General features: G+C 65.6%; 49 protein-coding genes, 5 tRNA genes and 1 pseudogene (1 of these 55 only partly in view). 18 read left to right on the forward strand and 37 right to left on the reverse strand.

Annotation, left to right across the window (positions count from 1 at the left end; translation table 11 throughout):
* Window positions 1-393: 393 nt before the first annotated feature.
* Window positions 394-1,650, reverse strand: coding sequence for a UDP-N-acetylglucosamine 1-carboxyvinyltransferase (gene murA / locus ACQCVD_RS02310; RefSeq protein ID WP_426822092.1), 1,257 nt, complete (start codon window positions 1,648-1,650; stop codon window positions 394-396).
* A gap of 115 nt (window positions 1,651-1,765) precedes the next feature.
* Window positions 1,766-2,599, reverse strand: coding sequence for an acetate metabolism transcriptional regulator RamA (gene ramA, locus ACQCVD_RS02315; protein ID WP_426822093.1), 834 nt, complete (start codon window positions 2,597-2,599; stop codon window positions 1,766-1,768).
* Window positions 2,600-3,412: 813 nt separating this feature from the next.
* Here ramA and cysK point away from each other — a divergent pair.
* Window positions 3,413-4,348 carry a cysteine synthase A gene (gene cysK / locus ACQCVD_RS02320; protein ID WP_426822094.1) on the forward strand — a complete coding sequence of 312 codons (936 nt, stop codon included), beginning with the start codon at window positions 3,413-3,415 and terminating at the stop codon, window positions 4,346-4,348.
* Window positions 4,349-4,548: 200 nt separating this feature from the next.
* Window positions 4,549-5,118: a serine O-acetyltransferase EpsC gene (gene epsC, locus ACQCVD_RS02325; protein ID WP_426822095.1), complete on the forward strand. Its 570-nt coding sequence runs from the start codon at window positions 4,549-4,551 to the stop codon at window positions 5,116-5,118.
* 250 nt (window positions 5,119-5,368) lie between these two features.
* Here epsC and ACQCVD_RS02330 read toward each other — a convergent pair.
* The 5 genes and pseudogenes from ACQCVD_RS02330 to ACQCVD_RS02350 all read right to left on the reverse strand — a co-directional run.
* A pseudogene (locus ACQCVD_RS02330) lies at window positions 5,369-5,674 on the reverse strand (GNAT family N-acetyltransferase); the annotation flags it as partial.
* A 425-nt stretch (window positions 5,675-6,099) separates the two neighbouring features.
* A tRNA-Phe gene (locus tag ACQCVD_RS02335) sits at window positions 6,100-6,172 on the reverse strand.
* 26 nt (window positions 6,173-6,198) lie between these two features.
* A tRNA-Asp gene (locus tag ACQCVD_RS02340) sits at window positions 6,199-6,272 on the reverse strand.
* 353 nt (window positions 6,273-6,625) lie between these two features.
* A tRNA-Asp gene (locus ACQCVD_RS02345) sits at window positions 6,626-6,699 on the reverse strand.
* A 36-nt stretch (window positions 6,700-6,735) separates the two neighbouring features.
* Window positions 6,736-6,808 (reverse strand) — tRNA-Glu (locus tag ACQCVD_RS02350).
* Window positions 6,809-7,030: 222 nt separating this feature from the next.
* Here ACQCVD_RS02350 and ACQCVD_RS02355 point away from each other — a divergent pair.
* Together ACQCVD_RS02355 and ACQCVD_RS02360 are read left to right on the forward strand one after the other, a co-directional pair.
* Window positions 7,031-7,390: a metal-sensitive transcriptional regulator gene (locus ACQCVD_RS02355; protein ID WP_426822096.1), complete on the forward strand. Its 360-nt coding sequence runs from the start codon at window positions 7,031-7,033 to the stop codon at window positions 7,388-7,390.
* A gap of 149 nt (window positions 7,391-7,539) precedes the next feature.
* Window positions 7,540-7,749 (forward strand): antitoxin, encoded by a 210-nt coding sequence (locus ACQCVD_RS02360; RefSeq protein ID WP_426822097.1) that lies wholly within the window; start codon window positions 7,540-7,542, stop codon window positions 7,747-7,749.
* A 102-nt stretch (window positions 7,750-7,851) separates the two neighbouring features.
* Here ACQCVD_RS02360 and ACQCVD_RS02365 read toward each other — a convergent pair whose 3' ends face one another.
* The 4 genes from ACQCVD_RS02365 to ACQCVD_RS02380 all read right to left on the reverse strand — a co-directional run bounded on the left by ACQCVD_RS02365 (window position 7,852) and on the right by ACQCVD_RS02380 (window position 11,386).
* Window positions 7,852-8,652: an ABC transporter ATP-binding protein gene (locus ACQCVD_RS02365; RefSeq protein WP_426822098.1), complete on the reverse strand. Its 801-nt coding sequence runs from the start codon at window positions 8,650-8,652 to the stop codon at window positions 7,852-7,854.
* Window positions 8,653-8,655: 3 nt separating this feature from the next.
* The gene (panD, locus tag ACQCVD_RS02370) at window positions 8,656-9,099 is read right to left on the reverse strand and encodes an aspartate 1-decarboxylase (protein ID WP_426822099.1); all 444 of its coding nucleotides are present in this window, start codon (window positions 9,097-9,099) and stop codon (window positions 8,656-8,658) included.
* 530 nt (window positions 9,100-9,629) lie between these two features.
* A tRNA-Lys gene (locus ACQCVD_RS02375) sits at window positions 9,630-9,702 on the reverse strand.
* A gap of 175 nt (window positions 9,703-9,877) precedes the next feature.
* Window positions 9,878-11,386 (reverse strand): acetyl-CoA hydrolase/transferase family protein, encoded by a 1,509-nt coding sequence (locus tag ACQCVD_RS02380; protein WP_426822100.1) that lies wholly within the window; start codon window positions 11,384-11,386, stop codon window positions 9,878-9,880.
* Window positions 11,387-11,655: 269 nt separating this feature from the next.
* Between ACQCVD_RS02380 and dusB the strand changes: the two genes are divergently transcribed.
* Together dusB and phoU are read left to right on the forward strand one after the other, a co-directional pair.
* A complete protein-coding gene (gene dusB, locus ACQCVD_RS02385; RefSeq protein ID WP_426822101.1) occupies window positions 11,656-12,801 on the forward strand; it encodes a tRNA dihydrouridine synthase DusB in 1,146 nt (381 codons plus the stop codon).
* A 121-nt stretch (window positions 12,802-12,922) separates the two neighbouring features.
* Window positions 12,923-13,675 (forward strand): phosphate signaling complex protein PhoU, encoded by a 753-nt coding sequence (phoU, locus tag ACQCVD_RS02390; RefSeq protein WP_426822102.1) that lies wholly within the window; start codon window positions 12,923-12,925, stop codon window positions 13,673-13,675.
* Here phoU and ACQCVD_RS02395 read toward each other — a convergent pair.
* From ACQCVD_RS02395 to mshD, 6 genes are all read right to left on the reverse strand, one after another.
* Complete coding sequence (locus ACQCVD_RS02395; RefSeq protein ID WP_426822103.1) at window positions 13,672-14,826, reverse strand: cytochrome P450; 1,155 nt, start codon at window positions 14,824-14,826, stop codon at window positions 13,672-13,674. The genes phoU and ACQCVD_RS02395 overlap by 4 nt on opposite strands.
* Window positions 14,827-14,958: 132 nt before the next feature.
* A complete protein-coding gene (gene pstB, locus ACQCVD_RS02400; RefSeq protein ID WP_426822104.1) occupies window positions 14,959-15,732 on the reverse strand; it encodes a phosphate ABC transporter ATP-binding protein PstB in 774 nt (257 codons plus the stop codon).
* 46 nt (window positions 15,733-15,778) lie between these two features.
* Window positions 15,779-16,705: a phosphate ABC transporter permease PstA gene (pstA, locus tag ACQCVD_RS02405; protein ID WP_426822105.1), complete on the reverse strand. Its 927-nt coding sequence runs from the start codon at window positions 16,703-16,705 to the stop codon at window positions 15,779-15,781.
* A gap of 18 nt (window positions 16,706-16,723) precedes the next feature.
* The gene (gene pstC / locus ACQCVD_RS02410; RefSeq protein WP_426822106.1) at window positions 16,724-17,785 is read right to left on the reverse strand and encodes a phosphate ABC transporter permease subunit PstC; all 1,062 of its coding nucleotides are present in this window, start codon (window positions 17,783-17,785) and stop codon (window positions 16,724-16,726) included.
* 156 nt (window positions 17,786-17,941) lie between these two features.
* The gene (gene pstS, locus ACQCVD_RS02415; RefSeq protein ID WP_426822107.1) at window positions 17,942-19,048 is read right to left on the reverse strand and encodes a phosphate ABC transporter substrate-binding protein PstS; all 1,107 of its coding nucleotides are present in this window, start codon (window positions 19,046-19,048) and stop codon (window positions 17,942-17,944) included.
* 243 nt (window positions 19,049-19,291) lie between these two features.
* The gene (mshD, locus tag ACQCVD_RS02420) at window positions 19,292-20,200 is read right to left on the reverse strand and encodes a mycothiol synthase (RefSeq protein WP_426822108.1); all 909 of its coding nucleotides are present in this window, start codon (window positions 20,198-20,200) and stop codon (window positions 19,292-19,294) included.
* 66 nt (window positions 20,201-20,266) lie between these two features.
* Between mshD and ACQCVD_RS02425 the strand changes: the two genes are divergently transcribed.
* On the forward strand, window positions 20,267-21,088 hold the full coding sequence (locus tag ACQCVD_RS02425) for a DUF2993 domain-containing protein (RefSeq protein ID WP_426822109.1): 822 nt from the start codon (window positions 20,267-20,269) through the stop codon (window positions 21,086-21,088).
* Here the strand turns inward: ACQCVD_RS02425 and ACQCVD_RS02430 are convergent.
* Entirely contained in the window at window positions 21,085-22,122 is a 1,038-nt protein-coding gene (locus ACQCVD_RS02430) for a diacylglycerol/lipid kinase family protein (RefSeq protein ID WP_426822110.1), read from the reverse strand. The genes ACQCVD_RS02425 and ACQCVD_RS02430 overlap by 4 nt on opposite strands.
* A gap of 93 nt (window positions 22,123-22,215) precedes the next feature.
* On the opposite strand from ACQCVD_RS02430, the gene ACQCVD_RS02435 reads away from it, so the two are divergent.
* Window positions 22,216-22,947, forward strand: a complete 732-nt coding sequence (locus tag ACQCVD_RS02435; protein WP_426822111.1) for an FABP family protein — start codon at window positions 22,216-22,218, stop codon at window positions 22,945-22,947.
* Between the two features lie 22 nt (window positions 22,948-22,969).
* Here the strand turns inward: ACQCVD_RS02435 and ACQCVD_RS02440 are convergent, their stop codons facing one another.
* Entirely contained in the window at window positions 22,970-23,905 is a 936-nt protein-coding gene (locus ACQCVD_RS02440; protein WP_426822112.1) for an aminodeoxychorismate lyase, read from the reverse strand.
* Window positions 23,906-24,035: 130 nt separating this feature from the next.
* Here ACQCVD_RS02440 and ACQCVD_RS02445 point away from each other — a divergent pair, with 130 nt between their 5' ends.
* Together ACQCVD_RS02445 and ACQCVD_RS02450 are read left to right on the forward strand one after the other, a co-directional pair.
* Entirely contained in the window at window positions 24,036-25,082 is a 1,047-nt protein-coding gene (locus tag ACQCVD_RS02445; protein WP_426822380.1) for a YgfZ/GcvT domain-containing protein, read from the forward strand.
* 366 nt (window positions 25,083-25,448) lie between these two features.
* On the forward strand, window positions 25,449-25,688 hold the full coding sequence (locus ACQCVD_RS02450; protein WP_426822113.1) for a DUF3073 domain-containing protein: 240 nt from the start codon (window positions 25,449-25,451) through the stop codon (window positions 25,686-25,688).
* Between the two features lie 206 nt (window positions 25,689-25,894).
* On the opposite strand, the gene purM is transcribed toward ACQCVD_RS02450, so the two are convergent.
* The 3 genes from purM to ACQCVD_RS02465 are packed head-to-tail and all read right to left on the reverse strand — an operon-like array spanning window position 25,895 to window position 28,937.
* A complete protein-coding gene (gene purM / locus ACQCVD_RS02455; RefSeq protein ID WP_426822114.1) occupies window positions 25,895-26,962 on the reverse strand; it encodes a phosphoribosylformylglycinamidine cyclo-ligase in 1,068 nt (355 codons plus the stop codon).
* Window positions 26,963-27,005: 43 nt separating this feature from the next.
* On the reverse strand, window positions 27,006-28,502 hold the full coding sequence (gene purF, locus ACQCVD_RS02460) for an amidophosphoribosyltransferase (RefSeq protein WP_426822115.1): 1,497 nt from the start codon (window positions 28,500-28,502) through the stop codon (window positions 27,006-27,008).
* Window positions 28,503-28,553: 51 nt separating this feature from the next.
* A complete protein-coding gene (locus tag ACQCVD_RS02465; RefSeq protein WP_426822116.1) occupies window positions 28,554-28,937 on the reverse strand; it encodes a sterol carrier family protein in 384 nt (127 codons plus the stop codon).
* A gap of 101 nt (window positions 28,938-29,038) precedes the next feature.
* Here ACQCVD_RS02465 and ACQCVD_RS02470 point away from each other — a divergent pair, with 101 nt between their 5' ends.
* Complete coding sequence (locus ACQCVD_RS02470) at window positions 29,039-30,031, forward strand: acyl-CoA thioesterase (RefSeq protein ID WP_426822117.1); 993 nt, start codon at window positions 29,039-29,041, stop codon at window positions 30,029-30,031.
* 96 nt (window positions 30,032-30,127) lie between these two features.
* On the forward strand, window positions 30,128-30,526 hold the full coding sequence (locus ACQCVD_RS02475; protein WP_426822118.1) for a hypothetical protein: 399 nt from the start codon (window positions 30,128-30,130) through the stop codon (window positions 30,524-30,526).
* A gap of 181 nt (window positions 30,527-30,707) precedes the next feature.
* Here ACQCVD_RS02475 and trhA read toward each other — a convergent pair whose 3' ends face one another.
* The 4 genes from trhA to purS form a co-directional block, all read right to left on the reverse strand.
* Window positions 30,708-31,469: a PAQR family membrane homeostasis protein TrhA gene (trhA, locus tag ACQCVD_RS02480; protein WP_426822119.1), complete on the reverse strand. Its 762-nt coding sequence runs from the start codon at window positions 31,467-31,469 to the stop codon at window positions 30,708-30,710.
* A 244-nt stretch (window positions 31,470-31,713) separates the two neighbouring features.
* Window positions 31,714-34,002 (reverse strand): phosphoribosylformylglycinamidine synthase subunit PurL, encoded by a 2,289-nt coding sequence (purL, locus tag ACQCVD_RS02485; protein ID WP_426822120.1) that lies wholly within the window; start codon window positions 34,000-34,002, stop codon window positions 31,714-31,716.
* Between the two features lie 11 nt (window positions 34,003-34,013).
* Window positions 34,014-34,697 carry a phosphoribosylformylglycinamidine synthase subunit PurQ gene (gene purQ, locus ACQCVD_RS02490; protein ID WP_426822122.1) on the reverse strand — a complete coding sequence of 228 codons (684 nt, stop codon included), beginning with the start codon at window positions 34,695-34,697 and terminating at the stop codon, window positions 34,014-34,016.
* Window positions 34,694-34,939, reverse strand: a complete 246-nt coding sequence (gene purS, locus ACQCVD_RS02495; RefSeq protein ID WP_426822123.1) for a phosphoribosylformylglycinamidine synthase subunit PurS — start codon at window positions 34,937-34,939, stop codon at window positions 34,694-34,696. The genes purQ and purS overlap by 4 nt, the downstream gene beginning before the upstream one ends.
* A 368-nt stretch (window positions 34,940-35,307) precedes the next feature.
* Between purS and ACQCVD_RS02500 the strand changes: the two genes are divergently transcribed.
* Window positions 35,308-38,376, forward strand: coding sequence for an ExeM/NucH family extracellular endonuclease (locus ACQCVD_RS02500; RefSeq protein WP_426822124.1), 3,069 nt, complete (start codon window positions 35,308-35,310; stop codon window positions 38,374-38,376).
* A gap of 91 nt (window positions 38,377-38,467) precedes the next feature.
* Here ACQCVD_RS02500 and ACQCVD_RS02505 read toward each other — a convergent pair whose 3' ends face one another.
* The 4 genes from ACQCVD_RS02505 to ACQCVD_RS02520 form a co-directional block, all read right to left on the reverse strand.
* The gene (locus ACQCVD_RS02505; protein WP_426822125.1) at window positions 38,468-38,983 is read right to left on the reverse strand and encodes a glutathione peroxidase; all 516 of its coding nucleotides are present in this window, start codon (window positions 38,981-38,983) and stop codon (window positions 38,468-38,470) included.
* Window positions 38,984-39,037: 54 nt separating this feature from the next.
* On the reverse strand, window positions 39,038-39,718 hold the full coding sequence (locus tag ACQCVD_RS02510) for a DUF2334 domain-containing protein (protein ID WP_426822126.1): 681 nt from the start codon (window positions 39,716-39,718) through the stop codon (window positions 39,038-39,040).
* 187 nt (window positions 39,719-39,905) lie between these two features.
* Window positions 39,906-42,065, reverse strand: a complete 2,160-nt coding sequence (locus ACQCVD_RS02515) for a S9 family peptidase (protein WP_426822127.1) — start codon at window positions 42,063-42,065, stop codon at window positions 39,906-39,908.
* A 163-nt stretch (window positions 42,066-42,228) separates the two neighbouring features.
* Entirely contained in the window at window positions 42,229-43,122 is an 894-nt protein-coding gene (locus ACQCVD_RS02520) for a phosphoribosylaminoimidazolesuccinocarboxamide synthase (protein ID WP_426822128.1), read from the reverse strand.
* A gap of 207 nt (window positions 43,123-43,329) precedes the next feature.
* On the opposite strand from ACQCVD_RS02520, the gene ACQCVD_RS02525 reads away from it, so the two are divergent.
* On the forward strand, window positions 43,330-43,740 hold the full coding sequence (locus ACQCVD_RS02525; RefSeq protein ID WP_426822129.1) for a hypothetical protein: 411 nt from the start codon (window positions 43,330-43,332) through the stop codon (window positions 43,738-43,740).
* Window positions 43,741-43,837: 97 nt separating this feature from the next.
* Here the strand turns inward: ACQCVD_RS02525 and purB are convergent, their stop codons facing one another.
* The 3 genes from purB to purD form a co-directional block, all read right to left on the reverse strand.
* Window positions 43,838-45,277 carry an adenylosuccinate lyase gene (purB, locus tag ACQCVD_RS02530; RefSeq protein ID WP_426822130.1) on the reverse strand — a complete coding sequence of 480 codons (1,440 nt, stop codon included), beginning with the start codon at window positions 45,275-45,277 and terminating at the stop codon, window positions 43,838-43,840.
* Window positions 45,278-46,188: 911 nt separating this feature from the next.
* Window positions 46,189-47,298 carry a pyridoxal phosphate-dependent aminotransferase gene (locus ACQCVD_RS02535; RefSeq protein ID WP_426822381.1) on the reverse strand — a complete coding sequence of 370 codons (1,110 nt, stop codon included), beginning with the start codon at window positions 47,296-47,298 and terminating at the stop codon, window positions 46,189-46,191.
* Window positions 47,299-47,439: 141 nt separating this feature from the next.
* Entirely contained in the window at window positions 47,440-48,717 is a 1,278-nt protein-coding gene (gene purD, locus ACQCVD_RS02540) for a phosphoribosylamine--glycine ligase (protein ID WP_426822131.1), read from the reverse strand.
* Between the two features lie 107 nt (window positions 48,718-48,824).
* On the opposite strand from purD, the gene ACQCVD_RS02545 reads away from it, so the two are divergent.
* On the forward strand, window positions 48,825-49,250 hold the full coding sequence (locus ACQCVD_RS02545) for an HIT family protein (protein ID WP_426822132.1): 426 nt from the start codon (window positions 48,825-48,827) through the stop codon (window positions 49,248-49,250).
* A 14-nt stretch (window positions 49,251-49,264) separates the two neighbouring features.
* The gene (locus tag ACQCVD_RS02550; protein WP_426822133.1) at window positions 49,265-49,894 is read left to right on the forward strand and encodes an esterase/lipase family protein; all 630 of its coding nucleotides are present in this window, start codon (window positions 49,265-49,267) and stop codon (window positions 49,892-49,894) included.
* A gap of 9 nt (window positions 49,895-49,903) precedes the next feature.
* Here the strand turns inward: ACQCVD_RS02550 and ACQCVD_RS02555 are convergent, their stop codons facing one another.
* Window positions 49,904-51,439, reverse strand: a complete 1,536-nt coding sequence (locus ACQCVD_RS02555) for a sensor histidine kinase (RefSeq protein WP_426822134.1) — start codon at window positions 51,437-51,439, stop codon at window positions 49,904-49,906.
* A gap of 99 nt (window positions 51,440-51,538) precedes the next feature.
* Window positions 51,539-52,249 (reverse strand): response regulator transcription factor, encoded by a 711-nt coding sequence (locus tag ACQCVD_RS02560; protein WP_426822135.1) that lies wholly within the window; start codon window positions 52,247-52,249, stop codon window positions 51,539-51,541.
* Between the two features lie 393 nt (window positions 52,250-52,642).
* Between ACQCVD_RS02560 and ACQCVD_RS02565 the strand changes: the two genes are divergently transcribed.
* Together ACQCVD_RS02565 and ACQCVD_RS02570 are read left to right on the forward strand one after the other, a co-directional pair.
* Entirely contained in the window at window positions 52,643-54,406 is a 1,764-nt protein-coding gene (locus ACQCVD_RS02565) for a DUF222 domain-containing protein (RefSeq protein WP_426822136.1), read from the forward strand.
* Between the two features lie 153 nt (window positions 54,407-54,559).
* The gene (locus tag ACQCVD_RS02570; protein ID WP_426822137.1) at window positions 54,560-55,831 is read left to right on the forward strand and encodes an RluA family pseudouridine synthase; all 1,272 of its coding nucleotides are present in this window, start codon (window positions 54,560-54,562) and stop codon (window positions 55,829-55,831) included.
* A 61-nt stretch (window positions 55,832-55,892) separates the two neighbouring features.
* Here ACQCVD_RS02570 and ACQCVD_RS02575 read toward each other — a convergent pair whose 3' ends face one another.
* Both ACQCVD_RS02575 and ACQCVD_RS02580 read right to left on the reverse strand, forming a co-directional pair.
* Window positions 55,893-56,966: an alanine racemase gene (locus ACQCVD_RS02575; RefSeq protein ID WP_426822138.1), complete on the reverse strand. Its 1,074-nt coding sequence runs from the start codon at window positions 56,964-56,966 to the stop codon at window positions 55,893-55,895.
* Window positions 56,967-56,986: 20 nt separating this feature from the next.
* Window positions 56,987-57,330: the 3' portion of a MerR family transcriptional regulator gene (locus ACQCVD_RS02580; protein WP_426822383.1), read on the reverse strand. It continues 445 nt past the right edge of the window; the window shows 344 of its 789 coding nt (coding positions 446-789); the start codon falls outside the window, past its right edge; it ends in the stop codon at window positions 56,987-56,989.

The following is a 57,330-nucleotide window of genomic DNA, read 5'->3' on the forward strand; positions in this document are numbered from 1 at the left end:
TACCGTGACAGGTGTGACCCTGCCACCCGGCATGACCCACCCCCACCACCATCAGGGATGATGCGGGCACGACAAACAAAAAATATGAATGGCACACTATTGAGTTCTCACACAACATCAGCACACCAACCACAACCACCGGAAAAGGCGATCAGATCAGCAGCCTGAAAATTATTGGTCGTCCACCACTTGTTGTCCTACCGCCAATCACAAACCACAGTCACACTGTGTATTCGGGGCGTTGTCGGTCGCGGCGACTCCCATAAAGTTACACACCCACCCACCCCAACCACAAACCCGCAGCTCACACCACCAAAACCACCACCACACCCACACGATGACCAACCGTCAAGCGGTCACCGTCGCGGGGTCCTGGTCCCGTGCGGTCCCGGACTACTTGCGGACCCGGGTGATGTCCGCACCGAGCTTCTGAAGGTTCTCCACGAAGCTCGGGTAGCCACGGTCAATGTGATAGACGTCGTGGATCTCAGACTGGCCGTCCGCCACCAACGCTGCAAGCACCAGGCCGGCACCCGCCCTGATGTCGGAACTCCACACCTGTGTGGAGGAAAGCTGGCTGATTCCCCGGACCACCACGTGATGACCATCGACCTGAGCGTCCGCTCCCAGCCGCTGCATCTCGTCGACGAAGCGGAAGCGGGACTCGAAGACGTTCTCGGTGATCACGCTCATCCCGTCCGCGATGGAGGCGATGCCGATCGCCATGGGCTGTAGATCCGTCGGAAAACCCGGGAAGGGCAGCGTCTGATAGTCCACTGCGTCTGGTCGACGGTCCATCCGGACCCGGAAGCCATTCGCGAAGGTCTCGATGTCAGCACCGGCGACCTTGAGCTTTTCGAGCGGAAGGTGGAGATGTGTCGGCGAGATTCCGCCGACGGTGATGTCCCCCTGGGTGATGGCTGCGGCATAGGCCCATGTCCCGGCGACAATGCGGTCACCGACCACCTCGTGTTCCGTGGGGTGCAGTTCATCCACGCCGTTGATGGTGATGGTGCTGGTGCCGGCTCCCTCAATGCGCGCCCCCATCGAGTTGAGCATGTTGCACAGGTCGATGACCTCAGGCTCCCGGGCCGCGTTGTCGAGCACGGTGGTCCCCGTGGCCAGGACCGCGGCTGTCAGAATGTTCTCGGTGGCACCCACCGAGGGGAAGTCGAGAGCGATGTTTGAGCCGAACAGCTGCTCCGCCTCCGCGACTACCGCACCGTGGTGGATGCGGGTGCTGGCGCCGAGCTTCTCCAAACCTGACTGGTGCATGTCCAACGGTCGGGAACCGATGGCGTCGCCACCCGGGAGCGCGACCACGGCCCTGCCGCACCGCGCGGTCAATGGTCCGAGGACACAGACCGAAGCGCGGAACTGCCGCACGGCGTCGAAGTCGGCGTCGCTCGTCGGTTCGGCCGGAGTGGTGATCCGTACGGTCGGTCCGTCGAGGACGACCTCACAGCCCAGCCCTTCCAGCACCTTCTGCATGAGGGGGACGTCGAGGATCTCCGGACAGTTTGTGAGTGTGGTGGTTCCTTCCGCCAGCAAAGCAGCTGCCATTAACTTGAGCACGCTGTTCTTGGCGCCGCTGACCTTGACCGACCCCTGCAGACGGGCCCCACCTGTTACGAGAAAACTTTCTTTCACAACTCCTCAGCGTAGCCGTTCTCCCCACCCGTTGGTGGGAGCCCGACAGGCGGCGGGCGGAGAAGGCGAAAGGCGGCCGTAGGTACGACCGCCTTTCCAGCTACCTCCCCCTCCGTCAGGGCAGGGCCCCGATGCGCCGGGCTGCGTTGACCGCCTCGTACCGGGTGTGGGCGCCGAGCTTGCGCATGACAGAACGCAGGTAGCTCTTCACCGTCTCCGCACCGATGCCCATTTCCTCGGCGGCCTCGACATTCGTGTGCCCGAGAGCGACGCAGGACAGGACATCGAGCTCACGGGCGGACAGCTTGGTGGTCTGCTTGACCCGAACCGGACTGACCATCTGGTCACACAGGACCTCCAGTTCCTTGCGCAGCGACTCCTCCTCGACCCGGTTGGCCAGCATGCGCAGCTTGGAGTGGGTGGAGCGGACCTGCTCCCACTCAGCACCGTTCATGACCCGCCCCTGCTTGCCACTGCGGCCGTCAGTGCGACGCAACGCGGAGTTGACTGCCAGTTCCTGCTCGAGAGAGCGGGCGGTCATGGTGACCTCTTCAATCACCTTGTCGCCCAGGCGTACCGGGGAGTGCACGCCGACATAGAGGAGACCGCGAATTTCGCGCTGCACGATGACCGGCACGGCGACGATGGAATGCAGCCCCTCGTCCTGGATTGCTCGATCGTACTCGTGGCTGATGGCGTTGGCGCGCGTGTAATCACTGACACCGAAGGGGCGGCGGGTGGCTACGACCCGGCCCCCCACACCGACGTTGGGCTCGATGATCAAGTTATGCAACGCCGGCGTGCGCAGGCCCACCCACTGGGTGATTTGCAGCCGGTTGTCAGCCAACAGACTGGCGTACATGGTCACCGGAATGCCCGTCGCCGTCTTCAGCGAGGTCAATGCCACGCGAATTGCTTCATCATCATCGCTCGTACGCTGGGATTCCACCGTCACCCTCCTGTGGTACACCCGTGTAGGTGTAACCGCAGCTACACCCCATCGGGAGCCAAAATCACTGATCGATGTGAAGTATATAGCTTTATCGGGGGTAATAAAAAACGGGGAGCTGCCGATCTTTCGAAAAGAAATGGCTCGACAGGTACAGATTTCGAGGGGTGGCGAGCCGCCAGAAAAACAGGAAATACGCAGCAGCCATATGTTTCCCAGGTTATTGACAGGTTGAACTGCTAGGTAGGACCATCACTCAATCCACTGCATAAAAGTCGGAAAAATAGTTTTTGGCGCCACACTACTGCCCGAGTCTTCGCCCCGTGGCAGATGCCCTGCGGGAATCAGCGCGACCCCGGGACACACCTCCATGAGCGTTGCCCGTTGGGGGGGCCATCCTGCGGCCACCACGCCAGGACAGGGGACCGGGCCACTCCCGGCGTCGACAAGCCACTCCCCAGGCACCCATCAGTGACACACCATTGGCGGACCAACTCAACCGGCGGAAATCCTGGAGATTGTGGAGCTCCACGTCGCCTTCTTCCGCCGCCCGGCCATCAGTGAGGAGCCTGGCAAACACCTCGCATTCCCGACAGCACGACACTTGCCCCACCGCCCAACCCTTTCAATGACCCGATCAGTCTGCAACTTTCATACCGTGTTGTCTATAGTGGTGTAGTACGATGAACGAGACGGGTGCCACCGATCTATCCGCCCGGAGCCTGATCGAACCGGTTCTTCCTCCGGGAAATCTCGACGGTGACATCCACCCAACTCACAAAGCGGCGTAACGACATAAGGAGCATCGACGAAATGGGCAAGATCTACAGCAACATCACCGAAACCATCGGTGGCACTCCCCTGGTCCGTCTCAACAAGCTGACCGAGGGCCTCAAGGCAGACGTGCTGGTAAAGATTGAATCCTTCAACCCGGCGAACAGTGTCAAGGACCGCATCGGCGCAGCGATCATCGACGCCGCGGAAAAGTCCGGCGAGCTCAAGCCCGGCGGCACCATCGTTGAAGCAACCTCGGGCAACACCGGTATCGCCCTGGCCATGGTGGGTGCTGCGCGTGGCTACAAGGTCATTCTGACCATGCCGGAAACCATGTCCAACGAGCGACGTGTGATGCTCCGCGCCTACGGTGCCGAAATCGTGTTGACCCCGGGCGCCGCCGGCATGCAGGGGGCAAAGGACAAGGCCGACGAGATCGTCAACGAGCAGGAGAACGCGATCCTGGCCCGCCAGTTCGAGAACCCGGCCAACCCGGAGGTCCACCGCAACACCACCGCCGAGGAAATCTGGGCGGACACCGACGGCAAGGTCGACGTCTTCATCTCGGCGTTCGGTACCGGCGGCACCGTCACCGGCGTCGGCCAGGTACTCAAGGAGCGCAACCCGGAGGTGAAGATCTACGCGGTCGAGCCGGAGGCTTCCCCGCTGTTGACCGAAGGCAAGGCAGGCCCCCACAAGATCCAGGGCATCGGCGCCAACTTCATCCCGGAGGTCCTGGACCGCAAGGTTCTCGATGATGTCCTGACCGTGACCAACGAGGACGCCGTCGACTGGTCCCGCAAGCTGGGCGTCGAGGAGGGCATCCTCGGCGGCATCTCCACCGGCGCGAACATCAAGGTCGCCCTCGACCTGGCCAAGAAGCCGGAGAACGAAGGCAAGACCATCGTCACCCTCGTCTGCGACTTCGGTGAGCGTTACGTCTCCACCCTCCTCTACGAGAACATCCGCGACTAATCCTTGCCGCAGGTGGTATCACCACCCGGCTGTCCGCCGGCCCCGGAAATGCTTCCGGGGCCGGCGGCTTTTCACATCCCGGCGCTCATGATGCGCCCTCCGAGGCAAGAACACGACGGAGGCGGCGTTTCCTGCCGGAGATGAATCTAATTTATTCAGTACTGCTCCGCGCCACGTAGTCGCTGGTAGCATTGCTTTACATGTATAGCGTGCTGAAGACCATCCGCGAAGACCTAGCAAATGCCAGGGAGCACGATCCGGCTGCCAGGAGTGACGTGGAAAATGCCATCGTCTACTCTGGCCTGCACGCAATCTGGACACACCGGGTCTGCCATTGGCTGTGGAAACGCAATATCAAGGGTCCGGCCCGCATCCTCGCCCAACTCAATCGTTTCTTCACCGGCATCGAGATTCACCCCGGTGCCACCATCGGACGCCGCTTCTTCATCGACCACGGAATGGGCATCGTCATCGGTGAGACCGCCGAGATTGGTGAGGGCGTAATGCTCTACCACGGAGTGACCCTCGGCGGGCAGGTGCTGACGCAGACCAAGCGCCACCCTACTGTCGGAGACAACGTCACCATCGGCGCCGGCGCCAAGGTACTCGGCCCCATCGTCATCGGCTCCGGGTCCGCCGTGGGCGCGAACGCCGTGGTCACCAAGGATGTGCCCCAAGACCACATCGCCACCGGCATTCCCGCCAAGAACCGGCCGCGCCGCAAGGACGAGAAGATCAAGCTGGTCGATCCGGACTATTACGAGATCTAGTCGCGCCGTACCAGAACCACCCGAAAGACATCCCGCCTGATGGGGTCCGAGCCAGTCTCGGCCCCCATCAGACGGGATGTCTCATTTCTGGGGTGTCCTGCACATTCCGGACCCGCAGCCACTGGTCCTCACCATCCTGCCACGGCGACCTCGATTCCCGGAGCAGACCAGACAACAGGGGCGAGGAATCATTGCCAGGCACAGCGGATGAGCTGCCGAGTGCCACCCCACGACACGGCGAAAAGAACGGCTAGGAAACCATCCCCCGGTATTCAGGGTTCTTGGAGATGAAATGCGTCACCGCAGAACAGCTGGGCACGATCTTCTCCCCAGTTTCAGCGGTGTCATCGAGAGCATACTTAATCAGTGGCGAGGACAGTCCCTGGCCACGGAAGGCAGGATCAATGACGGTGTGGTGGAAATTGCGGACTCCTTCGCGCTCAACGCTGTAATCAGCATGACCGGCGATGGTCCCCTCCACCTCGATGACGTAGCTGCGTCTATCAGGATTATGACTGAAGCTGATGTTCTTCTCGGACAAGCTGTCCTCCCAGTGCTCGAATGGCGAATCGGTGGATTATGGATCCAGTATGCCTGCTGCCACCGCTACCCCGCCAGCACTCCGGAGGTCCTTCACGCCCCGAAAACCGGGGCAAAACAGCCTGTCACCGGCGCTGGCTCCAGAGCTGACGTTCTCTGCCGCAGGAGAGGCCGAACTCCCTGCAGTGACGCTCCAGCGGCCGATGGTGGGCGCTTTCCTGAAGTCTCGGATAGGGAGCGACTCCGAGAGGGAACAGGGACGGGCAGACTGCCTCTGCGCGCACCATATGTTCGCTAGCGCTGATCTCTCAGCTCAACCGGAGAACCCGGTCAACACACCATTCCCGGGGGCGCTCTGCGCTGCTATCAGATACGGAGAAGTCGGGGGCTAAGCACAACAACAAGAAGCGCCCATCTCCGGGAGGAGATGGGCGCTTGCTGTGGCCAGAGCCAGGATCGAACTGGCGACCTTCCACTTTTCAGGCGGACGCTCTACCGACTGAGCTATCTGGCCGGAAATTGTCACTGAAACAATTTCAGCGACCCTGACGGGACTTGAACCCGCGACCTCCGCCGTGACAGGGCGGCGCGCTAACCAACTGCGCCACAGGGCCTCACTGTGTTCGGGGGCTTGCCCCTTGCACGAGATGTAACATTACACAGCGGCTTTGAGTAACAGCAAATCGCCAGGTCAACCCAGTTTTCACACCGGCCCCGAGGGAATCCGACATTCCTGGATGGCCGCTTTCCCCCCACTGCCCCGGCTGTGCGTCACCAAGCCTTGTACTCACCCCGGAAGTGGGAATGCATCCGTGGAGATCAGACGCACACAGACACCACCAGTCCCCATCCCAGTGGGTTCAGTGCCGGGGCAAATAGTCCTGAAAGGAGCTTCTCAGTGACCATCCCCCAGAGACAACAACAGAGGCGCCGAAATTCCAGAAGAATTTCGACGCCTCCATGAGGGCGACCCTGACGGGACTTGAACCCGCGACCTCCGCCGTGACAGGGCGGCGCGCTAACCAACTGCGCCACAGGGCCTCATTCTGTTGTGCAACTCCACAAAAGGAACTGCTGTACTCCCAACGGGATTCGAACCCGTGTCGCCGCCGTGAAAGGGCGGTGTCCTAGGCCCCTAGACGATGGGAGCTCACCGAAATCTCACCGGAAACCCGGCTGCACTCGGCTGTGTAGAAAATATACTTGAGATAGTTGAGAAGAACAAAACGACAGCTCAACCCCAAGTTTCCTCGCAGGTGAAGGAGTTTTCCAGCGCCTGCTCCTGCTATTTCCTTCCCACCTTTGACCGGTATAATCACGGGACACAGGATTTCCCCGGCACTGTGCCAGGGCTGATTTGAAGGCAGGTTTCATGAGCACCACTGACACCACGACCTCCGCCCAGGACACCGTGTCCTCCGGGGAGACCCAGCCGGCGGGACACCATGGCGGACACGGCTACAACAGTGACAAGCCCAAGTACCTCGCCCGGCTGAAGCGCATCGAGGGGCAGACCCGCGGCATCCACCGCATGATTGATGCGGATGAATACTGCATCGATATCCTGACCCAGATCAGCGCCATTAACTCCGCTCTGGAAAATGTCGCCCTGGCTCTCCTCGAGGACCACCTCAATCATTGTGTGGCCAGTGCTGCAGAGGAAGGCGGCCCTGTCGCGGAAGAAAAGCTCGCTGAGGCGGCGAAGGCCATCCGCCGCATGGTGAAATCCTGACCAGCAGGTTGCCGAGTTTTCGGGATCCACTGTCCCAGAAATACTCATGCAAAGTCAGAACTGCCAAGGTAACTTCGAAGATATTGCCGCTGGACATCAGCGGCGACGCACCGAAGCAATGTTCATGCAACAGGAAGTGGTGAAGTTCCATGGGAATCTTCGATAAGGCCAAGGACATGTTGGGAGACGAGCAGAAGACCGATGCTGCGCTCGACAAGGTTGAGCAGTTCGCCAAGAACAAGCTCGGAGAAGACAAGGCCGAGCAGATCTCCAAGGTCCGTGACGCCGTCGACGAGCGGATCGGTGACGGCAGCAAACAGGACCGCGAGCAGCCCCGCCCCGACGAGGGCCAGCACTGACTCTCGCCCTACTGCCACAACATTCCGGGCCGCATGTTCCCGGCATTCTTCTGCCGGGCGTGCGGCCCGCTGCTGTGACGGGGCCAGAAGCCTGGTTTCCCGCTACCTGCCGACGGTGACCGTCCGGCGGGCACGTGCCGCCCACCGGCCATCATGGCGCTCCACCTCAATCGGGTGCTGAAACGCTGTGCTGACCTGCTCCGTGTTGAGGATCTCCTCAGCGGGGCCGGCTGCAGTGATGGTGCCCCCAGAGACGAGCACCGCATGTGAGGTACTGCTCGGTAGCTCCTCTAGGTGGTGGGTCACCAGGACCGAGGTCAGTTCCGGCCGGGTGGCGCTCACCAGGTCCAGGGTGCTCAGGAGCTGTTCCCGGGCGGCCACATCCAGTCCGGTAGAAGGTTCATCGAGCAACAGGAGCTCTGGGTCGCCCGCTAGAGCCCGGGCGATCAGCACCCGACCTCGCTCTCCCTGAGACAGGGTGGGCCAGGTTTCTGCCGCTACCCGGTGCAGTCCCAGTTGCTGCACGAGCTCAGCTGCCAGGTCCTCCTGTTCCGGCGTGGGCGCCCATCGCATCGGCAGATCGATGGTTCCGGTGATTCCGGTCAATATCACCTGCTCGACCGTCAGCGGCGAGCGCAGCCGGTGCCGCGGATTGACGTGGCCGATGCGGCGTCGCAGCGTGGGCATGTCCACTCGGCCGAGACGCTCTCCGAGGATGTCCACCGTTCCCGTGGTGGGAAAGGACTCGGCGCTGCAGAAGCCCATGATCGTGGACTTTCCCGCCCCGTTCGGCCCCAACATCACCCAATGCTCCCCCGATTGCACCGTGAAATTCACATCGTGGAGGATCTGTTTACCGTTGCGGCGGAAGGAGACCTCATTCAAGTCAATGATCTGTGCCATCTATCAGAGGTTACCCGCCGGAACCGCATGGGGCGGCCGGAACGTTCCCTCCCCTGCTGCCTCGGCCGGGTCATTTCCCAGCGAGACGATCCGGTTATCCGCGTCCACGTGCACCACTCGGGGTGCAAAGGCGCGGGCCTGCTCGGTGGGCATCTGCGCATAGGTGATCAGGATAACGGTGTCCCCGATATCGATCTGGTGCGCCGCGGCCCCGTTAATGCCGAGCACGCCGGACCCGCGTTCCCCGGCGATCGTATAGGTCTCCAGCCGGGCACCGTTGGTGACGTCGACGATGGCGACGAGTTCACCGGGCAGGATGTCCGCGGCCTCCAACAGATCAAGGTCGACGGTCACTGAACCGACATAATGCAGATCGGCGTGGGTGACAGTGGCACGATGGATCTTCGACTTGAACATGGAGCGGGTTAGTGCGGGAACGATGCCCATGATGTGTGGAGTCCTTTACGAGGTGACAACAGTGTTCTACCGGGAAGCTTATCCCCCGCCAGCTCTCGGTGGTAGCGACCGAGACAGCCCGGAGCGATATCTTCCGCGTCGTAGAAGACCCTCGCAGCAGAGGTCATGACCCGCTCCCACCGGAGAGAATTCGAAAATGCCATCAGCGTTCCTCCCCGCGTTGCCGGGCAGTAACGCAGTCGTCGGCAGATCGTGGCGCGCCAGCAGGATCACATCAGAGACAGGGACGAGTTGGAAGGCGGTCCCCTCCTTCTGAAGGGAGTGGTGGCGGCGAGGATCACCGCTACATTCTGGGTTTGGGGAGCAAGCGTCGAGCGAAGAAACAGACGCCCGGTACGGGAAGTGACCAGAACATCCGGCACCAACCTCCCGGCCCCGATGGGTGCGGAGCCCAGGGGCCGCGGGAGGGGTACTACCCGGTGACGCCCTCGCCGGGGCTTCCATCCCGGTGACCCGTACACGAAACCCCCGGTCATCGTGACGGTGACCGGGGGTGAGCGTGGGCCCTGCGGGGCTCGAACCCGCGACCTGCGGATTAAAAGTCCGTAGCTCTACCAACTGAGCTAAAGGCCCGGGCCCGGATCATTTCCGGGCCGTACCGCTTCCATGAAACGGCACACTGACATATTAGCGACTGTTCCCGCCGCTGCGTTAATTGCCCCGAGAAATCTGCGGACGAGCCCGAAGCAGGACCCGCTGTCCCCCGGAATCCGGGAGACAGCGGGCCTACGGGGCTGGATGTCGGGGTTTATCCCTTCATTGAACCCTTCTCGATCATGTTGATGTGGAAATCGAAAGCGGTCTTCAGATCGTGCGGGGTCTGCTGGAAGCTCTTCTCTGCCTTCAGCGCCCGCTCGTAGTACTCCTCGAGCAACGGACGGTAGTCCGGGTGAGCAACGGCGATCATCTTGGCCACGCGGTCACGCGGTGCCAGACCACGCAGGTCAGCGAAGCCGTACTCGGTGATGATGACCATGGCGTCGTGTTCGGTGTGGTCGATGTGGGAGGCGAACGGAACAATCGCGGAGATGGCTCCGTCCTTGGCCACGGACGGGGAGATGAAGGTGGAGGCGAAGGCGTTGCGGGTGAAGTCACCGGAACCGCCGATGCCGTTCATGATGCGGGTGCCGTTGACGTGGGTGGAGTTCACGTTGCCGTAGATGTCGGCTTCGATCAGACCGTTGGAGGCGATCAGCCCCATGCGGCGGATGACCTCCGGGCTGTTGGAGATCTGCAGCGGACGCAGCACCAGGTGCTCGCGGTACTTCTTGGCCTCTGCGTTCATCTTCTCGGCGTACTCCGGGGAGAGTGCGAAGGAGGTGGCGGAGGCGACGGTCATCTTGCCGGCGTCAATCAGGTCCAGCATGCCGTCCTGGACGACCTCGGTGTAGGCGGTGATGTTCTCGAACTTGGAGTCGAGCAGACCCGCCATCACGGCGTTGGGGACGTTACCCACACCGGACTGCATGATGTAGCCGTCGTAGCTCAGACGGCCTGCCTGTACCTCGGCCTCGAGGAAGTCGAGGAAGTTTCCGGCGATCTGCTTGGAGACCTCGTCCGGCTCCTTGAAGGGGGAGTTGCGGTCCGGGGCGTCGGTCTCGACGATGGCGACGACCTTATCGGTGTCGATCTGGATGTAGGGGGTACCGATGCGGTCGCCGACGTTGTTGATCGGGATCGGGGTGCGGTTCGGCAGATGCGGGACCTGGTAAATGTCCGCCATGCCCTCCAGATTGAGGGACTGCCAGGAGTTGACCTCGAGGATGATCTTCTTGGCGGAATCCAGGTACTCCAGGTTGTTGCCCACGCCGGAGGACGGGATGAGGTGACCGTGCTCGGTAATGCGGGTGACCTCGACGACGGCGACATCCAACTCGCCGAAGAAGCCCTGCTCCACCTGCAGACCCGAGTGGGACAGGTGGATGTCCTGGTACTTCATCTCCGCAGCGTTGATCTTCTTACGCATGATCGGATCAGACTGGTAGGGCATGCGGTAGTTGATCGCGTCCGCTTCGGCCAGCACACCATCGCAGTCCGGGGCGGTGGAGGCGCCGGTCAGCAGGTTGATCTGGTACTCGTCACCGCGGGCATGGGCCTCCTTGGCCTTGTTCGCGATGGCGGTCGGCAGGGCCTTCGGGTAGGCGGCGCCGGTGAAGCCGGACATGCCGACGGTGTCCCCGTTGTTGATGAACTGGGCGGCCTCATCGGCCGACATCACCTTTCCGGCCAGCTCTGCGCTTGCGATCCTCTCGGACATGTGTTCCTCCTCGTGACGAATCCCCTCACTGTGGGAGCACGGTGAGTGGATTCTCGACTGCTTGTCACGGCCATACCCGGGTGCCGCGGACCCCACCATTGTGGTTGTGTGACCCCGAGCCGCCGCTGTTTAGTTACGTTCCCCACATTAGCTGATTCGACCTCAACTTGTGCCAGAGGGCACATCTTCCCCGTATCGCGAGCAATATCAATAGCGCCCCACCTGCGGCTGTCTTGTCCGAACGCCCCCTGAGGTAGGACAATGGCCCTGTGACTCTGCAGATCGGTTCCCTGTCCCTGAATTCCCCCGTCATCCTCGCGCCGATGGCCGGGGTGACGAACATCGCCTTCCGCACCCTGTGCCGGGAACAGGAGATCGAGAAGACCGGCACCGTCTCCGGTCTCTACGTCTGCGAAATGGTGACGGCCCGAGCCCTCGTCGAGCGCAACGAGAAGACGCTGCACATGACCGCCTTCGCCCCGGACGAGAAGCCGCGCAGCCTGCAGCTGTATACGACCGACCCCAAGTACACCTACGAGGCGGCGAAGATGATCGTGGACGAGAACATGGCCGACCACATCGACATGAACTTCGGTTGTCCCGTCCCCAAGATCACCCGGCGCGGCGGCGGTTCGGCCATCCCCTACAAGCGGCGCCTGTTCGGCAATATCGTGGCCGCTGCGGTCAAGGCCACCGAAGGCACCGACATCCCCGTCACCGTGAAGTTCCGGACGGGCATCGACGACGGGCATCACACCCACCTGGATGCCGGCCGCATCGGTGTCGAGGAGGGTGCGGCCGCCGTCGCACTGCACGCCCGCACCGCTGCCCAGCGATACTCCGGCGCGGCGGACTGGAACGAGATCGCGCGGCTGAAGGAGCACCTCGCCCACACCGGGGTCCCGGTCCTGGGCAACGGCGATATCTTCGCCGCGGAAGACGCGCGCCGGATGATGGCACAGACCGGCTGCGACGGGGTGGTCGTCGGCCGGGGCTGCCTCGGCCGCCCGTGGCTGTTCGCCGAGCTCTCTGCTGCTCTACGTGGCGTTGAGGTGCCGGCGGAACCGACGCTGGGTGAGGTCACCCGCATCATCGTCCGGCACCTGGAGCTGCTGTCCGCCCATGACGGTGAAGAGCGTGCCGCGCGCGATATGCGCAAGCACATGGGCTGGTACCTGCGGGGCTTCCCCGTCGGCGGAGAGGTACGCGCCAGCCTGGCCCGGGTCACCTCCCTGGCGGAACTCAAGGAAGCACTGTCCCCGTGGGCGGACTCCGACGCCCGTGCCGAAGACGCCGAGGGAGCCCGCGGCCGCAAGGGCTCCCCCGCCAAGGTGGCCCTGCCCGACGGCTGGCTCGACGATCCGGAGGACGAGACTGTCCCGGTCGGCGCGGAGCTGATGAACTCAGGCGGATAATTTTCGTCGCCCGGTCCACCTCCGCCCAGGAGCGGCCCCCGTCCGGACCCCTGGAGTAATACGGGTGTGTTAGAGGTTACTTAAACAGCAGGCAGGGCTGTTTCACCCTATAGTTGTACGCATGCGTACCGCCTACCGTGAGCACCTCGACGCCTTCGCACATGATCTCATCATCATGTGCGACATGGTGCGTGACATCATGGCCGGAGCCTCCGACGCCCTGCTACGCGGCTCCCTGGAGTCCGCAGAGGGGGCCCTCTCCCTCGCCGAGGACCTCAATGAAGTCCGGACACGCTGCGATGAGCGGGCCGTGGAACTGCTGGCGCTCGAAGGCCCAGTGGCGCGCGATCTGCGCCAGGTCATCTCCTCGATCTACATCGTCGAGGACTTCGACCGGATGGGGGCACTGGCGATGCACGTCGCCAGGTCCGCCCGGCGCCGCCACCCCGACAAGGCGGTTCCCGCCGCCCTGCTAGGTTACTTCGAGGAATACGCCCGGTTGACCCAGGACATGGCGGAAAAAACCCGAAACCTCCTAATCGACCCGGACGTGGATGTTGCGATGGTCCTGTCTGATGAGGACGACGCAGTAGATGACCTCAACGATCACCTGCTGACCATGTTGACCCAGCGCGAGTGGAAGCACAGCACCCGGGAGGCCGTGGACACCGCGATGCTCAGCCGCTTCTATGAGCGTTACGCCGATCACTGTGTGAACGTCGCCGCCCGCATCGTCTACCTCACCACAGGCCTCATGCCTAAAGAGTATCTGGCCAAGCAGGAACGCGATGAAGCCGAGGCTGATTTCCAGGCCCGTTTCGAGGCTCTGGAACGGCAGTTCTACCGGGGCCCCACCGCCCCACCCGAGAACTAGGGTTTCCGGGCCAGCAGCCGTACCGGAAGCCGGGCCCACCCACCGTTCGGGTGCAGGTTCCGGCTGCCGACGCTCGCTGCCGTACCCCGGCCGTTCCGAGGGGGCGGCAGGATGACGGCGGCGTCGAGAAGCTCAGTGACAAAGGCCCGCAGCTCCAGCATGGACAGTGTGCGGCCGGGACAGGCGTGGGGTCCGGTCCCCCAGACCAGGTTTTCGCCGGCGTGCCCCCGCGGATCAAAGGCTCCGTTGAACACGTCCGGGTCCCGGTTTGCGCCGGTCCAGTGCAGTCTGACCCGCTGACCGGGCGGAAGTTCAACTCCCCCGATCCCTACCGGGCAGGTGGTCACCCGCCGGTTGGCGACGAAGGGACTGTCCAGTCGGAGCAGCTCATCGAGCACCGCCTCAAACTCCTCCTCCGGTGGGCCGGACCGAAGCTGCCCCTGCAGATTCTCGTCATGGGCCAGACCATGGCAGATCACGCCGATGCACAGCGCCATCGAAGTGAGGTCGCCGCCCGTCCAGTTCCGCAGGATCGACACGATCTCACTGAACTCCAGCCGCCGTCCGAGCTGTTCATCCTGGATGAGACGACTGGTCACGTCGTTGAAGTCCCCCGGGTGGGAGAGCCGCGGCTCCGCGACCTCCGCGATGAGGGCGTCGAACTCCCCCGCCACTTCAGCCATCCGGGTCCGGTCCCCGGAACGGGAGGCGGCCATGTTCGACCGCACCCACTCCAGGAGCCGTTCCTCCAGGTGCCGGGGCCAGCCCAGCCACACCATCATCGCCCGCACCGCATACGTGGCCCCGAGGTCGACCACCGCGTCAGGCCGGTCTCCCTCGAGTGCCTCCGCCACCACCTGGCGAGCCACCCGGTGGAAGCCGTCGGTGAAGCGGCGGACCTCCGGAGCTGCGAGATAGGTGTCGATGAGTCCCCGGAATGCAGCGTGCTCCTCCCCGTCCAGACCATTGGGCAGCTGCAGATGCACGGAGACGGCGGAGCTGAAGGTCTCCGGGTCCGTGGCGGCGGCACGGACCTCCGCATGGCCGACGACGATCACTGTGCCGTCCCCGGCGGGGACGACGGGGCAGCCAGCGGCGTGCGCCTCATCGGCGAAGTCCACGGGAGAACGGTCATGGGGATCGGGGGACACGGCGGCAGCCTCCTGCGGGGTGGGACGTTTCGCTCTCGGACCCCACTCTAGGGTGAAGGACGACGAAGGGCCCGAGCACACCGGTACCGGTGTGCTCGGGCCCTCGAGAGGTGGCGCGGATACGCCGGTTGCTTAGCCGAAGCGACCGGAGATGTAGTCCTCGGTCTCCTTCTTGTCCGGGTTCTCGAAGATCTTCCTGGTCGGTCCGAACTCCACGAGCTGCCCCGGCTGGCCGGTCGCTTCAAGGGAGTAGAACGCAGTCTGCTCCGACACGCGGGCCGCCTGCTGCATGTTGTGGGTCACGATCACGATGGTGAAGTCCTCCTTCAGCTCGTGGATCAGGTCCTCCACTGCGAGGGTGGAGATCGGATCCAGCGCGGAGCAGGGCTCATCCATCAGCAGCACCTCGGGCTCGACCGCGATGGCGCGCGCGATGCACAGACGCTGCTGCTGGCCACCGGACAGGCCACCGCCGGGCTTGTCCAGACGGTCCTTGACCTCTTCCCAGAGGTTCGCTCCACGCAGAGAACGCTCAGCGACCTCCCGGAGCTTCTTCTTGTTCTTCTCACCGGACAGCTTCAGACCGGCGACGACGTTGTCCTCGATGGACATGGTCGGGAACGGGTTGGCCTTCTGGAACACCATGCCGATGGTGTTGCGGACGGACACCGGGTCGACGTTCTTGCCGTAGATGTTCTCGCCGTCCAGCAGGACCTCTCCCTGGACGGTGGCGCCCGGGATGACTTCGTGCATCCGGTTCAGGGTGCGCAGCACGGTGGACTTGCCACAACCGGAAGGACCGATGAAGGCGGTGACAGACTGGGCGGGGACCTTCAGGTTGACGTTCTTCACAGCGTGGAAGTCGCCGTAGAAGATATCGACATCATTCAGTTCAAGCTTGGACATCTCTTTACTCCTGGTGGACGTGATGGGTTGCGATGCGAGCGGTGGCTTATTGCTTCACCGAGAAGCGGGCGGAGATGATGCGGGCACCGATGTTGAGCAGCGCGATGATCAGCACCAGGGTCAGGGCCGCGCCCCACAGCTTGTCGAGGACAGCTGCCGAGGTGCCGGCCTTGTACATGTCGAGCATCATCAACGGCAGAGAGGACTGCGGTCCGCCCAGCGGGCTCCAGCTGATGGTCTGTGTCGAACCCACGAGGATCAGCACCGGAGCGGACTCACCCATCACTCGGGCGATCGCCAGCATGATGCCGGTGACAATGCCGGACATGGCGGTCGGGAGCACGATCTTGTAGATCGTCTTCCACTTCGGGACACCCAGGGCATAGGAGGCCTCACGCAGATCCGCGGGCACGACCCGGAGCATTTCCTCGGTGTTCTTGATGACCACCGGAACCATCAGCAGGATCAGCGAGAGCGCCACGGCGAAACCGGAGCGGTTGAAACCGAACATGGTGATCCAGGCCGCGTAGATGAACAGCGCGGCGACGATGGAGGGGACTCCGGAGAGGATGTCCACCATGAAGGTCGTGGTGCGCGCCAGCCGGCCGCCGCGCGAGTACTCCACCAGGTAGATCGCGGTGAAGATGCCGACCGGGATGGAGACCACGGAGGCGATCAGGGTTTGAACGAAGGTACCGATGATCGCGTGCAGGGCACCGCCACCGGCCAGGTGGTACAGGACCCCGCGCTGCGAGGTGGTCCACCACTCGGCGGTCAGGATCGGCTCGAGGCCACGGGAGATCACCGACCACAGAACCCACACCAGCGGGATCAGGGCGATCAGCATTGCGACGTAGACCGCGACTGTGGCCACTGAGTTGGTGGTCTTGCGGGAACGGGAGATGTGGGTGAAGGCAGACTGCCTGCCCAGGGACGGGGTGTCCGGGGACACGGTGTTGACGTTGCTGGTCATGGTTGTCACTCCACCTACTTAACTGTTTTTGGCCACGATCGCACGGGCTGCACCATTGACCAGGAAGGTCAGCAGGAACAGCACCAGACCGGCGGCGATATAAGCGCCGGCGCGAAGGTTGTCGTTGAATTCCGGAGCAGCGTTGGCGATGGCTGTCGCGAAGGTGGTGCCACCGTCGAACAGCGAGCCCCGGAACACGCCGGAGGGAGAAACCACCAGGTACAGGGCCATGGTCTCGCCCAGGGCACGGCCGAGACCCAGCATGGAACCGGAGATGTAGCCGGACAACCCGAAGGGCAGGACCGTCATCCGGACGACCTCCGAGCGGGTGGCGCCGAGGGCCAGGGCCGCCTCCACCTGGCCCTTCGGGGTCTGCACGAACACTTCCCGGGCGGTGGCGGCGATGACCGGAAGAATCATCACGGCCAGCACGACGCCACCGGTGAAGACGTTTCGTCCGGTGTCGAAGGACGGGGAGTTGCTGTAGGTGGCGAACAGGAAGAATCCACCGGCCCATCCGTTCAGCCACTCATAGAAACCGGAGAGTGCCGGGCCGAGGACCTGCCAACCCCAGAGGCCGTACACGATGGACGGCACTGCTGCGAGCATGTCCACCAGGTAACCGAGCGGCTTGACGGCGCGCTGCGGCGCGTAGTTCGAGAGGAAGATCGCGACGCCCAGGGCCACCGGCATGGCGATGATCAGAGCAACAACCGAGATCAGGACAGTCACCGCGAAGAGGTTCGGGATACCGAACGTCATCGCGGAGGTGTCCGAGGTGTCCCACGGGCCCGCGTAGGTCAGGAAGCCCCACAGCCCCCCGGTGTTGTTCATCAGCGACGGAATCGCGCGATAAATCAGGAAGAGGCCGATCGCGGCAATGAACACCGTAATCAGGGTGGCCGAGGCAGTAGCCAGGAACTCGAAGATCCGGTCGCCGGGTCGCTTGACGCCGGCGGTTGGCTTGACGACAGCCGTCTCGCTGCTCTGCCGCGGGGTGATCGTGGCGACTGGATGCGCCTCGACCTCGTTGGCGTTGAGCTCTTCCCGCTCGTCCGCAGTCGGTTTATTGGTAGCCATTAGGCAAGATTCCTTAACGCATATGTGGAAATGACGTTGGTGGCGTCCACGCCCTCAGGCGCGGGCAAGCCCCCGAATGCCTGATAGCGAACGGGGGCGGGGTATACCGGTCCCGCAGAGCGGGACGATACCAGCGAAACGCTCCATGCTGGAGAGCTACTGGATGGCCTCGACTGCCTCGGTCAGGCGGTCGTGGTGGGTGCCGGTCACCGGAATGTAGCCGAGCTCAGCCAGGCTGTCATCCTGGGATTCCAGGGCCACGGTCAGGAAGTCCTTGACCAGGTTCTTGGTCTCCTCGTCGTACCCGGCGGAGCAGACGATCTCATAGGTCGTCAGAACCAGCGGGTAGGCACCCTCGGCGTCGATAGCATACATGGAGTCGGCGTCGACGACCATGTTGTGACCCTCGCCCAGGAACTCCAGGTTGTCCAGGGCGACACCGACGGTCTCCGGGGTCAGCTCGGTCGGGCCATTGCCGAAGTCGATGTTGGCGATGCCCAGACCCTGCTGCTGTGCGAAACCGGCCTCGACGTAGGTGATGGCGCCGTCGACGCTGGAAACCTCGGTGGCGACTCCGTTGGAGCCGTTGGCGCCGGCGCCGACGTCGGTCGGGAACTGCTGGCCCTCGGTGGTCCAGGCGTCGCTATTGGCCCCCAGGAACTTCTGGAAGTTGTCGGAGGTGCCGGACTCATCGGAGCGGTAAATGACGCTGATGTCCTGGTCCGGCAGCTCGACGCCCTCGTTCTCGGCGGCGATGGCCTCGTCGTTCCAGTTGGTGATCTCGCCCAGGAAGATCTGGGCGATGGTCTCGGTGGACAGGTTCAGCTCGTCCACGCCCTCAACGTTGTAGGCGATGGCGACCGGGCCGATGACGAGCGGCAGGTGCCAGGCCTCATTGCCGCCACAGCGCTCGGCGGCCGGCTCAACCTGGTCCTCGGACAGCGGGGAGTCGGAACCGGCGAAGGCAACCTGGCCGGCGACGAAGTTGGTGCGGCCGGAACCGGAACCGGAGGGGTTGTACGCCAGGGAGGCGCCGTCAACGGCCTCCTGGTACTGGATGTTGAAGTAATCCATGGCGTTCTGCTGCGAAGAGGCGCCCTCGGAAACCAGCTCGCCGGTGGTTCCCGACAGTCCCTCGATGGAGCTGGCGTCGGTGGAACCTTCGCCGCCGCCGTTCTCACTCTCAGAGCAGGCGACGAGGGCGAGGGAGCCGGCGGTGACGACACCAAGGAGAGAGGCGGTGCGCTTGAAGTTACGAATCACGGAGAACCTTTCCGGTACGGATTTGCTGGGGTAGTCCGAGCAACGTGGGTAGCCATTGGGCGCCTGCAACACGCCCCCGGGTTACGCCTCGACGCTCGCCGTTGAGCCGTGGTCGTTGCTCACAGCTATAGAAGCTAGAGGCCTTACGTGAACCCTAAGGACCCCTTAAGATGAACACGTCGTTAACTTCAAACGATCTTTTCTGAAACTATGACTCGATTCCGTCACTTTTGGAGACTTCAGTCACGATGGAGCGTATACAGTGTGCTGTTCGGACACCGTGAAACCGGCATTCCGGTAGACCTTCACCGCCGCCTCGTTATCAGCTTCCACATAGAGGATGACCTTCTCCGCGCCACGGCGCTGGAGGTGTTCCAGCCCCAGCTGGAGGATCGGTCCACCCAGTCCCCGACCGCGGTAGGCGGCGGCCAGGCCGACCACGTACACCTCACCGAATGCCGGCGTTTCCTCCGTGTGCCACTTGGTCCAGTGGAAACCCGCCAGCTCGGCGCGCTCCCCGTGGGTGTCCCAGAGAAAGAGAACGTCACGGTCACTGAACCACTCGGCTTCCTGCGCGCGTGCCAACCGTTCCAGGTCCCAGCCCCCCTGCTCGGGATGCCAGGCGAAGGCGTCGTTGTTCGCCTGCAGCCAGTCCCGGTCCACCTTGTCGGTGCCGAACTGCTCCCGGGAGTCGTGGAGGTCCGCGACCTGGAAGCCCTCGGGAACGGAGAATTGTGCGGCGTCGCGCAGCGCCGGTTCCTCGATCTGGAACACCAGGAGCTCCCGGACCGTGTTCAGCTGTTCCTGTGCTGCCAGAGCCCGGGCCCCCGGCAGGTTTCCGTGGGCCCACACCTGCAGTCCCCGGTGGGCCAGCCGCAGTCGGCGGTAGAGCATGGTGCCGACTCCGGAGCGCCGGCGTTCCGGATGCACCACCAGTTCCGCGGTGTCGCCCTCAAGGCCGGCCACCGCCACCATCTCATCGCCGTCGAAGACCACGATGTGCCGGTGCCCCACCCGCGGATCGCTGATCCCCAGGAGGAACTGTTCGGAGAGTGGAGCCACCCCGTCGGCTGCCTCGGCGGCCCGGGCCACGGCCAGGGCCTGCTTCCCCAGTGCCGGATCCTCACTTAGATTTCGCTGCTCAATATTCATGGTTCCGAGGGTAGCCAAGCGTGCCCCATCAGCGGTGCGGCTGATGCATCCGGTAGAGATATAGGGGTGTATCTTCCGCGGAAACTCGTCGTCACCCTCGCCGCTGTCCTCAGTATCGGCGCGGTGCTCTGGTTGGTCGACAGCGTGGTGGCGACTCGGGTGGAGCACCGGATTTCCCAGACAGTGGCCGAGCATTCCCGCCTGGAGACCAACCCCGGCATCTACGTCGCCGGTTTCCCCTATCTGCAGGCCCTGCTGACCAACGAGTTACCGATGGTTTCCGCCGACGCCCTCGACGTCGATGTCCCGGGGATTGGCACGGTCAACGCACGTTCAGAGATCACGGAGCTGGTGGTGGAGCCGAACCAGGTCCTCAGCGGAGACATCATCGGTGCGCCCGCAGAGCTGATCACCCGCACCATCAGCCTGGACGGCGTGGCCCTCGGAAACCTGTTGGGCATGACGGACCTGGACATCGCCAATCCCTACGACATGTCCCCCAGCGGTGGCGGCGTCACCGAGGCCCAGTTCACCGGCACCCCCGAGGCCTTCGACGAGCCGGTCACGGTGGTCGTCACCCTCCGTCTGGACGGCCCGATCTTCCGCATGACTCCGCGCGAGCTCGTGGACGTTCCCGATGGCCGGGAGCAGGAGGTCGCGGCCGCCTTCACCTGGGAGCTGGACACCCGTCAGCTGCCGTTGGCGGGGCAGGCGCAGGCGGTCTACGCCCAGGGCGGTTCCATCTATTTCCGTGCCCAGAAGCGCAACGTGCCGTTGAAAATGGAGGATCTCTCCCCCATCGAGGCCTCCCCCGAGGACAGCCCGGAGGCGGCCGGCGGGGACGGAGCCGAAGATCCCGTAGATGCCGCCGTGGATCTGCTGCGCTAGGAGATCCGGACCAGGTCCCGCAATGTCTCCAGCAGACTGCGCTGGCCGGGCGGTGTGCTCTCCACCGGGGCGAAGACCTCCAACGCATCCATCACGGAGCTCAGGTGCACCCGGGTCAACTCGCCCTCGAATTCGCCGTCGGCCTGGAAGCGCTGCGGTTCCCGGCACACGAGCTCGACCTCGCTGGCGTCGTCGAACTGTAGCGTTCCCTGCTTGATCCACTCCTCGAACCAGAGCTGGTGCCCGATCCCGATCAGGTAGGCCACACTCGCCACACCGCGCAGGCCGCGCAGGTCCGAGAGCCCGAACAGACTCAGCCCCTTGTCGAAGGAGTTGCGGGGATTGGTCACCACCGGAACGGGCCCCAGGAAGGTCCAGGGATTGGTGTTGGACGCCAGCAGGAGGGGTAGATCGCTGAGATGGATGGTTTCACCGCCGGCATCATGCGCGGTGACGTTGACCCGGGGCGGGGTCCGCTGGGCTCTGATCCACGCCTGCGCCGAAACACGCAGGTAGCGCAGCGGGGTGGCGGCGAAGCCCTTGTCCCGGGCGCGGTCCACCCGGGCGATCACCTCGGCGTCGATGCCGAAGCCGGCGTTGACCGCGAACCACCGGTCCTCCCAGGTGCCCAGGCAGATGCTGCGGCGGTAGTCGCCGCGGAGGAGGTCGCACAGCAACTGGGCGGCGGCCACGGGTTCCGCTGGGAAACCGAGCGCACGGGCGAAGACGTTGGCGGAGCCGGTCGGGACCACCGCGACCGCCGGCAGCGTCTTCGCGTCCACGGCCTCCTCCCCCACCGGCCCCAGGAGCCCATTGACCACCTCGTTGACCGTGCCATCGCCCCCGACCGCCAGCACCACGTCGACGTCCGCGCGAGTCAGTCCCGCGCACATCTCCTCGGCGTGGCCCGGGTGGTGGGTGAAGCGGGACAGCAGCTGGAGACCGGGAACCTCACGCAACAGCGGCACGAATCGCCGGAAGAGCTCGTTTGTCTGACTGGTCGAGTTCGGGTTCGCGATCATCAGGACCTTCACAATGGACAGCGTACCGCTGAATCACACCGGGTAACGGTGCTCCACGCAACCCGCCCCCACCAGGATGGCGGCGGCCCCACTAGGATTCAGGGCATGAGTGAAGACAACACCAACCCCTCCGGCGAGTACCCCGTGGACACCCCCGGTGACGCTGCGGCAGCTTCCGGCCCCTCGTCCGAGCCGAACAACCCGAACACCCCGCAGTCCGAGGCATCCGTCAGCGGCAGCGACGCGGTCAACCTGGCCGCGGAGCAGTCCAAGAACACCGCCCACCGCAACATTCCCCTACCCGATGAGCTCCCCATCCCGGACGACACCGCCAACCTGCGGCAGGGCCCGAGCCTGCACGACGGTCTGTTGGCGCTCCTGCCCCTGGTCGGAGTGTGGCGCGGCGAGGGCCAGGCCGACACCGCGGTGGACGGCCAGTACACCTTCGGCCAGCAGATCGTGTTCTCCCACGACGGCGAGAACTACCTGAGCTATGAGTCCCGCATCTGGAAGCTGGACGACAACGGGGAAGCCGTCGGCCCGGACCAGCGCGAGAGCGGATTCTGGCGGATCGACCTCAAGGACGAAATCGAGTTCATCTGCAACCACTCCACCGGCGTGGTGGAGATCTTCTACGGTCAGCCTGTCAACGAACGGGCGTGGGAGCTGGAGGCCGCCTCCACGATGGTCACCGCCTCCGGACCCGACTCCCTCGGCCCCGGCAAGCGGCTGTTCGGTCTGATGCCCAACAACGATCTCGGCTGGGTGGATGAGCGCCTGGTCGACGGCGAGATGCGGCCGCGGATGTCCGCCCAGCTCAAGCGGGTCGCGGGATAACCCACGTCCCGACCGCCGGTTCTCAGGTCTCTAGGGCGGCGGTGATGAGCTGGCGCACCTCAGCCTCGTTGTGCGGTGCCGGCAGCTTGACCTCATTGAGACGGGTCACCCGGGCTGCGATCCGCACCGAGCTCACCAACCACACCGACTCGGCGGTGACGAGATCGTCAACGCCGAGTTCCTTTTCCTTGCATCGCCAGCCGTGCCGCTGCGCGTACTCGAAGAGGGCGGCCTGCGTGGTGCCGGGCAGGATGTCCCCGCCCGGCGGCGGGGTCCGCAACCGGTTTCCCTTCTTCACGATGACCACGGTGGAGGTCGCCCCCTCCAGCACCCGCCCCTCATCCACGTAAATCACGTCGTCGAAACCGTTCTTCCTCGCATAGCGCAGGGCGGCCATGTTCGCGGCGTAGTTCAGGGTCTTCGCACCCACCGTCAGCCAGGGTGCGGGATTACGGGCCGTCTTCTCCCCGATTTCTCCGGTGGTGACCTTTTCCACGCCGGGCAACGCGGCGTCAATGCTGTAGCCCCGGGCCGCGGTCATCACCTTCACGCCCTTCTCCCGTTGCCTCAACTGCTCATCCCCCACTGGCCGGACGGTGATCCAGGCGGAGGGGATTCCGGTGGCTTCCCGCCCGCGTGTCAGGGTCCACCCGCATTTCGCGTCACCGTCATTATCTTCGTACCAGGCGTCCACGGCCTCTGCGGTGGCTTTCCGCCAGACCTGTGCGTCGGGAACCGGCAGCCCCATCAGCTTCGCCGAGGCCACGAAGCGGTCCAGGTGACGTTCCAGATTGGCGGCGCGGCCATTGCGGAGCAACAGGGTCTCGAAGACACCATCTCCCCGGGTCACGGCAGCATCGTCCCAGTACACGAGGGGTAGAGAGGGGTTGTGGCGCCGGGTGGAACCACCGAAGGGTTCGACGACGATGATGACGGGAGAGGCGGGACGATTGGGCATGACATGGATTATCCCCCAAAACTCGGGCTAACATCGAGGTGTGGCTACTGATACACCTGAGCTGAACAACTCGGAGACGACCGGGAACACCGAGACCACCGAGAAAGGCACCGGGTACATTTCCCCGCTGATGTCGCGTCCGGGGGCCGCCGCCGCACAGGGCGGCGCCGCGGCCGTCGATTCCGAAGGAGTCGCGTGGCACTACGGTGCTCCGCTCAATGAACAACGCGCCCTGATGACCACCACCGGCATCGTCGACCGTTCCCACCGGAAGGTCATCAGGGTAGCGGGGGCGGATGCACCGGAGTTCCTGAACAACCTGCTCTCCCAAAAACTGGATGACGTCCCCGACGGCTTCGGCGCTTCCGCGCTCGACCTGGACATCCAGGGGCGGATCCTCCACCATGCCGACGTGGCGTACACGGACGGCGTCTTCTACCTCGACCTGCCAGCCTCCCAGGCCGGCACTTTCCTGGACTTCCTGCAGAAGATGGTCTTCTGGTCCGAAGTCGAGGTCAGCGAAACCGACCTGGGCGTGCTCACCCTCCTCGGCGGAGGGGTGTCACTCCCCGAGGAGCTGTCGCCGGCGTTCATACGGGAGGTGGACTGGCGAGGCCCACAGCGCCGCGACATCGCAGTGGAGCGGGAGCAGTTGGACGCGGCCGTCGACAAGCTGACCGACGCCGGTGCGCAGCTGACGGGGCTGATGGCCTACACGGCCGAGCGGGTCAAGGCCGGCGAGCCGGAAAAGGACACGGACCTCGATGACAAGTCCATCCCCCACGAAGTGCCGCAGTGGATCGGCCGTGATGACCGGCCGGGGGCGGTCCACCTGGAGAAGGGCTGCTACCGCGGCCAGGAGACCGTCGCCCGGGTGGAAAACCTCGGTCGTTCCCCGCGCCTGCTGGTGCTGCTGCAACTGGACGGTTCCGCCCCCCAGGAGCCTGCCACCGGGGAGCAGATCGAGTACGGGGGCCGCAAGGTCGGCCGACTGGGAACGGTGGTGCACGACTGCGACTACGGCCCCATCGCCCTCGGGCTGGTCAAGCGCAGCGCACTCGATGTCGGCGAGCTGAACATCGGGATGGTGGCAGCCGCCGTCGACGCCGCTTCGATCCCCGCCGACGAGGGAGACAAGGCTGGCCGCGCGGCCATCAACAAGTTGCGGGGCCGCTGAGCAACGCCCTCGGAGGGCCTGGGAACCGGATACCCTCACCTCCTCCCAGGCCCACCCCTGACATGGGGTAGGCCGTCCCGTCCCCCGCTATCTGACAACGGGTCCCCAGGGTGGCATGAGACATCGTTGGGGTGGCATTCATGAGCTGTGTTTACCAAGTGCAACGGTCCGCTTCGCCGTGATGGCAAATAGTTTCCGCGGCACTTCATCGCGCCGAAATTTGTCCGACAAGGCCAAGGTCACACGGCCGAGGCGGACTTTTCGCGTCTGAAGGGCTATCCTGTCATCAGGAATACACACGAATGAAAAGCCGATGGGGCATCCGAATTCCCTGGATCGTCCCGTTAACTCCAAGGGGGTCAGGCCATGGGTCGCGGTCGCGCGAAGGCAAAACAGGCCAAGGTTGCTCGTCAGTTGAAGTACAGCACTCCTGAAATGGATCTGGACTCGCTCCAGCGGGAGCTGGCTAGCCAAAAACCTCAGCGTTCCTTTGAGGATGGCCCCGATGATGATGACTATGAGGATCTCGCCGAACGGTACGCGGATTACGCGGACTATGACGATGAGGACTTTGAGGATTATGAGGACCGGCAACGGGCCAATTGATCCCGGCTCACCATCTGGGCTAAACAGCTCGAACTGTACTTGAGCTGTTCACCCGCCGATTTCCCGCCGTTATTCCTGGCGAGCGAAACGGCGGGTGTTTTGTTTCCGTCGTCAACGCGTCCCAGCCCATGTTTGCCGGCTCACCCGCCCCTGGGCGGGCACAACCGGCGGCCGGTCGCCCCGGCCGTAGCCGGGGTGGGTGACGGTCAGTATCCGGGGTGGGTGCCGTCGAGCACGACGCCGGAGTCCTCCCCGTCGCGGGTGTTGCGGACGGTGCCGAGCTCCCAGGCGTCGATGTGGCGGGCGGTCAGCATCGCCAGGGCCCGGTCGCGGTCCTGCGGGGAGACCACCGCGACCATGCCGACCCCCATGTTGAAGGTCTTGTCCATCTCCTCCTGGGGAACCTTGCCCAGGGACTGGATGGTGCGGAAGATCTGCGGCGGGGTCCAGGTGTTGCGGGACATCTCGGCGACAAGCCCCTCGGGGACGATGCGCTCCATGTTGCCGGCCAGGCCGCCACCGGTCACGTGGCAGAAGGTGTGGACCTCGCACTCCGCAGCCAGCGCCAGGCAGTCCTTGGCGTAGATGCGGGTGGGCTCCAGCAGCTCCTCACCCAGGGTGCGCTCGAACTCCTCCATGTAGCCGTCCAGCGGCAGCCCTGCCTTCTCCAGCAGGACGTGGCGGGCCAGGGAGTAGCCGTTGGAGTGCAGACCAGAGGACGCCATGCCGATGATGACGTCGCCGGAGCGGACACGGTCGGGGCCGAGCAGCTCATCCGCCTCGACGACACCGACCGCGGTGGCGGAGATGTCGTAGTCCCCCTCGGCCATCACGCCGGGGTGCTCAGCGGTCTCGCCGCCGAGCAGCGCGGCACCGGCCTGGACACAGCCCTCCGCGATGCCGGACACGATCTCCGCGACATGCTCCGGCACGACCTTGCCGACGGCGATGTAGTCCTGCAGGAACAGCGGCTCGGCGCCGCAGACGACCAGGTCGTCGACGCACATGGCGACCAGGTCGATGCCGATGGTGTCGTGCTTGTCCATCTTCTGGGCGATGACCAGCTTGGTGCCCACACCGTCGGAACCGGCTGCCAGCAGCGGCTCCTTGTACTTGCCGAGGGCGAACAGCCCGGCGAAGCCGCCGAGACCGCCGCGGACCTCGGGACGGGTGGCCTTCTTGGCGAGCGGGGCGAACAGCTCGACCGCGCGATCACCGGCCTCGATGTTGACGCCGGCGGCGGCGTAGGAGACGGATTCGTCGTTCTCGCTCATGGTGGTGTCTTTCTTCTGCTTGTCTGGATATGTCACAACAGCTCTACTTACTCTCGGCGGCAACGGTGCCACCGGACTGCATCTTCGCCACCATCTCCGCGTTCGGGTTACCGGCCGGCAGTCCCAGTGCGTAGTGGCCGTCGAAGCAGGCGGTGCACAGCTCCTCGCTCGCCTGCTCGGTGGCCTCGATCATCTCCTCGATCGAGACGAAGCCCAGCGAATCGGCGCCGATGGCACGGGCGACGGAATCGACGATCTCGGCGTCGTTCTGGAAGTCCCCGGAGTTGGCGATCAGCTCCCCGGGATTGGCGAAGTCGATGCCGTAGAAGCACGGCCACTTCACCGGCGGGGAGGCGATCCGCACGTGCACCTCCGCCGCCCCGGCCTCCCGGAGCATGCGGATGAGTGCGCGCTGGGTGTTGCCGCGGACGATCGAGTCATCGACCACGATCAGCCGCTTGCCCGCGATCACGTGCTTGAGCGGGTTCAGCTTCAACCGGATGCCGAGCTGGCGCAGGGTCTGCGAGGGCTGGATGAAGGTGCGGCCCACATAGGCGTTCTTGACCAGTCCCTGGGCAAAGGGGATGCCGGACTCCTGGGCGTAGCCGACGGCCGCGGGGTTGCCGGACTCCGGCACCGGGATCACGATGTCACCGTCGGCCGGGTATTCGCGGGCCAGGCGCCGACCGATCTCCAGACGGGTGCCGTTGACGTCCCGGCCGCGGATCACGGAGTCCGGGCGTGCCAGATAGACGTACTCGAAGACACAACCCTTGTGGGTGGTCTCGGCGAAGCGCTCGGTGTGCACCCCGGTCTCGTCGATGGCCACCATCTCCCCCGGCTCTATCTCCCGGACGAAAGAGGCTCCCACGATGTCGAGGGCGCAGGTCTCGGAGGCGACGACCCAGCCGCGTTCCAGCCGACCGAGGACCAGCGGTCGGACTCCGTGGGGATCACGGGCGGCGTAGAGGGTGTGTCCGTCGGTGAAGGTCAGGCAGAACGCTCCCCGCATGGTGGGGGCCACGTCCCGGGCGGCCTCGATCACGCTCATTCCCTGGTCCACCCGGTCCGCCAGCAGCGCGGTCATCACCGCGGTGTCGGAGGCCGCCTCCAGGTCGGTGATCAGCTGCTTCCCGACGGCCTCGTCCAGCAGCTCCTGGTAGTTCACCAGGTTGCCGTTGTGCCCGAGGGCGATGTCGGTGCCGTTTTTGGTGGAACGGAACATCGGCTGGACATTTTCCCAGTGGCTGCCACCGGCGGTGGAGTAACGGGTGTGCCCGATGGCCACGTCACCCTGCAGGGCGCTGAGGCTGGACTCGTCAAAAATCTGGGAGACCAGCCCCATGTCCTTGAAGACAATGGTGCGCTCGCCGTCTCCCACAGCGATCCCGGCAGCTTCCTGGCCGCGGTGCTGGAGGGCGAAGAGACCGAAATAAGTGAGTTTGGATACTTCCTCACCAGGGGCCCATACACCGAATACGCCACACTCCTCCCGGGGGGCGGTTTCACCGTGATCGTCCAGATCAACAGCAGGGGTCATGGTTGCTACCTGGGGCTGGTCATTTGATACCACGGCTCCACATCTTAGTCCCTACTGCCGCGGCAAACTAATGAGCGGCAACCACTCCCCCACCTCCCCGGCCCGCGTACCGGAGGATTCCACCCCGACAGCATCAGCCAGCGTCTCCGCTCCGACTACTAGCCGCAGCCATGTCAGCGGATCTGTCTCCACCACATTCGGCGGCGTGCCGCGGGTGTGGCGTGGCCCCTCGATGCACTGGACCGCCACGAACGGGGGTACCCGCAGCTCCACGGAATGACCGGGAGCCAGGTCCTCCAGGGTGCGGGCCGTCAACCGGACGGCGGCTGCCAGCTGCGGCCGCGCGGGCCTCTCATGCTGGTCGGGGGCCAGTATCCAGTCCTGGATTGCCAGGACCGCGGCGCGGGCCGCCGCCGGATCGATCTTCTTCCTCATGCCAGCAACTCTAGGCAACCGGTGAGTGCCGTGACGGTAAGGTGTTGCACATACCCCTCCGCTTAAAGTTTCAACCATCAACTGAGGAAGTCCCCCTTTTAATGACGACTACGACGAAATCGCCAAAGGTGACCCACCGCTTCATGGCGGCGCCCACCGACGTGCTCATGAGTGGCAGCCACGGAATCAGTGGCGGACGGGTCCTGGAGTGGATCGATAAGGCCGCCTACGCCTGTGCCACCCAGTGGTCCGGCACCTACTGCGTGACCGCCTACGTCGGCCACATCCACTTCACCCGGCCGATCCCGTCGGGACACATGGTCGAGGTCCGCGCCCGGGTAGCCATGACCGGCCGCTCCTCCATGCACATCGTCACCGAGGTCCTGTCCGCGGACCCCCGCGTGGGCATCTACTCCCGCGCCTGCGACTGTCTGGTCATCTTCGTGGCCAAGGACACCGCCACCGGCAAGACCCAGGCCGTCCCCTCCTTCGAGCCGGAGAATGAGGAGGAGGCCCGCGTGCTCAACGCCGCGCTCGGCCGCATCGACCTGCGCAAGGCCATCGAGGCGGAGATGGAGAAGCAGACCTACGACGGTCCCTCCGACGCCCCGCGCCTGATCACCCGCTTCCTGGCGAAGCCGACCGACATCAACTGGGGTGGCAAGGTCCACGGCGGCACCGCAATGGAGTGGATCGACGAGGCCGGTGCCGCCTGCACCATGGAGTGGTCCGGTGAGCACACCGTCGCCGTCTACGCGGGCGGCATCCGCTTCTACCAGCCGATCTCGATCGGTGACCTGATCGAGGTCGACGCCCGCATGATGCGCACGGATAAGCGGTCCATGCAGATGTCCATCCACGTCCGCGCCGGTGACGCCCACCGCGGCCGCGACGAGCTGGAGACCGCCATCCACGCCACGGTCTCCTACATCGCGATGGACATCGACGGCAACGCCCTGCCCGCCCGGCAGTTCACGCCGGTCACCGATGAAGACAAACGGCTGGCCGAGCACGCGAACACCCTCCGCGAGCTGCGCTCCGAGTACTCACCCCGACCGTTGATCTCGCCTGCCGCACCGGGGCACGTGGATTAGACCGGACGAACGAAAAGCTCCGGTGTGCGCAGGTGCGCACACCGGAGCTTTTCGTTGCGGGCGTCGAGGTTGTGTGACAGGCCGGATAAACTGCAGTTGTCGATTACTTTCGGCGCCACTTCCCCGCCCACCAGGGGCAGTGCCTTCGACACCGCGCAGCGTGCCTTCGCCAACGGCTGGATCGACCTTGAGGATCTGGACCAGAGGCTGGCACTGATCGCCCACGCGCCGGACGAGGAAACGACGCAGCAGGCAGTGACGGACCTGAAGAGCATGGATAAGCGGGTCACCCGGCAACCGGAAGCGGCTCCGCGACAGCGGCTGCCCGAACGCACCCCCGCCGGGAAGCGGGCCAGAAAGGGCGGACGCACCGCCGCGGACGTGGTGTTCGGGACGCTGTTGCTCGCCTTCGTGAGCAACCTGCTGGTGTGGGGCATCATCGCCGTCACCGAGGGGTCACAGTACTTCTGGCCGGCGTGGATGATGATCCCCTGACCATCGTCGGCGTCGGATGGGGAATTGCCCGCTGGAACCTGCGCGAAGACCGGGACTGAGCGCAGACCACCCGGCACCCAGGGTCAGCGTGCGCACTCCAACGCTGTACCTTGTGCGCAGCTGCGCACAACATCAGCCCCTGCGCACACCCTGAGCTCCAGCGGCAACAATCTTCCCCCGCCTAGGAAGTCTGCACCACGACCATCCAGACAGCCACCTGATGGATGATGGCCGCGATGATCGTGGCAATGTGGAAATGCTCGTGGTATCCCAGACGCCGCGCATTCCGGCCCGGCCACCGGAAGCCGTAGACGAAGGCACCCAGGGTATAGACGATGCCGCCGACCAGCAGGAGCCAGACCACCGCAGTTCCGGCGTTGGACCACAGTTGCGGCAGCAACGGCACGATCAACCAACCGATGACCAGGTACACCACCACCGAGAGCCACCGCGGATGGTTGATCCAGACCAGGTTGAGGATCACCCCGCCCAGCGCCCCGATCCATGCGATGGTCAGCATCCATGCGGCGGTCACCGGCTCCAGGACGATCAGACAGAAGGGGGTGTAGGTCGCGGCGATGAACACCGCGATCGTGGCGTGGTCTGCCCGGCGCCACCAGTCGACGGTCCGCTTCCGGCGCCACGGCCCCAGATGATATGCGGCGGAGACGCCGAACAATACGACCACCCCGACGGCGTAGACCGTGACGCCGAGCGCCTGCCACCACGCAATCGTCATCCAGGCGACGGTGGCGAGAACTGTGCCGCCGATCACGCTGAAGATGGCCGCGAACAGATGGAACCAGCCCCGCGCCGTGGGACGCTCTCCTCGGTCATAGACCCAGTGGGTCAGTTCGACCAAGGGTTCCGCTGCGCCGGGTTCGGTGCCCCGGTCCGCAAATTCTGGATTGCCGCCGCGGGAGGCCGGGTGAGTGGGTTTCATTGCCAAGTTTCTGCCTTCGGTACCGTAACTTACGTTCGCGTAAATTCTACGCCGCGGTGCGCGGCGAACCCAGCTGGTGGTTTACAGCGACTCCGATCCAATTACCGATGGTAGTCCTCCTCGGGTCCCATGGAACGGAGCCTGCACCGCGACGGACACCGGACCTTGGCGAGAGCGCCTACGAACACGACGGGAGCCGGTGGCATTCACCACCGGCTCCCTATTACTGACACAACTGTGTCAGTTACTCCACGACGGAGTTCGCACCGACAGCGTGGCCGAAGAGCCGCGGGAGGGTCCCCTCCCAGGCCTCGCGGAGCTCGGTCAGCGGAACAGTCACCTCACCGCAGGTCAGGTCGCGCCCCTCCGCCACGGTCGCACCGATCTCAGCGACCGGGATGTCCAGCTCGGAGGCCCGGGCCAGCACGTTGTCAGCCTTATCGGCGGTGGTGGCCACCAGCACGCGGGAGGCGGACTCGGAGAACAGCGCCACGAACTGCTCCTCGTAGACGTTGTCCAGGTCCAGCTCGACGCCGCAGTCGGCCCGCACCGCCATCTCGACGACAGCCTGGGCCAGACCACCCTCGGACAGGTCATGCGCGGCGGTGAGATCGGTGTTACCGACGAAGAACTCCGCCAGCTTCATCTCATCGGCCAGGTCGACCTGCGGGGGCATGCCCTGCAGTCCGCCGCCGGAGACCTCCTGCCAGATGGAGCCGCCGAACTCGTCCCTGGTGGTGCCCAGCAGGAAGAGCTTCTCCGGCTCGGCGACGGTGCCCAGGTCATGGCCGATGGCCTGGTGGACATCGTCGATGACGCCGAGGACACCGACCACCGGGGTCGGGAGGATCGGCTCCTCGCCGGTCTGGTTGTAGAAGGAGACGTTGCCCCCGGAGACGGGGATGTTCATCTCCTTCGCACCGTCGGCCAGGCCGTGGACGGCCTCACGGAACTGCCACATCACGTCCGGGTTCTCCGGGGAACCGAAGTTCAGGCAGTTGGTCACGGCGACCGGTCGGGCGCCGGTGACGGCGACGTTGCGGTAGGCCTCGGCCAGCGCCAGGCGGACACCGGTGTTCGGGTCCAGCTTGGTGTAGCGGCCGGATGCGTCGGCGGACACGGCCACACCGCGACCGGTCTCCTCATCGATGCGCAGCACGCCGGAGTCGGAGTTCCGGGCCTTGACGGTGTTGCCGCGCACGTAGTGATCGTACTGCTCGGTGATGAACGCCCGCGAGCACAGCGCCGGGGAGGAGATCATGTCCAGCAGAGCCTGCTTGATCTCGGCCGCACCGGCGGGCTTGGCGACGTCGCCGGCCTGCTGCAGGGCGTCCTGCCACTCCGGGCGCGCCCAGGGGCGCTCGTAGACGGGGCCGTCGTCGATGGTCGACGGCGGTGCGTCGAGCACGATCTCACCGTTATGGGTGACCACGAGGCGGTCTTCCTCGTCGGTGACTTCGCCGATCTCGGCGCAGTTGACGTCCCACTTGGCGCAGATCTCGCGGAACTTGTCCACGTTCTCCGGAGTGACCACGGCGCACATGCGCTCCTGGGACTCAGAAGCCAGGATCTCCGCCGCGGTCATGTGCTCGGCGCGCAACGGCACGGCGTCGAGGTTGACGTGCATGCCACCGTCACCGGCGGCAGCCAGCTCGGAGGTGGCACATGCCAGACCGCCGCCACCCAGGTCCTGGATGCCCACGACCACGCCTGCGTGGTAGAGCTCCAGACAGCACTCGATGAGGACCTTCTCGGCGAAGGGGTCGCCGACCTGGACGGCCGGCAGCTTGCGCTCCGCGCCCTCCTCGAAGGTCTCGGAGGCCAGCACGGACACACCACCGATGCCGTCGAGGCCGGTGCGGGAGCCAAAGAGCATGACCTTGTTGCCGGTGCCGGAAGCGAACGCCAGCTTGAGGTCCTTGACCTTCAGCGTGCCCACGGCCAGGGCGTTGACCAGCGGGTTTCCGGCGTAAGAGTCGTCGAAGACGGTCTCGCCGCCGATGTTGGGCAGGCCGAGGGAGTTGCCGTAGCCGCCGATGCCGGAGACCACGCCGGGCAGTACGCGCTGGGTGTCGGGGTTGTCCGCGGCACCGAAACGCAGCTGGTCCATCACGGCGATGGGGCGGGCGCCCATGGCCATGATGTCGCGGACGATGCCGCCGACGCCGGTGGCCGCGCCCTGGTAGGGCTCGATGTAGGAGGGGTGGTTGTGGGACTCGACGCGGAAGGTCACGGCATTGCCGTCCCCGATGTCGACCACACCGGCGTTCTCGCCGATGCCGGCCAGGATCTTCTCGGCCATCTCCGGGGTGGTGGTCTCCCCGAAGTAGCGCAGGTGCGTCTTGGAGGACTTGTAGGAGCAGTGCTCGGACCACATGACGGAGTAGACGGTCAGCTCGGCGTCCGAGGGACGGCGGCCGAGGATCTCCTTGATGCGCGCGTACTCGTCATCCTTGAGTCCCAGTTCAGCGTAGGGCTGGTCCAGGTCCGGGTCCGCCTGCGCCGCGGCGACGGTGTCGTTGTGAACGGTCATTTTTCCCCTTCTTAAACGTTCGCGGGGGCGTCTACCGCACCCATCGCGGACAGGAACATCTGCAGGCCGTCGGTGGAGGGACCGGTCAGGGTCTCCACGGCGTGCTCCGGATGCGGCATGAGACCGACGACCCGACCGTTGGCCGAGGTGATCCCGGCGATCGCATTGAGCGAGCCGTTGTAGTTGTCGGTGTAGCGGAAGACCACACGGCCCTCACCCTCCAACTCGTCGATGGTCTCCTGGGCGGCCTGGAAGCGGCCTTCACCGTGCTTGGCCGGGACCAGGATCTTCTGGCCGGCCTCATAGCCGGAGGTCCATGCCGTATCGGTGTTCACGACCTCAAGGTAGGTGTCGGTGCAGTGGAAGTGCAGCCCCTCGTTGCGGGTCAGTGCGCCCGGCAGCAGCCCGGCCTCGCTCAGGATCTGGAAGCCGTTGCAGATGCCGAGGACCGGCATCCCCTTCCCGGCCTCGTCGATCACGGTCCGCATCACCGGCGCCAGCGCGGAGATCGCACCGGAACGCAGGTAGTCGCCATAGGAGAAGCCGCCGGGGACGACGACCGCGTCGACGCCCTTCAGGTCGGCGTCGGCGTGCCAGAGGCTCACGGCCTCGGCACCGGCCAGACGGACGGCGCGGGAGGCGTCGACATCGTCAAGCGTGCCGGGGAAGGTGATTACTCCGATCTTTGCGCTCACTGGGTGACCTCAACTCCGACGACCTCGAAATCCTCGATGACGGTGTTCGCCAGGAGGGTTTCGGCCACGCGGGTCAGTTCCGCCTCGCTGACGGAGTCATCGACCTCCAGCTCGAAACGCTTGCCCTGGCGGACGTCCGAGACGCCCTCGACCCCGATGCGGCCCAGGGCGCGGACGACCGCCTGCCCCTGAGGATCCAGGATCTCTGCCTTCGGCATGACATTGACAACTACTCGGGCCACGATGTGCTCCCTTAACAATTCGCCGGATTGTGCCGGTACACAGTCTAGCTTGTGGGTCGTGGTGAACCTATCTACACCAAAGCAAACCCACCCGGAGTGGTTTTGGGCAGGTAATGACGCTTCACCCGCCCGTTAACGGGTGAACCTGAGGACTCGTTGAGCTGTCGCCCGGATGAACTCTTGGGCACCAACGGGAAAAGTTCCAGGGAGATTGATCTGCCCACCCTGCGGAAAACCTGAACGTCACCTAGACCTTTCCTATGTCACCGCTGATTCGGCAGGGAGTCCACCGTCAGCGGATCTGATCGTGCCCTGCGTGGCCCCGGTCGCCTGACATTTTCATTCCGTCCCCACAAAAAGAGAGCAGCATGCAGCACAAGAAAACGGCGCTCCGCGCCCTGGTAGTGGCTGTCGCCGGCGCCACCACCGCCAGCCTGAGTGCCATCCCGACCGCGACCGCGGCCACCGACGGCACCAACGTGGTGATCAACGAGGTCTACGGAGGCGGCGGCAACAGCGGTGCGACCCACCTCAACGACTTCGTCGAACTGTACAACCCCACTGACGAGGACATCGACGTCACCGGCTGGGTCATCGACCAGCAGTCCGCCAAGGGCAACTCCGGTGGATCACTCACCCTGTCCGGCGTGGTGCCCGCCGGCGGCTACTTCCTGATCCAGGGCAGTGCCGGCAACGGCAATGGGGCCGCCCTGCCCTCCCCCGACAATGACGGCGGCTTCAACTTCTCCGGCAGCGGTGCGATCGCCGAGCTCACCGACGCCTCCGGAGCCATCGTGGACCTCGTCGGCTGGGGCGGGGCCACTGGGTCCGAGGGATCGCCGGTCCCACGGACCAGTAATGCCGTCTCCGTCCAGCGCGCCCCCGACGGCGTCGACACCGACGACAACGCCGCTGACTTCGTCACGGCCACGCCGAGCCCGATCAACTCCGGAAATGAATCGGGCGGCACGGACGACAGCGACACCGGTGGCGCCGTCCCAGGCGAGCACGGTGAGATCACCCCGATCGCCGAGATCCAGGGCACCGGCGCCACCACCCCGCTGGACGGCCAGACCGTGACCACCAACGGCGTGGTCACCGCCGTCTACGCCGAGGGCGGCAAGAACGGCTTTTACCTGCAGACCGCCGGCACCGGTGAAGAACCCAAGTCCGCCGGGGACGCCTCCGACGGCATCTTCGTCTACCTCGGCCAGAATCCGACGGCCTATCCGGAGGCCGGCCAGTCGCTGGTGGTCACCGGCGAGGCCGACGAGTACTACGGGGCGACCCAGCTCTCCGCCGGCTTCTTCTCCGAGGCGGAGGAGGACCTGGGTGGCGTCGCCGCCCTGGAGATCGAGACCCTGCCGGCCGATGACGCGGTCCGCGAGGCCCACGAGGGCATGCTGCTCCAACCGACCGGCGGCCACACCGTCACCGACAACTACGAGCTGAACACCTTCGGCACCGTGGAGTTGGCACCGGGCACCCAGGCCTTCCGCCAGGCGACCGACGCCCACGTCCCTGACACTGACCCGGAGTCACCTGCTCAGCAGCTCATGGCGGAGCAGGCCGCGCAGTCCATCACCCTGGACGACGGCCGTACCCGCAACTACCTGCAGACCGACACCCGGACTCCCCTGCCGTGGATCGCCCAGGACGGCGGGCAGACGATCAAGTCACTGCGCACCGGCGATGTGGTGGACTTCCAGAACCCCGTGGTCCTGGACTACTCCTTCGACGCCTGGACCTTCCAGCCCACCGCTCCGGTCACCGGCGACACCGCCGGTGCCGACCTGCCGATCAACTGGGATGACTCCCGCGCGGCCGAGCGGGGCGCGATGGCCGCCGTCGAGGGCGAACACTCGGTGGCCACCTTCAACGTGCTGAACTACTTCACCACGCTGGGTCACACCGAGTCCGGTTGCGGCTACTACGAGGACATCTACGGCGCTCCCGTGGCCACCAACTGGTGCGATGTGCGCGGTGCCTACTCGGAGTCCGCCTTCGATGATCAGCAGACCAAGATCGTCAAGGCCATCAACGAGCTCGACGCCTCCGTGGTCTCCCTCGAGGAGATCGAGAACACCGCCGCCCTCACCGGCGATGTCTCCCGGCGCGACGAGGCCCTCGCCCTGCTGGTCGACGCCCTGAACGCCGCCGCCGGTGCAGACAAGTGGAACTTCGTCCCCTCCCCGGACCAGATCGGCACCGATGAGGATGTCATCCGCAACGCCTTCATCTACCAGCCGGCCGAGGTCCAGGCCGTCGGCGAATCCCGCATCTTCGATGACCAGGCCTTCACCGGCGTGGCCCGCCAGCCGCTGGCCCAGGAGTTCGCTCCGTCCGGCGCCGATCCGTCCGCCGAGGGCACCGACACCTTCGTCGCCGTGACCAACCACTTCAAGTCCAAGGGATCCGTCGTGCAGGGCGACGCCGCCACCGGTGACGGGCAGGGCAACAACCCGAATGTCCGCAACGCGCAGTCCCAGGCGCTGCTGCAGCACCTGAACGATCAGACGGACTGGGCCGACACCCCGGTCTTCATCCTCGGCGACCTCAACTCCTACTCCCGGGAAACCGCGGTGGCCACGCTGCTCACCGGCGGTTTCACCAACATCAACGAGTCCCACGCCGGTGGGCAGGCCACCTACCAGTTCGACGGTCGGTTGGGTTCCCTGGACCACGCGCTCGGCAACGACGCGGCGATGGAGCTGGTCGCCGACGCCGAGGTCTGGGACATCAACGCCGATGAACCCATCGCCTTCGAGTACTCCCGCCGCAACTACAACATCGTCGACTTCCACGACGACTCCCCCTTCCGTTCCTCCGACCATGATCCGGTCAAGGTCGGCCTGAACCTGGCCGCCGCCGGTGAAGCCGGGGTCCCCGGTGAGCCCACGCCGGCCAGCGGCGTGGTTTCCGTGACCGTGGACGACGCCGGCCATCTGCTGGTCGAGTACGCCGACGGCACCGTCATGGATCTCGGCCCGATGCAGGACACGGACGACACCGATGGTCGTGGCATCCAGTCCATCGAGTTGGTCGACGGCGCGCTGGTGGCGACCATGACTGATGGCAGCGTGGTCAACCTCGGCCCGGTCCGCGGCGCTGATGGTACGGACGGTGCGGAAGGCCGGGGTGTTGAATCCCTGGTGGTCAACGACGAGGGCCACCTCATCATCACCTACACCGACGGCGAAACCGCCGATCTCGGCCGCGTCACCGGCGAAGCCGGCGCCGACGGTGCTCCTGGCGACGCTGGTCAGGACGGTCGCGACGGCGAGGACGCCGCGGGCAGCTCCCTGGGCGGCGTTCTCTCGGCACTGCTCGGCGTGGCCGCCGGTGCCCTCGGCATGGTGGGCATCGTCGGCGTGCTGGGGGACTTCTTCCCGCAGGTGCGTCAGCAGATCGAGAATCTGGTGAACAACTTCCGGTAGTCGTCGCCCCAGGGTTGTGCTCCCCGGTCACGATGAGTCGTGGCCGGGGAGCTACTGCGTTCTGAGTCGTTGAGGGTTGCCGGGCACGCTGTCAGCGCGGGCGTAGGGACGCGGATTGCTCTGGCAGGTTCGCGGTGATCTGGTCGTGCAGCTCCACCGCGTCCGGGGCGACTCCGGAGCGGAACCGGCCGATCACCTCACCGCCGGGAGAAACCAGGAACTTCTCGAAGTTCCACTTCACGTCTCCCGACTCACCGTCAGTGTCGTGCGCCAGCCGCAGCTCCTCATAGAGCGGGTGGGCGCCGGCCCCGTTGACGTCCGTCTTGGCCAGCAGCGGGAACGTCACGCCGAAATTGGTGGAGCAGAAGTCCGCGACCTGGGCGTCGGTGCCCGGTTCCTGGCCGCCGAACTGGTTGCACGGCACGCCGAGGACGGAAAAGCCGCGGTCTCCGTACGTGTCCTGGAGCTTCTGGAGTCCGTCATACTGCGGTGTGAAGCCACACTCGGAAGCAGTGTTGACCACCAGGAGCAACGTGCCCCGGAAGTCATCGGTGCTGCCGGTGGAGCCGTCGTTGTAGGTGAGTGCGATGTCGTTGATCGTCGTCATGCCCGCCAGCTTAACGGCGGCGCGGCGGGGTGGGCGGTATCCCGCAGTGCGTGATCAGTTGATCAGGGAACGGTAGTCGCTGGGTTCGGCGCCGGCCTTGACGGCGGCGTTGGCCGCCCTGAGGAAATCCTCGGCGACCTTCTCCGTGAGCAGGTTGCGTCCGGAGATCGACAGGCGGATCGAGTTGCCCTTGGCCGCCCCCCGTTCGGCGGCGCGGATGACATTGCGCCGCCACCATTTGGCGGAACCGTAGCCCTCGCCCACCGACAGGTTACGGGCCCGGTGGAACTCATCCCGGACCAGGTCGTGCAGCCCCTTCGTCGAGGCCGCCAGCCGGAACCCGAAGTCCGGGAGGGCGGCCAACGTACCCGCGGAGAGCTGCCAGCGCGGCGGGGCGAAGATATCGGTGGTGAAGCCGATCTGCGACATCTGACGGGTGGCACCCTTGAGACGCAGTCGGGCCTCATGGCTGCTCAGGTTCGCAAATTCGGCCCGGCGCCCCTGCACCGCCTGATCGAAACCGTTGAGCAGCATGGCTCTGCCGGCCTCCTGCTGCGCCAGCAGAAACTCCCGGACCTTCTTGTCCTTGGCCAGGTGCCAGTTGCCGTCGATATGCGGAGCCACCAGCAGTGACACCGGGATCCGCTGGCCGTCCAGGCTGTCGAGCATGTCCGAGACCGCCGACACGGTTTCATCGAAGATGCTCGAGATCGACACCAGGAGACGGCCATGCATGGGGACGATTATCCCACGCATCCCGGCTGCTGTCGCGCCGAAGCGACCACGGCTGTCCCCGCCCACCCCCTCCGGCCGGTGGGGCATCAATGCTGTGCCGGCGGAAATGCCGGCGCAGCTGTTCCGTGCCCGGACGGTTCATCCGTTCCGGCGGGAGACCGGCGGAGAAGGAGCCAGCGATCCTGACTCACGCGGTCAGTCCCGTGGCCTGGTGAACGGTCCAGGCGTACTCGAAGGCGGTCTGGCGCCACTTGGCGTAACGCCCGGACACCCCACCATGTCCGGCAGACATCTCCGTCTTGAGCAGGAACGTGCCGCCGGTTGCGGTCTCGCGGAGCTTGGCGATCCACTTCGCCGGTTCCACATAGAGCACGCGGGTGTCATTCAGGGAAGTGACCGCGAGGATGTCCGGATAGTTCTGCGCCGCAACATTCTCATAGGGGGTGTAGGAGGCCATGTACTCATAGACGTCCCTGTCATGCAGCGGGTCGCCCCACTCGTCCCACTCGGTGACGGTCAACGGTAGTTCCGGCATGAGCATGGAGGTCAACGGGTCCACGAAGGGCACCACCGCCTGGATGCCGGTGAAGCGGTCCCCAGCCAGGTTCGCCACGGCCCCCACGAGCATGCCGCCGGCGGAACCGCCCTCGGCGACCAGCTTGGCGGGTTCGGTGAGGCCGCGGGCGATCAGGTCATCGGCGACGTCGATGAAGTCGGTGAAGGTGTTCTTCTTGTGGGTCATCTTGCCGTGGTCGTACCAGAGCCGCCCCATCTCCCCGCCACCGCGCACGTGCGCGATGGCGAAGACCATGCCGCGGTCCAGCAGCGAGAGCCGGGCGATGGAGAAGCCGGGGTCCATGCTGGCCTCGTAGGAGCCGTAGCCGTAGAGCAGCATCGGGTTGGGGCCGCTGGTGTCCAGGTCCGCGCGGTGGATGATCGAGACCGGGATCTGCGCGCCGTCGGCGGCCGTGGTCCACAGCCGGTGGGCGACATAGTCCTCCCGGTCATAGCCGCCCAGCACCTTCTGCTCCTTGAGCAGGGTGCGTTTTCCGGTGGCCACCTCATAGTCCAGCAGCCGGGCCGGGGTGGTGAAGGATCCGTAGCTGATGCGGATGACGGGCGCGTCCCACTCCGGGTTCCCCAGGGAACCGGCGGTGTAGAGCTCTTCATCGAAGTCCAGTTCCGAGAACTCTCCGTAGCCGGTCTCCGGCAGGTTCATCACGGCGAGCTTGCCGATCGCCTCCGAACGGTAGGCGGCGACGATGAAGTCCCGGAAGGTGTCCACGCCCTCGATGCGCACGTCATCCCGGTGGGCGATCAGCTCCGTGAGTTCGGTCAGCTTCGGCAGGTCCTCACCGCTCACTGCCGCGCACTCCCCGATCGCCGCGTTCGGCCCGGTGGCGTTGTGGACCACCACCCAGCGGTCCTCGCCGCCAATCACCGCGTGGTCCACCATGTACTCCACGCCCGTCTCCCGCTCCCAGAGGCGGCGGAACTGGCCCGTCGGGTCATCCAGCTCCAGCACCCAGGCCTCGGAGGTGATCTTGGATTCGGAGAAGATCATCAGGTACTTCTCGGAGCGGGTGGTGCCCACACCGGTGTTGAACTTCGCGTCCGGCTCGTGGAAGACCCGGACGTCCTCGGACTGGTCAGTGCCGATCTTGTGCCGCCACACGGAGTCCGGCCGCCAGGCCTCATCCACCAGCTGGTAGAACAGGTAGTCCTCGCCCGCCCAGGTGGCCCCGTAGAAGATCCCCACCAGGCGGTCGGCCAGTAGCTCGCCGGTGGCCAGATCCTTGATCTGCAGGGTGAAGCGCTCGTCGCCCATCGTGTCCACCGAGTAGGCCAGATAGCGCCCGGAGGTGGTCACGCTCGAGGCACCGAGGGAGAAGAACTCGTGTCCCTCGGCCAGTTCATTGAGATCGAGGAGAACCTGCTCCCCGGGCGCCTGCTCCCCCTCCGGGATCACGGGCGGGATCCACGGGTCGTCGGTATGGGAGACCGGGATGCGGCAGGAGATTCCGTAGCTCTTGCCTTCGAGCGTGCGGCCGTAGTACCAGTAGTCGCCGGCGCGGGTGGGCACCGACATGTCGGTCTCCTGCACCCGGGACTTGATCTCGGTGTAGATGTTCTCCCGCAGCTGCGCCAGGTGGGCGGTGTTGGCCTCGGTGTAATCGTTTTCGGCGGTGAGGTAGTCGATCGTCTCCGGTGACGTCTTGTCCCGCAGCCATTCATAATCGTCCACGAAGTCGATGCCGTGGTGGGTGCGGGTGACGGGGTGTTTCGGGGCGACCGGCGGAGTGACTTCCGGGGTGCCGGGATTCTGGTTCAGCTCATCTGGGGACATGTCTTCCGATGCTAACCGCCGGGGCGGACATCGGTTGCGCTCACCCGCTCATCGCGACCGCGCGAGCCCTGCCGGGCGTTCCCTGCCCCGTTTAACCACCGGTGTCAGCGTGGGGGCGAACCACCACCGGGGGACCCCACGGCGGTGTTGAGCTGAAGCCGGTTTAGACGCAGCTGCCGAGCCAGTCGGCGAACTTCTTGCCGGAGATCCGCTCGTAGGCCTCCACATAACGTTCGCGGGTGGCTTCGACGACGGAGCCCGGCAGCGCCGGCGGCGGAGTATCGGAGCTCTTGTCCCAACCGGACTTCGGGCCGGTCAGCCAGTTACGCACGTACTGCTTGTCGAAACTGGGCTGGACCTTGCCCTCCTCGTAGGTCTCGGCCGGCCAGTAGCGGGAGGAGTCCGGGGTCAGCACCTCATCGGCGAGCACCAGCGTGCCGTCCTCGTCCAGCCCGAACTCGAACTTGGTGTCGGCGAGGATCACGCCCTTGTCCTCCGCCATCTTCGCGGCCTCGGAATAGATGCGCAGGGTGGTCTCGCGCAGTTCCTCTGCCCGGGCCTGGCCGAGCTTGTCGACGACGACGTCAAAGGAGACGTTTTCATCGTGGTCGCCCTGCTCCGCCTTCGTGGCCGGAGTGAAGATCGGTTCGGCCAGCTTCGAGGCCTCGGTCAGGCCGGCGGGCAGCTCGATGCCGCAGACGGTACCCTGCTCGCGGTACTCGACCAGTCCGGAGCCGGTGAGATAGCCGCGGGCGACGCACTCGAAAGGCAGCATCTTCAGCTTCTTGCACACCAGTGCGCGCCCGAGGACCTCCTCCGGGATCCGCGGATCGTCGACGGGTCCGGCGAGGTGGTTCGGCATACCCAGAACATCAAAGAAATAGACGCTCATCGCGGTGAGGATGCGGCCCTTGTCCGGAATTTCCGTGTCGAGGATGTGGTCGTAGGCCGAGATCCGATCCGAGACGACCATGAGCAGGGTCTCATCATCGATCTCATAGATTTCTCGCACTTTACCGGCGGAAAGGTGCTGGTAATCAGACAATTCTGGACGCATGGGAAGAAAGTTTAGCCCTCCCCTCCCGGTTCCGCGAACTCGCGGTTCCCCCTCCTGCGCGCGCCGCGCGGAGAGGCGTTTCCCGGCACCCGGGGACCGGCCGCCTCGGCGGCATTCCCCTTCCTGACCTCCCGAAACCCCTCCCTCTCAGGAGGTTCCACCATCGCGGACGGGGGTCTGCGGCAGCGTGCTAACCTCCGGGTGTTCGTGCTGGCCAGCGCGTGGTTCGTCAGGGCACGTCATCGTCCAGCGTTCGTCACCGCCCACCGTTCGTCATCGTCCACCGTCCCGGAAGGAAGGACCAGGCGTACCAGTCTGCTGGACACGGCCACGATGTTGGTGGTCGTCGGGGGTCTGCTGATCGCCACCGCCGACTCACCCGCCTCGTTTCTCGCGGTGGTCGGCTACCTCTGCGTCGCCCTGTCGCTGGTGTCGGCGGTCACCGGTTTTCGCTCGCGCCGGGACACGGGGCGTCCACTCCCGCTGGACCCCGCCGAGCGGGACAAACTCCGTGTCACCCGGGAGCAGGATGGCCTGGTCACTGCGGTGCGTCAGTTGCGGTCGGCCCACCCGCAGCTGGGGCTGGTCGAGGCGAAACAGCTCGTGGACGGGCTCTAGATGCAGCCACCCCGGTGGGGTCCAGATGCAGCCACCCCGGTGGGGTCCAGATGCGGATCCCACCGGGGTGTTCCCGTCTCCGTGTTTTCGGTGCCGCCTACAGAATCTCCTCCGGGGCGTAGCGTGCCGCCTCCGGGTGGTTGTTGACGAGGTCCTGGATCTTGACCAGGACGCGGGAGACCTGGGATTCAGCGGCGCCGATAAAGGCCTTCTTGTCCGCCAGGGCACGGTCCAGGTCCGCCTTGCCCAGCGGCAGCCGGTCATCCGCGGCCAAGCGTTCCACCAGGTCCTGCTCGCCGCCGTTCTCACGCATGTTCAGGGCGACAGCCACCGCGTTCTCCTTGATCACCTCGTGGGCGGTCTCCCGGCCGACCCCGGCGCGCACCGCGGCCATGAGGATGCGGGTGGTGGCCAGGAAGGGCAGGTAACGCTCCAGCTCCCGGTCGATCATGGCGGGGAAGGCGCCGAACTCGTCGAGGACGGTGAGGAAGGTCTCGAACATGCCGTCGATGGCGAAGAAGGCGTCGGGCAGGGCCACCCGGCGAATGACGGAGCAGAAGACGTCGCCTTCATTCCACTGCTGGCCGGACAGGTCAGCGACCATGGTCAGGTAGCCGCGCAGGATCACCTGCAGGCCACCGACCCGCTCACAGGAGCGGGCGTTCATCTTGTGCGGCATCGCCGATGAGCCGACCTGACCCTCCTTGAAGCCCTCCGTGACGGTCTCATTGCCCGCCATCAGACGGATCGTGTGGGAGAGCGAGGAGGGGCCGGCGCCGAGCTGGACGAGCGCGGAGACGGCGTCGAAGTCCAGGGAACGGGGGTAGATCTGGCCGACGGAGTCGAAGGTCCGGGTGAATCCGAGGTGGTCCGCGATGGAGGTCTCCAGGGAGGCCAGCTTGGACTCGTTGCCGTCCATCAGGTCGAGCATGTCCTGGCTGGTGCCCATGGGTCCCTTGATGCCACGCAGCGGGTAGCGGGAGAGCAGGTTCTCCACCCGTTCGACACCGACGAGCATCTCATCGGCTGCAGAGGCGAAGCGCTTACCCAGGGTGGTGGCCTGGGCGGCCACGTTGTGGGAGCGGCCGGCCATGACGGTGTGCTGGTAGTCCCGGGCGTGCTCGCCGAGCCGGGCGATGACGGCGACGGCCTTGTCACGGATCAGCTCCAGGGAGCGGAAGATCTGCAGCTGCTCGACGTTTTCGGTGAGGTCACGGGAGGTCATGCCCTTGTGGATGTGCTCGTGCCCGGCCAGCGCATTGAATTCCTCGATGCGTGCCTTCACATCATGCCGGGTGATCTTCTCCCGCTCGGCGATGGAGCCCAGGTCCACCTGGTCGGTGACCTTCTCGTACGCCGCGATCGCCTCGGCGGGGATCTCCACCCCCAGACCCCTCTGGGCCTTCATCACGGCGATCCAGAGCTGGCGCTCCAGGACGATCTTCGCCTCGGGGCTCCAGAGTTCGGCCAGGAGCGGGGAGGCGTAACGGGAGGACAGGACATTCGCGATCTTCTTTTTCTCAGCCACGTTGCCCATTATCGCATTAGCGGGGCGGTCCCTCCCCCGTCACCGGCTGCATGGCCAGAAATTCCAGACGCGGGTCGAGGTCCCGCCCGGCGATTTCGCTGCGCGAGTAGACCTTGGTTTGGCAGGGTGACTCCGCCCGTAGCGGGGAGCAGGACGGCCTTGGTGGCCGGGACGTACTGGTCGAGCAGGTCGAGGAAGTGCTTGAACAGTCCCGTGTAGGAACCACGGAAGACGGGGCGCCCGTCACCTTGAGGTCCACGGTTTCCACGGCCCGCAGCTTCGCTTCAACCTCCGGGCCGATCTCCTCGCGGTTCAGCGTATTGGTGAAGCCCGCCATCGCGGGCCGCCACGGCGACCCGCGATGGCGACATCGTGCTGTTTCCGCAGCCGGTCGCGATCAGCTCCAGCAGTGCCCCGGTCTTCCCTCGGGTGCTGTAGCTGCCGTTGACGGTGGTGGTGCCTGGCGTACGTCCCAGTGCTTCTCCTAGTTCCCCCGGACCGCGCCGGAGTCGGGCGAGGGGGCGGCGTCGTCACGTGCGGGGGCACCGTTCCCGTCGAGGACGGCCCAGACCTTGGGCGGCGCCTCCGTCCCAGCGGTTCGATGGCCGTCAGGGAGCTCCCTGGCAACGTCTCACCGGTGCAGTCACCGACTTTCCAGCGTTCCGGCCAGGTGGTGAGGGCGGCGAGCACCACGTCGGAGATATCGTCCCCCTGCTCCTTCAGTTTCGGGTAGCGCAGGCGTGGTGGGCCGATGACCCGGACAATGATGGCGTTCCACCGTTTCCCGAGCAGATGCATCGCCGCCACGAAAGACGTGCGGACCGGGGTAACGTGTCCGCTCCGGACCGAATCGCTCGTGACAGCAAAAGAGCACGGTCACCCTGTTTTCAGAGCAGCCGTGCCAGGTCGGGAGGACCAGTTCAGCCCTTGAGGTACTCCCCGAGGCGACGGCATGCCTCCCGGGTGTCCGCTGCGGTGGCGCAGAGCGAGAAACGCACCCACTCATGGCCGTGGTGGGGGTCGAAGTCCACGCCCGGGGCCACCGCGACCCCGATCTCCTCGACCAGCTCCAGTGCCCAGGCCTCGGAGTTCTGCGTGTGCTCACCCACGTGCACCCACATGTACAGGCCGCCGTCGGGCTCGGCGAAGGTGCCCAGCCCGATCCTCGGCAGCTCCTCGACCAGCACCGCGCGGGCCTCCTCGTAGGCGGCGACGTGCTGATCCAATTCGGCCTCCGCCTCCAGGGTGAAGGCCGCCCGCCCGGCCACCTGGGAGATCGCCGGGGCACTGAGGGTCAGGGAGGCCTGGAGGTTCTCCACCGGATCGACCAGGTGGTCCGGGACAATCATCCAGCCGACCCGCCAGCCGGTCATGGAGAAGTACTTCGACAGGGTGCCGATCGTGACCGCGTTGTCCGAGTAGGCCCGGGCGGTGGCCGTGGGTCGGCTGAAGGACATGCCGTGATAGTCCTCATCCGAGATCAGCACGGCGCCGTTGTCATCGCACCACTTCGCGATCCGCTCCAGCTCCTCCGGGTCGATGATGGTGCCGGTGGGGTTGCCGGGACTGGTGACGATGACCGCCTTGGGCTTGTCCGGCAGCTCCTCCAGCATCTGCGCGGTGGGCTGGAACCGGGTGGTGTCATCGCAGACCAGGTCCACGATATTCGCCCCGAGAGCCCCCAGGATGTTGCGGTAGGCGGGATACCCCGGCGAGGAGAGCGCTACCGTGTCACCGTGGTCCAGCACCGCCAGGAACGCCGCCACGAAAGCCCCGGAGGAACCGGTGGTCACGATGACGTTGTCCGCGGTGGTCTCCACCTCATACCGGGCGGAATGCCAGTCGGCGATGCGTTCACGCAGCTCCCGGTCCCCGAGCACCTCCGTGTAACCGAGCGGGCTGGAGCGCAGCGCGATCTCCGCCTCCTCCAGCACCACGTCCGGGGCGCCGGTCACCGGCTGCCCCGCACACAGCATGATCGTCTCCTTCCCCTCCCGGCGGCGACGCTGGACCAGGTCCAGCATGCGCATGACGCGGAAGGGTTCCACCTGGCTTCGGTTGCTCAGTAACTCGGCGCTCATGGCCCCAGCTTAAGGCAGCAGTCAACCGGTGCCGGCACCACCCGTGCCCGGCGGCGGGAAACTCACCGGTGGCACAGCCGGGTGGAGAAACTAGCCGAGGGAAATCTCCCCGCGCATCGCCGGTAGGGCGATGTCGTCCCGGTGGTGCGAGCCGGGCAGGGAGATGTGCGAGAGGGTGTCGTAGGCGTTCTCGCGGGCGTCGGCCAGGCTCACGCCCTTACCGACGATGCTGAGCACCCGACCCCCGGCGGAGACCAGCTCGCCCTGCCCGTTGCGGGCGGTGCCGGCGTGCAGCACCGCGGCACCGCCCCGATCGGCGCCGGTGATGACATCCCCCTTGCGCGGAGCGGCCGGGTAGCCCTCGGCGGCGAGCACCACGGTCAGGGCGTAGCCCTCCTCCCACTCCAGCGCCGGCTGCTCGGCCAGGGTTCCGGTGGCCACGGCGTTGAGCAGGCCGGCCAGCGGGGTCTTGAGGAGCGCGAGCACGGCCTGTGTCTCCGGGTCCCCGAAACGCGCGTTGAACTCGATGACGGCCGGACCTTCCGCACCCCAGGCCACTCCCGCATAGAGCAGTCCGGAGTACGGGGTGCCGCGCCGGACCATCTCGGTGGCCACAGGCTGGCAGACCTCGGTGACGATGCGGTCCGCCGCCTCGGCGGGCAGCCACGGCAGCGGGGTGTAGGCCCCCATGCCACCGGTGTTCGGCCCCTCGTCGTTGTCATAGGCGCGCTTGTGGTCCTGGGCGGGAAGCAGCGGCACCACCGTCTCACCGTCCACCAGACAGAACAGGGAGATCTCCGGGCCGTCGAGGAAGCTCTCCAGCAGCACCGGGTTACCGGCGGCCAGCACGGCGTCGACGTGTTCGCGGGCGGTGGCCCGGTCGGTGGTGACCACCACGCCCTTGCCGGCGGCCAGACCGTCGTCCTTGACCACCCAGGTGGGACCGAAGCAGTCGAGGACGCCCTCGATCTCCTCCTCGGCGGCACCCGGGTTGAGGGCCTCGGCCTGGGCGGTCCGCACACCGGCGGACGCCATCACGTCCTTGGCGAATGCCTTGGAACCTTCGATGCGGGCGGCCGCCTGCGAGGGGCCGAATACGGCGATGCCGGCGGCGCGGAGATCATCGGCCACACCCGCGACCAGCGGGATCTCCGGACCGATGACCACGAGATCGGCGTTGATGCCTTGCGCCAGTTCAGTCACGGCCGCCGGGTCAGCGACGGAACCGAAATCGTGGTGGACGGTGGCAACTCCGGCCATGCCTGCGTTGCCGGGGGCGACGTGGAGTTCGGTGGCCGCGGGATCCTGCTGCAGAGCGAGCAGCAGGGCGTGTTCACGGGCACCGGAACCGATTACGAGGATGCGCATGGGGTTCATAGTAGCTGCCGCCGCTGTCACCGCTGCCACCCCCGGAAGCGATTGCCCCACCCCTTTTCGGAAACCCCATGGCGGGGGCTCGATGTAGCCTTTGAGACATGAGTAGCGTGTTCACGAAAATCATCAACGGTGAGCTTCCCGGCCGCTTCGTTTACCGCGATGAGCGGGTCGTGGCGTTCCTGTCCATCGAGCCCGTGGCCTACGGTCACGTGCTGATCGTGCCGGTTGAGGAGGTGGACAAGTGGACCGACCTGGACCCCAAGACCTGGCACCAGCTCAATGAGGTCGCCCAGAACATCGGGCGGGCGGTCATCTCGGTCTTCGGCTCCGAGCGGGCCGCCTACCTGATCGCCGGGTTCGAGGTTCCCCACACCCACATCCACGTCTTCCCGGCCAATGACATGTCCGGGTACAACCTCGCCACCGCGATGCCCGCCGATTCCACCGATCCGGCGAAGATGGACGGCGCCGCCGAACAGCTGCGGAACTTTCTCGAGACGGACGAGAACGGCCACCCGGTCTGAGCTGGCTGACCTGGGTGCCCTCCCGCGGCACCCTGCCGGAATTACCGCCGCTTCACGACGCCGCGCCCCAGACCCCGGTGCTCTTCCTCCATGGTGTGCTGGCCTCGCCCGGCAATTTCGGGGAGGCGATCCGGGAACTGGCCGGCGCCGGCGTCCCGGTGCTCGCGCCCGCCTACGGCAACCGCGGCACCGGTGACCTCACCGCATCCCTGGCGGAGCTGAGCGGGCTACTGGCCCGGGAACTGCCCGCAGCGGACTCCGCCTTCGACATCGTCGGGCACTCGCTGGGCGGGCTGCTGGGACTGCGGCTGGCCCACCACTTCCCCGGCCGGGTACGCACCCTGGTCGGCGTCGGCGCCGCGTGGCGCGGAGTGCCGCTCGCACCCGGCCGGCGTGGTCGGATCATCCGCGGCGCTCTCGGGTTAGTCGGTGGCCCGGCCTACCGGCAACTGCTGCTCACTGCCCCACTGGAAGCCACCGCACCGTACCGCACGCGCGTGGTGTCACTGGTTTCCGACGCCGACCGCATCATCCCGCCCGCGACCGCCTCCCTCGGTGAGGTGCGGATGTTGCGCGGGGTGGCCCATGAACACCTGCCCCAGCAGTCGGCACCGATCCTCGAAGCCCTGGACTGGCGGCCCTGACCCGCACGGTTAGTCCGGGTAGCGGGGCAGACGGATGAAGAAGGACGTCCCCTCCCCGGCCTGGCTGCGCACGGAGATGGTGCCGCCGTGCTGGTCGATCAGTGATTTCACGATGGCCAGGCCCAGTCCGGATCCGCCGGAGACCCGCGAGCGGGAGGAGTCCTCCCGGTAGAAGCGATCGAAGATGTGGTTGGCCACGTCCGGTTCCATGCCGCGGCCGTCATCGCGGACCTCGGTGACCACCGCGTCGTCGTCAATGGTGAACCGCAGGGTCACCACTGTCACCGGGCCACCGTGCACCAGGCCGTTGATGACGAGGTTGAGCAGCACCTGGTGCAGCTTTCCCGGGTCACCGTGGACCACCGGAATCGAGGATGTGTCGTTGACCACGCGCACCTCGCGACCCGGGTAGGCCGCCCGCGCGGAGCCGGCGACGTTCAACCCCAGTTCCAGCAGGTCGACGGCCCGCTTCTCAAGCTTCGCCCCCTCCGCCCGGGTCAGCGCCAGCAGGTCCTCGACCAGCACACTCATGCGCCGGGACTCATCGTCGATCTTGGTCAACACCCGGTCCACGTCCTGGGTCGCCCCGGAACGGTAGAGCTCGGTGTAGCCTCGCACCGAGGTCAGCGGGGTCCGCAGCTCGTGGGAGGCGTCGCCGACGAAGCGGCGCATCTGCTCCTCCTTGTTCTGCGCCGTCTCGATCGAGACCTGGAGCTGCTCCAGCATGATGTTCAGGGCATAGGCGAGCTGGCCGACCTCCGTCTGCGTCGGCCACTGCGGCACACGGCGGTCCAGGTCGCCGGCGGCGATCCCCCGGGCCGTCTGTTCGACCTCCCGCAGCGGCCGTAGGGCACGCCGGATCAGGTAGTAGCCCAACGCCGCCATGACCGCCAGCACCAGCAGGCTGATGGTCAACAGGGACAGGTTCAGTCCGCGCAGCAGCTGGTCCTCCCGGTCCAGGTCCTTGGCCACCACGGTGATGCTGCCGCCCTCCGTGGTCGCCAGCGCACGCCAGCGGGCGTCATGCCCGGACTCATCGGTGGAGCGGACCGTCTGCGGGGAATCACCGACCTTCAACGAGGAGACGTCAGGGATCGTGCCGCGGTCATTGTAGATGACCGCGCTGCCGTCGGGATGGAACTTCAGCACCACGAATTCGGTCGGCGGACGGGTCCCGCGCTGCTCGCCGCGGAAGAGTTCCGCGCTGCTCGCCCAGCCGTCCACCGCGCTGTGGAGGTCATCGTCGATGCGGGAGTAGACCACCTCGCTCATGATGGTGGACACTGCGATGCTGCTGGCGCCCAGCCCCAGCCCGGAGATGGAGATGATCAACACGACCAACCAGGTGCGCAGCGGGATGGTCCGGCTGACAGAGAAGCGGCGGCGGGTGTTCCCCCGGGTGGCCCGGGTGCTCCCGGCCGCCTCCTGCCCCGCCGGGGCCTCAGAACCGGGCGGCGGATCCGAAACCGTGGGGCCTACGGGTGTTCCCGTTCCCCCGGGCAGGGAATGACCTGCATAAGGGTTTGGCTGGGTGTTGTCAGGCATCGCAGCTTTCCGGTCGAGTTACATCAGTGTCAAGGGCGGCAGGTGAGGTGCGGCGACGTACTGCGCCCGGGCTTCGGGTGCCACCTCCGGCCGCCGGGCTCAGCCGCGCGGGGTGCGCAGCACGTAGCCGACGCCGCGGACCGTCTGGATCAGCGGGTTGTCACCGACATCGATCTTGCGGCGCAGGTAGGAAATGTAGGACTCCACCACATTGCCGTCGCCGCCGAAGTCGTAGTGCCACACGTTGTCCAGGATCTTGGCCTTGGAGAGCACCACCTCGGCGTTGAGCATCAGGTAACGCAGCAGATTGAACTCGGTGGGCGACAGCTCCACGATCTCCCCGGCCTTGGTCACCTCGTGGGTCTCGTCGTTCAGGGTCAGGTCCGCATAGGTGATGGTGGCGTCATCCTCGAAGTCCTCCCGGGGCTGCCCACGGCGCAGAATCACCCGCAGGCGGGTGATGACCTCCTCCAGGGAGAACGGCTTGGTCACGTAGTCATCGGCCCCGATCGTCAACCCGTGGATGCGGTGTTCCACGGCGTCCTTGGCGGTGAGATAGAGGACCGGCCCGTCCAGACCGTCGGCGCGCAGCTTGCTGAGCAGCTCGAACCCGTCCATGCCGGGCATCATCACGTCGAGGATGAAGGCGTCCGGCCGGAATTCCCGGGCGATCTGCATCGCCTCGGCACCGGACTGTGCGGTGCGCACCTCAAAACCCTGGAACTTGAGGCTCACGGTCAGCAGCTCGACGATATTGGGTTCATCGTCGACCACCAGCACCTTCACGCCCTTGTCAGTCATCTCGTCCATGCTCTGCCACTTCCTTCTCCAGCTTGATTCCATTGTGTCCGGGGTCCCCGTCGCTGGCCCGGCGGTGCCGGGAGCCTGCCCTGGTGGTCCTACGCTGAGCGACCGGTCGCTGATGCCGAATCCTGTTCCCGGTGGACGCCGCCCGCAGTGGCACCCAAACTTCTCAACACGAGTAAACCTCACCGCGCTGCCCCGGGGCTGGGCGGATCCTGAAAGTTGCCTGTCAGGTACGCGTAGAGCGCCCGGGGCAGGCTCCGGGGCAGGCGGGGCCACTGGTGTGTGATGTGACCGAACCGTGATTGAGCGTTCACCTGGAATTAGTACACACGTTCGAAAAAGTGAGTTAAAGTAGGGAGCACCAGGGGGAATAGGTCAGAGGGGGTCGTCCGGATCATGGACATCGGGGAGCACGTTGCTGCGATCGAGCATCATCTGTCCGCGATCGCGGACACCTTCGCGGAGCCCACAGCCGGACTCTTCACCGCCAACGCCGCCGCCATCCGTTCTCTCGAGCAGGCCTGCAACCTGAAGGCGGACATCGACGCCGCCATAGCCTACGCCGCGGACAAGGCCAACGCGGGGGATCGCGTCGGCTCCTCCCGTACCGTCGATTATCTGATGAAGGAGCTGGGACTCTCCTTCCCCGAGGCGCAGTCACGCCTCAAGCTCGGCCATCATTACCACGGGCGAATCAGACCTCCGGAGCCTGAGCCGGAACCAGAACCGGAACCCGAGGCGGACGACACCAGCGAAGAGGAGCGCCGACGAGCGGAGGAAGAGCGCCACCGTGCAGCCGAGGAACGCCGTCGGCTGGAGGCCGAGCGGATCCGCCGCGACGAGGAGATCCGCGCCCGGGCGCGTGAGCAGGCGAGGAAAAAGCGCATCGGTCCGGAGAAGCTCGGCATCGTCAACCGCGAGCTGGACAAACTCAACAACCAGGCCGCTCACCTCCGGCATGAACTGTTTGGGCTGGCCATCACGGAGGCCCATCAGCGGTTGGCCGACGATCTACGGGAGTGGATACGCAACCGGGTCATCCGGGCCAACCGGAACAACCATGATCCCCACGCCGCCTTCAAGAACCGGAAACTGACACTGGGCCGCCAAGACGCTGACGGCGGGGCCACCCTCTCCGGTTATCTCACCGGCGACGTCCTCGCCCTGATGGAGGCGGCCTTGGCCCCGGCGCGCACCGCCGGGCATCTTGTCGACGACCCGTCGGTGCAGGACACCCGCAGCATCACCCAACGCCGGCACGACGCCCTGGGCGCCATCCTGAAGAACCACAGCGCGAAGACCCTGGCCCGCACCGGGGTAGCCACGGTGGTGGTCAGCATGTCCGCCAAGGACATTGACGAGATGACCGAATCCGATGTGGACCACCGCTACCCCACCAACACCAGCGCGATGCTCACTCCCGGCGAGATTCTCCGGCTAGGTGCCACGAAGTACAACTACGTGGTGGTCCACGACTCCGAGACCGGCAACCCGCTCAATGTGGGCCGGACTGAACGCCTGGCCACCGTTGAACAACGCATCGCCCTGCTGGCTACCCAGCTGGTGTGCACCGATCCTGATTGCACCGCCCCGTTCTGTGAGTGCGAGATCCACCACATCAAGTCCTGGCAGCAGAAGGGGGAAACCGACATCTGGAATCTGGCGGCCCTCTGCAGACCCCACCACGGCGACAACCGTGACGAACGTGACGGCCGCCAGTTCCGGGGTCACGCTGAACGCGATCCGGTCACCCAACGAGTGGGAAAGCGGCCACCGGGCAGGCCTGGGAACCCGGATCCGGCGGTCCGGGTGAACAACACCGAACGTCAGGAACACTCCGGCGGTGCGAAAGTCCGCAACCAACCCTGGCCTGACAAGAGGGCACCTACCGCCTCCGGAAAGAAACCCGGTACGGGAGAGCCACCGAGTACGGGGGAGCCGTTCAACGCGGTTAGGGCTACCGGCATGGGCGAGCCAACTCCTTCCGGGCCGTCTTCACCGCCAACACCGGTGCTCTCCTTCGATGAGATGCCGCCCGGGCCACCGCCCCCGCACCTCAGCCACGAGTTCGGTACCAGCAGACCTCGGCGCCCCATGCAGGACCATTCGCGACAACCACCCGAACAACCACCGCTGTTCCCACTCAACGGGACAGGATGACCCCGCCCCGTCAGGTGTCTCGCAATCGCGGCTGCCCACCCGACGGGGTACCGGCATGCGCCCTGGCACTGAACGGTTCGGGTGCCACAGTGTCTGCGGATGCATCTGAGGGACTCTCACCAGCATATTTTCTACTGGTATGGTCTTCTCCCGATGAATAATGACCACCAGCCTCCGCGGGATCACCAGCCGGCGCTCGCCCGCGAGATCGAGGTCTCCGGCGAGCACGAGGGACGGCGCCTCGACAAGTACCTCCGCGCCGAACTCAAGGGCGTTCCCGCGTCGCTGCTTTTCCGGCTGCTGCGCAAGGGCAAGGTACGTGTCAACGATCGACGCGCCCAGCCCAACTACCGTCTTGAGGCGGGTGATGTTCTCCGGTTGCCACCCATGCAGGTGCAGGCGGATCTGCCCCCGCCGACACTTTCCAGGTCTCTTCTGCAACGCATCGACCAGTCGGTGGTTCATGAGGACGAACGACTGCTGATCATCAACAAGCCGGCCGATGTCGCCGTCCACGTCGGAACCGGGGTCTCCGGCGGGGTGATCGAAGCACTACGCCAGTTACGTCCCGAGTTGCCTGATCTGGAACTGGTGCACCGGCTCGACCGGGACACCTCCGGGCTGCTGATCGTCGCGAAGACCCCCTCGATACTGCGCCACCTGCAACAGCTGTTGCGTGAGGAGGGCTCTCTGGACCGCCGCTACCTGGCATTGGTCCACGGATCCTGGCCCGACCGTCTCCGCCACGTGGACGCCGCCCTCCAACGCACCGACACCGGAGTCAGGGTGGGACCCGATGGCCAGGACTCGCTGACCCGGTTTTCGGTCCGCCGCCGCATTGGCGAGGATGCCACGCTGGTCCAGGCGCAGTTGGTGACCGGAAGAAAACACCAGATCAGGGTGCACGCCCAGTACAGCGGTCATCCGATCGCCGGCGACCCGAAGTACGGTGACGAGAGGTTCAACCAGCAGCTGCAGCGTCTCGGTGCGCCGCAGATGTTCCTGCACGCCAGCGAGCTGCGCATCCCCCTGCCCGAGGGCGACACTCTGAAGGTGACGGCCCCGATGCCACCGGCCTGGGACCGGGTGCTGCACCGGTTGAAAACCGGTGGCAGCAGGGACAGAAACCCGGACGGGGACAAGAGCAGGGGCCGGAACAAGAACCAGAATCAGAGCAAGGACAACCAGCTCAACGGCAGAAAGCCCCGCGGCGCCCGCCCCGCTCGGCCGAAGGCGACAACCCCCGGCAACGCCCGCCGCGACCGCAACTCAGGCAGTGGCGACTCAAGCAGCCGCGCCTCCCGGGGAAGCACCCCGCACAACGGGCATCCCGCCCGTGATGCCCGAGGCGGCAACAGTCCTCGTGGCGGCGACCGCCGGAACGTTGAGTCGCAGCGGCCACGCCGGCCCCGCCGCCGCAGGTAACAGGCCGGGCCAGGTGACAACCCCGGCAAGGTAACAACCCCGGCCAGTCCCCCAGGAGCTGTCACACGTTGCGGCCCCGGGCGGCTACCTGCCAGGCGTCGGTCACGGCACCGTCCTCGGTGACCAGTACCTCATCAACGAGATTGAGCACGGGGCAGACGTGGTTGGGAATCACGGCGAGCTGCTCACCGAGGTCCGGCAGCGGTACCGGATCGGGCCATTCCACGGTGGCGTGGTGTTCGGACAGGGCACTGACCCGGGCGTCGGGAACACCGGCGATGCGGGCGAACCCACTGGCCCACGCGGGGCGGTCGGAACCGACGATCTTGGAACCGGAGTCCAGTACCACCACCCCGGCGCGGCGGCTGACCACGGTGGCGGCGATGTGGAGGGCGATGTCCGTCCAGTCGCAGCGGCCGAGTTCCAGTTGCTGGGCGTCGTTGAACACGTAGACGCCGGGACGGATTTCGGTGGCGCCGTGGCTGCCGGTCAACAGGGCCGAGGGCGTGGAACCACCGGAGAGCACAGGGTCCGTTACCCCGAGGTCGGCGAGGATCTGCGCGGCGTCGGCAAGCGTGCTCCGTTCATCTCCGGCTGCGCCCCGTGATCCGTCGGGGGCGTAGCTGTGGCCCGGGAAGGTGAACACTCCCCGTACCTTGAGGCCGGCCTCCCGCACGGCACGGGTGATGACGGGGAGCTGGTCCACGGTGGTGCCGGAGCGGTGGTGCCCGGAGTCCAGCTCCACCAGCACCCCGACGTCGTCCAGTCCCCGTCGGGACAGGTTCATCGCGCCCGCCGCTGAGTCCACGCCGATGGTCACGCGGGCGCGCTCGGCCACTGCCCGCAACCGGGCGGTCTTGCGGTCGGTCAGCCACAGCGGGTAGGCGATGAAGATGTCATTTACCCCGGCTTCTGCGAAGACCTCCGCCTCGCCGATGGTGGCCACGGTGAGGCCCGTGACCCCGGCCGCCAACTGTAGCCGGGCGATCTCGGTGATCTTGTGGGTCTTGGCGTGGGGACGCAGCGAAAGACCGTGGGTGCCCGCGAACTCCGCCATCGCGGCGATGTTGCGTTCCAGGCGTCCACGGTCGATCACTACTGCCGGGGTCTCCACGTCTGCGGGGATGAGAGTCATGCCAGCCAGCGTAGATGCCGCTACTCCCATTCGACGTTCGTCAGGTCCACCCCGTCCTTTTCCGCCTTGGCCTCCACCAGCCGGAGCAGGTAGTCGGCGCGGCCCCGGTAGGTTTCGTTGAACCGCTCATCGGCCACGTACATCCGGGCCAGCAGCACCTGTTTTGCGGGGGTGACCGGATACCACTGGCCGATCTGCGCGCGGTGGCGCAGGGCGAGCTGGTCCCCCTCCTCGCTGCCGGCGGCCACGCCGCGGGACTGGGCGTCAGCGAGTGCCGCGTTGAAGGCGTCCATCTCCTCCTTGACCGCGACCCAGTCTTCCCTGGTCATCTTCTGCTGGATCTTCTGGGACTGCTCCCACTCCG

Origin of the sequence: Corynebacterium halotolerans, from assembly GCF_050107895.1 — a bacterium.
GTDB lineage: Bacteria > Actinomycetota > Actinomycetes > Mycobacteriales > Mycobacteriaceae > Corynebacterium > Corynebacterium halotolerans_B.

Coding starts and splice junctions, on each gene's coding strand:
- pstC (WP_426822106.1), bottom strand. CDS start 17,785: ATGGCTACCAATAAACCGACTGCGGACGAGCGGGAAGAGCTCAACGCC.
- purB (WP_426822130.1), bottom strand. CDS start 45,277: ATGGGCAACGTGGCTGAGAAAAAGAAGATCGCGAATGTCCTGTCCTCC.
- mshD (WP_426822108.1), bottom strand. CDS start 20,200: ATGAATATTGAGCAGCGAAATCTAAGTGAGGATCCGGCACTGGGGAAG.
- purD (WP_426822131.1), bottom strand. CDS start 48,717: ATGCGCATCCTCGTAATCGGTTCCGGTGCCCGTGAACACGCCCTGCTG.
- panD (WP_426822099.1), bottom strand. CDS start 9,099: ATGGGCATCGTTCCCGCACTAACCCGCTCCATGTTCAAGTCGAAGATC.
- ACQCVD_RS02515 (WP_426822127.1), bottom strand. CDS start 42,065: ATGTCCCCAGATGAGCTGAACCAGAATCCCGGCACCCCGGAAGTCACT.
- ACQCVD_RS02440 (WP_426822112.1), bottom strand. CDS start 23,905: ATGCCCAATCGTCCCGCCTCTCCCGTCATCATCGTCGTCGAACCCTTC.
- ACQCVD_RS02450 (WP_426822113.1), top strand. CDS start 25,449: ATGGGTCGCGGTCGCGCGAAGGCAAAACAGGCCAAGGTTGCTCGTCAG.
- ACQCVD_RS02555 (WP_426822134.1), bottom strand. CDS start 51,439: ATGCCTGACAACACCCAGCCAAACCCTTATGCAGGTCATTCCCTGCCC.
- pstA (WP_426822105.1), bottom strand. CDS start 16,705: ATGACCAGCAACGTCAACACCGTGTCCCCGGACACCCCGTCCCTGGGC.
- ACQCVD_RS02360 (WP_426822097.1), top strand. CDS start 7,540: ATGGGAATCTTCGATAAGGCCAAGGACATGTTGGGAGACGAGCAGAAG.
- ACQCVD_RS02435 (WP_426822111.1), top strand. CDS start 22,216: ATGAGTGAAGACAACACCAACCCCTCCGGCGAGTACCCCGTGGACACC.
- trhA (WP_426822119.1), bottom strand. CDS start 31,469: ATGAAACCCACTCACCCGGCCTCCCGCGGCGGCAATCCAGAATTTGCG.
- purL (WP_426822120.1), bottom strand. CDS start 34,002: ATGACCGTTCACAACGACACCGTCGCCGCGGCGCAGGCGGACCCGGAC.
- ACQCVD_RS02380 (WP_426822100.1), bottom strand. CDS start 11,386: ATGTCCGAGAGGATCGCAAGCGCAGAGCTGGCCGGAAAGGTGATGTCG.
- ACQCVD_RS02535 (WP_426822381.1), bottom strand. CDS start 47,298: ATGCGCATGCTGGACCTGGTCCAGCGTCGCCGCCGGGAGGGGAAGGAG.
- ACQCVD_RS02565 (WP_426822136.1), top strand. CDS start 52,643: ATGGACATCGGGGAGCACGTTGCTGCGATCGAGCATCATCTGTCCGCG.
- epsC (WP_426822095.1), top strand. CDS start 4,549: ATGTATAGCGTGCTGAAGACCATCCGCGAAGACCTAGCAAATGCCAGG.
- ACQCVD_RS02500 (WP_426822124.1), top strand. CDS start 35,308: ATGCAGCACAAGAAAACGGCGCTCCGCGCCCTGGTAGTGGCTGTCGCC.
- purM (WP_426822114.1), bottom strand. CDS start 26,962: ATGAGCGAGAACGACGAATCCGTCTCCTACGCCGCCGCCGGCGTCAAC.
- ACQCVD_RS02365 (WP_426822098.1), bottom strand. CDS start 8,652: ATGGCACAGATCATTGACTTGAATGAGGTCTCCTTCCGCCGCAACGGT.
- pstB (WP_426822104.1), bottom strand. CDS start 15,732: ATGTCCAAGCTTGAACTGAATGATGTCGATATCTTCTACGGCGACTTC.
- ACQCVD_RS02470 (WP_426822117.1), top strand. CDS start 29,039: ATGACGACTACGACGAAATCGCCAAAGGTGACCCACCGCTTCATGGCG.
- ACQCVD_RS02445 (WP_426822380.1), top strand. CDS start 24,036: ATGTCGCGTCCGGGGGCCGCCGCCGCACAGGGCGGCGCCGCGGCCGTC.
- ACQCVD_RS02505 (WP_426822125.1), bottom strand. CDS start 38,983: ATGACGACGATCAACGACATCGCACTCACCTACAACGACGGCTCCACC.
- purF (WP_426822115.1), bottom strand. CDS start 28,502: ATGACCCCTGCTGTTGATCTGGACGATCACGGTGAAACCGCCCCCCGG.
- ACQCVD_RS02465 (WP_426822116.1), bottom strand. CDS start 28,937: ATGAGGAAGAAGATCGATCCGGCGGCGGCCCGCGCCGCGGTCCTGGCA.
- phoU (WP_426822102.1), top strand. CDS start 12,923: ATGCGTACCGCCTACCGTGAGCACCTCGACGCCTTCGCACATGATCTC.
- ACQCVD_RS02510 (WP_426822126.1), bottom strand. CDS start 39,718: ATGCATGGCCGTCTCCTGGTGTCGATCTCGAGCATCTTCGATGAAACC.
- ACQCVD_RS02355 (WP_426822096.1), top strand. CDS start 7,031: ATGAGCACCACTGACACCACGACCTCCGCCCAGGACACCGTGTCCTCC.
- cysK (WP_426822094.1), top strand. CDS start 3,413: ATGGGCAAGATCTACAGCAACATCACCGAAACCATCGGTGGCACTCCC.
- ACQCVD_RS02545 (WP_426822132.1), top strand. CDS start 48,825: ATGAGTAGCGTGTTCACGAAAATCATCAACGGTGAGCTTCCCGGCCGC.
- ACQCVD_RS02570 (WP_426822137.1), top strand. CDS start 54,560: ATGAATAATGACCACCAGCCTCCGCGGGATCACCAGCCGGCGCTCGCC.
- ACQCVD_RS02575 (WP_426822138.1), bottom strand. CDS start 56,966: ATGACTCTCATCCCCGCAGACGTGGAGACCCCGGCAGTAGTGATCGAC.
- ACQCVD_RS02520 (WP_426822128.1), bottom strand. CDS start 43,122: ATGCGTCCAGAATTGTCTGATTACCAGCACCTTTCCGCCGGTAAAGTG.
- ACQCVD_RS02560 (WP_426822135.1), bottom strand. CDS start 52,249: ATGGACGAGATGACTGACAAGGGCGTGAAGGTGCTGGTGGTCGACGAT.